The sequence below is a fragment of the Natronoflexus pectinivorans genome, from assembly GCF_004345615.1.
Classification (GTDB): Bacteria; Bacteroidota; Bacteroidia; order Bacteroidales; family Marinilabiliaceae; genus Natronoflexus; species Natronoflexus pectinivorans.
Window position 1 is genome coordinate 57,672 of record NZ_SLWK01000010.1, and the last position, 57,671, is coordinate 115,342.

The 57,671-nt window shown below is 40.4% G+C and carries 48 protein-coding genes, 3 tRNA genes and 1 other RNA gene (2 of these 52 cut by a window edge); 32 read left to right on the forward strand and 20 right to left on the reverse strand.

Annotation, left to right across the window (positions count from 1 at the left end):
- The 4 genes in view from EV194_RS12565 to EV194_RS12580 are tightly spaced (at most 45 nt apart) and all read right to left on the reverse strand, a layout consistent with a single transcriptional unit that may run on beyond the window.
- Positions 1–977: the 5' portion of a sensor histidine kinase gene (locus EV194_RS12565; protein WP_132434391.1), read on the reverse strand. 343 nt of this gene lie to the left of the window's left edge; 977 of the gene's 1,320 nt are visible here — the first part of the coding sequence; it begins with the start codon at positions 975–977; the stop codon falls past the left edge of the window.
- A gap of 45 nt (positions 978–1,022) precedes the next feature.
- Positions 1,023–1,697 carry a response regulator transcription factor gene (locus tag EV194_RS12570; protein WP_132434392.1) on the reverse strand — a complete coding sequence of 225 codons (675 nt, stop codon included), beginning with the start codon at positions 1,695–1,697 and terminating at the stop codon, positions 1,023–1,025.
- Between the two features lie 9 nt (positions 1,698–1,706).
- The gene (locus tag EV194_RS12575) at positions 1,707–2,651 is read right to left on the reverse strand and encodes a hypothetical protein (RefSeq protein ID WP_165921887.1); all 945 of its coding nucleotides are present in this window, start codon (positions 2,649–2,651) and stop codon (positions 1,707–1,709) included.
- Positions 2,572–2,958, reverse strand: coding sequence for a hypothetical protein (locus tag EV194_RS12580; RefSeq protein ID WP_132434394.1), 387 nt, complete (start codon positions 2,956–2,958; stop codon positions 2,572–2,574). The genes EV194_RS12575 and EV194_RS12580 overlap by 80 nt, the downstream gene beginning before the upstream one ends.
- Positions 2,959–3,351: 393 nt before the next feature.
- Here EV194_RS12580 and EV194_RS12585 point away from each other — a divergent pair, with 393 nt between their 5' ends.
- Complete coding sequence (locus EV194_RS12585; protein WP_165921888.1) at positions 3,352–4,410, forward strand: efflux RND transporter periplasmic adaptor subunit; 1,059 nt, start codon at positions 3,352–3,354, stop codon at positions 4,408–4,410.
- Positions 4,411–4,436: 26 nt separating this feature from the next.
- Positions 4,437–7,586, forward strand: a complete 3,150-nt coding sequence (locus tag EV194_RS12590) for an efflux RND transporter permease subunit (RefSeq protein ID WP_132434396.1) — start codon at positions 4,437–4,439, stop codon at positions 7,584–7,586.
- Here EV194_RS12590 and EV194_RS12595 read toward each other — a convergent pair.
- The gene (locus EV194_RS12595; RefSeq protein WP_132434397.1) at positions 7,570–8,337 is read right to left on the reverse strand and encodes a class I SAM-dependent methyltransferase; all 768 of its coding nucleotides are present in this window, start codon (positions 8,335–8,337) and stop codon (positions 7,570–7,572) included. The two genes, EV194_RS12590 and EV194_RS12595, sit on opposite strands and share 17 nt — an antisense overlap.
- 189 nt (positions 8,338–8,526) lie before the next feature.
- On the opposite strand from EV194_RS12595, the gene EV194_RS12600 reads away from it, so the two are divergent.
- From EV194_RS12600 to EV194_RS12625, 6 genes are all read left to right on the forward strand, one after another.
- Positions 8,527–9,732, forward strand: coding sequence for an SGNH/GDSL hydrolase family protein (locus tag EV194_RS12600; protein WP_243699410.1), 1,206 nt, complete (start codon positions 8,527–8,529; stop codon positions 9,730–9,732).
- 245 nt (positions 9,733–9,977) lie between these two features.
- A complete protein-coding gene (locus EV194_RS12605; protein WP_132434399.1) occupies positions 9,978–10,691 on the forward strand; it encodes an MgtC/SapB family protein in 714 nt (237 codons plus the stop codon).
- Between the two features lie 22 nt (positions 10,692–10,713).
- On the forward strand, positions 10,714–12,099 hold the full coding sequence (mgtE, locus tag EV194_RS12610; RefSeq protein ID WP_132434400.1) for a magnesium transporter: 1,386 nt from the start codon (positions 10,714–10,716) through the stop codon (positions 12,097–12,099).
- A 146-nt stretch (positions 12,100–12,245) separates the two neighbouring features.
- Entirely contained in the window at positions 12,246–13,391 is a 1,146-nt protein-coding gene (locus EV194_RS12615; RefSeq protein WP_132434401.1) for an efflux RND transporter periplasmic adaptor subunit, read from the forward strand.
- 19 nt (positions 13,392–13,410) lie between these two features.
- Complete coding sequence (locus EV194_RS12620; protein ID WP_132434402.1) at positions 13,411–16,479, forward strand: efflux RND transporter permease subunit; 3,069 nt, start codon at positions 13,411–13,413, stop codon at positions 16,477–16,479.
- Between the two features lie 64 nt (positions 16,480–16,543).
- Positions 16,544–17,794 (forward strand): TolC family protein, encoded by a 1,251-nt coding sequence (locus EV194_RS12625; RefSeq protein WP_132434403.1) that lies wholly within the window; start codon positions 16,544–16,546, stop codon positions 17,792–17,794.
- A 78-nt stretch (positions 17,795–17,872) separates the two neighbouring features.
- Here EV194_RS12625 and katG read toward each other — a convergent pair whose 3' ends face one another.
- Entirely contained in the window at positions 17,873–20,080 is a 2,208-nt protein-coding gene (gene katG / locus EV194_RS12630; protein WP_132434404.1) for a catalase/peroxidase HPI, read from the reverse strand.
- A gap of 651 nt (positions 20,081–20,731) precedes the next feature.
- Here katG and EV194_RS12635 point away from each other — a divergent pair.
- From EV194_RS12635 to EV194_RS12680, 11 genes are all read left to right on the forward strand, one after another.
- A complete protein-coding gene (locus tag EV194_RS12635; RefSeq protein WP_132434405.1) occupies positions 20,732–20,962 on the forward strand; it encodes a helix-turn-helix transcriptional regulator in 231 nt (76 codons plus the stop codon).
- Positions 20,962–22,980: a site-specific DNA-methyltransferase gene (locus EV194_RS12640; protein WP_132434406.1), complete on the forward strand. Its 2,019-nt coding sequence runs from the start codon at positions 20,962–20,964 to the stop codon at positions 22,978–22,980. Before EV194_RS12635 ends, EV194_RS12640 begins: the two co-directional genes overlap by 1 nt.
- 37 nt (positions 22,981–23,017) lie before the next feature.
- Complete coding sequence (gene dinD, locus EV194_RS17025; protein WP_207916039.1) at positions 23,018–23,518, forward strand: DNA damage-inducible protein D; 501 nt, start codon at positions 23,018–23,020, stop codon at positions 23,516–23,518.
- 36 nt (positions 23,519–23,554) lie between these two features.
- The gene (locus EV194_RS17030) at positions 23,555–23,872 is read left to right on the forward strand and encodes a hypothetical protein (RefSeq protein ID WP_207916040.1); all 318 of its coding nucleotides are present in this window, start codon (positions 23,555–23,557) and stop codon (positions 23,870–23,872) included.
- Positions 23,869–26,745 (forward strand): type III restriction-modification system endonuclease, encoded by a 2,877-nt coding sequence (locus EV194_RS12650; RefSeq protein ID WP_132434407.1) that lies wholly within the window; start codon positions 23,869–23,871, stop codon positions 26,743–26,745. Before EV194_RS17030 ends, EV194_RS12650 begins: the two co-directional genes overlap by 4 nt.
- A gap of 206 nt (positions 26,746–26,951) precedes the next feature.
- Positions 26,952–29,021: a S9 family peptidase gene (locus EV194_RS12655; RefSeq protein ID WP_132434408.1), complete on the forward strand. Its 2,070-nt coding sequence runs from the start codon at positions 26,952–26,954 to the stop codon at positions 29,019–29,021.
- Positions 29,022–29,127: 106 nt separating this feature from the next.
- Complete coding sequence (locus EV194_RS12660; protein WP_132434409.1) at positions 29,128–29,601, forward strand: DUF302 domain-containing protein; 474 nt, start codon at positions 29,128–29,130, stop codon at positions 29,599–29,601.
- Between the two features lie 13 nt (positions 29,602–29,614).
- Complete coding sequence (locus EV194_RS12665; RefSeq protein WP_132434410.1) at positions 29,615–30,028, forward strand: threonyl-tRNA synthetase editing domain-containing protein; 414 nt, start codon at positions 29,615–29,617, stop codon at positions 30,026–30,028.
- A 130-nt stretch (positions 30,029–30,158) separates the two neighbouring features.
- Positions 30,159–30,929: a lipopolysaccharide kinase InaA family protein gene (locus tag EV194_RS12670; protein ID WP_132434411.1), complete on the forward strand. Its 771-nt coding sequence runs from the start codon at positions 30,159–30,161 to the stop codon at positions 30,927–30,929.
- 23 nt (positions 30,930–30,952) lie between these two features.
- Entirely contained in the window at positions 30,953–31,927 is a 975-nt protein-coding gene (locus EV194_RS12675; protein ID WP_132434412.1) for an N-acetylmuramoyl-L-alanine amidase family protein, read from the forward strand.
- Between the two features lie 9 nt (positions 31,928–31,936).
- Positions 31,937–32,836: a nucleotidyltransferase family protein gene (locus EV194_RS12680; protein WP_132434413.1), complete on the forward strand. Its 900-nt coding sequence runs from the start codon at positions 31,937–31,939 to the stop codon at positions 32,834–32,836.
- A 129-nt stretch (positions 32,837–32,965) separates the two neighbouring features.
- Here the strand turns inward: EV194_RS12680 and nth are convergent, their stop codons facing one another.
- The gene (nth, locus tag EV194_RS12685) at positions 32,966–33,607 is read right to left on the reverse strand and encodes an endonuclease III (protein WP_132434414.1); all 642 of its coding nucleotides are present in this window, start codon (positions 33,605–33,607) and stop codon (positions 32,966–32,968) included.
- A 48-nt stretch (positions 33,608–33,655) separates the two neighbouring features.
- On the reverse strand, positions 33,656–34,474 hold the full coding sequence (zupT, locus tag EV194_RS12690; protein ID WP_132434415.1) for a zinc transporter ZupT: 819 nt from the start codon (positions 34,472–34,474) through the stop codon (positions 33,656–33,658).
- 179 nt (positions 34,475–34,653) lie between these two features.
- Here zupT and EV194_RS12695 point away from each other — a divergent pair, with 179 nt between their 5' ends.
- Entirely contained in the window at positions 34,654–35,778 is a 1,125-nt protein-coding gene (locus tag EV194_RS12695) for an alkaline phosphatase (RefSeq protein ID WP_132434416.1), read from the forward strand.
- A 476-nt stretch (positions 35,779–36,254) separates the two neighbouring features.
- On the opposite strand, the gene EV194_RS12700 is transcribed toward EV194_RS12695, so the two are convergent.
- Positions 36,255–38,327 (reverse strand): sialate O-acetylesterase, encoded by a 2,073-nt coding sequence (locus tag EV194_RS12700; RefSeq protein WP_243699411.1) that lies wholly within the window; start codon positions 38,325–38,327, stop codon positions 36,255–36,257.
- A gap of 267 nt (positions 38,328–38,594) precedes the next feature.
- Between EV194_RS12700 and EV194_RS12705 the strand changes: the two genes are divergently transcribed.
- Both EV194_RS12705 and EV194_RS12710 read left to right on the forward strand, forming a co-directional pair.
- Entirely contained in the window at positions 38,595–40,193 is a 1,599-nt protein-coding gene (locus tag EV194_RS12705) for a PD40 domain-containing protein (RefSeq protein WP_132434417.1), read from the forward strand.
- Entirely contained in the window at positions 40,190–40,717 is a 528-nt protein-coding gene (locus EV194_RS12710; protein ID WP_132434418.1) for a GNAT family N-acetyltransferase, read from the forward strand. Before EV194_RS12705 ends, EV194_RS12710 begins: the two co-directional genes overlap by 4 nt.
- On the opposite strand, the gene EV194_RS12715 is transcribed toward EV194_RS12710, so the two are convergent.
- Positions 40,718–41,173 carry a type I restriction enzyme HsdR N-terminal domain-containing protein gene (locus tag EV194_RS12715; RefSeq protein ID WP_132434419.1) on the reverse strand — a complete coding sequence of 152 codons (456 nt, stop codon included), beginning with the start codon at positions 41,171–41,173 and terminating at the stop codon, positions 40,718–40,720.
- A 106-nt stretch (positions 41,174–41,279) separates the two neighbouring features.
- Here EV194_RS12715 and EV194_RS12720 point away from each other — a divergent pair, with 106 nt between their 5' ends.
- The 4 genes from EV194_RS12720 to EV194_RS12735 are packed head-to-tail and all read left to right on the forward strand — an operon-like array spanning position 41,280 to position 44,571.
- Positions 41,280–42,056 (forward strand): AMP nucleosidase, encoded by a 777-nt coding sequence (locus tag EV194_RS12720; protein ID WP_132434420.1) that lies wholly within the window; start codon positions 41,280–41,282, stop codon positions 42,054–42,056.
- Between the two features lie 27 nt (positions 42,057–42,083).
- Positions 42,084–43,091 carry a DNA polymerase III subunit delta gene (gene holA, locus EV194_RS12725; RefSeq protein ID WP_132434421.1) on the forward strand — a complete coding sequence of 336 codons (1,008 nt, stop codon included), beginning with the start codon at positions 42,084–42,086 and terminating at the stop codon, positions 43,089–43,091.
- Positions 43,091–43,708 carry a rhomboid family intramembrane serine protease gene (locus EV194_RS12730; RefSeq protein WP_132434422.1) on the forward strand — a complete coding sequence of 206 codons (618 nt, stop codon included), beginning with the start codon at positions 43,091–43,093 and terminating at the stop codon, positions 43,706–43,708. The genes holA and EV194_RS12730 overlap by 1 nt, the downstream gene beginning before the upstream one ends.
- A gap of 8 nt (positions 43,709–43,716) precedes the next feature.
- Complete coding sequence (locus EV194_RS12735) at positions 43,717–44,571, forward strand: aminotransferase class IV (RefSeq protein ID WP_132434423.1); 855 nt, start codon at positions 43,717–43,719, stop codon at positions 44,569–44,571.
- Here EV194_RS12735 and EV194_RS12740 read toward each other — a convergent pair whose 3' ends face one another.
- The 5 genes from EV194_RS12740 to ffs form a co-directional block, all read right to left on the reverse strand.
- Entirely contained in the window at positions 44,572–45,165 is a 594-nt protein-coding gene (locus EV194_RS12740) for a YqgE/AlgH family protein (protein WP_132434424.1), read from the reverse strand.
- Between the two features lie 563 nt (positions 45,166–45,728).
- Positions 45,729–45,801, reverse strand: a tRNA-Gly gene (locus tag EV194_RS12745).
- A 5-nt stretch (positions 45,802–45,806) separates the two neighbouring features.
- A tRNA-Tyr gene (locus EV194_RS12750) sits at positions 45,807–45,892 on the reverse strand.
- Positions 45,893–45,939: 47 nt separating this feature from the next.
- A tRNA-Thr gene (locus EV194_RS12755) sits at positions 45,940–46,013 on the reverse strand.
- Between the two features lie 7 nt (positions 46,014–46,020).
- Positions 46,021–46,114, reverse strand: an RNA gene (gene ffs / locus EV194_RS12760) — signal recognition particle sRNA small type.
- A gap of 377 nt (positions 46,115–46,491) precedes the next feature.
- On the opposite strand from ffs, the gene EV194_RS12765 reads away from it, so the two are divergent.
- The 3 genes from EV194_RS12765 to EV194_RS12775 are packed head-to-tail and all read left to right on the forward strand — an operon-like array spanning position 46,492 to position 48,736.
- Complete coding sequence (locus tag EV194_RS12765) at positions 46,492–47,034, forward strand: DUF4199 domain-containing protein (RefSeq protein WP_132434425.1); 543 nt, start codon at positions 46,492–46,494, stop codon at positions 47,032–47,034.
- Positions 47,024–48,004: a glycosyltransferase family 2 protein gene (locus tag EV194_RS12770; RefSeq protein WP_132434426.1), complete on the forward strand. Its 981-nt coding sequence runs from the start codon at positions 47,024–47,026 to the stop codon at positions 48,002–48,004. The genes EV194_RS12765 and EV194_RS12770 overlap by 11 nt, the downstream gene beginning before the upstream one ends.
- Before the next feature lie 3 nt (positions 48,005–48,007).
- Positions 48,008–48,736 carry a class I SAM-dependent methyltransferase gene (locus EV194_RS12775; RefSeq protein ID WP_132434427.1) on the forward strand — a complete coding sequence of 243 codons (729 nt, stop codon included), beginning with the start codon at positions 48,008–48,010 and terminating at the stop codon, positions 48,734–48,736.
- Here the strand turns inward: EV194_RS12775 and EV194_RS12780 are convergent.
- From EV194_RS12780 to EV194_RS12790, 3 genes are all read right to left on the reverse strand, one after another.
- The gene (locus EV194_RS12780) at positions 48,707–49,156 is read right to left on the reverse strand and encodes an NUDIX domain-containing protein (RefSeq protein ID WP_132434428.1); all 450 of its coding nucleotides are present in this window, start codon (positions 49,154–49,156) and stop codon (positions 48,707–48,709) included. The two genes, EV194_RS12775 and EV194_RS12780, sit on opposite strands and share 30 nt — an antisense overlap.
- Positions 49,157–49,279: 123 nt before the next feature.
- Positions 49,280–50,185, reverse strand: a complete 906-nt coding sequence (gene miaA, locus EV194_RS12785) for a tRNA (adenosine(37)-N6)-dimethylallyltransferase MiaA (RefSeq protein ID WP_132434429.1) — start codon at positions 50,183–50,185, stop codon at positions 49,280–49,282.
- A gap of 114 nt (positions 50,186–50,299) precedes the next feature.
- The gene (locus EV194_RS12790) at positions 50,300–50,839 is read right to left on the reverse strand and encodes an IS1096 element passenger TnpR family protein (RefSeq protein ID WP_132434430.1); all 540 of its coding nucleotides are present in this window, start codon (positions 50,837–50,839) and stop codon (positions 50,300–50,302) included.
- A 126-nt stretch (positions 50,840–50,965) separates the two neighbouring features.
- Here EV194_RS12790 and EV194_RS12795 point away from each other — a divergent pair, with 126 nt between their 5' ends.
- Positions 50,966–52,126 carry a BamA/TamA family outer membrane protein gene (locus EV194_RS12795; protein WP_165921889.1) on the forward strand — a complete coding sequence of 387 codons (1,161 nt, stop codon included), beginning with the start codon at positions 50,966–50,968 and terminating at the stop codon, positions 52,124–52,126.
- A gap of 139 nt (positions 52,127–52,265) precedes the next feature.
- Here the strand turns inward: EV194_RS12795 and EV194_RS12800 are convergent, their stop codons facing one another.
- The gene (locus EV194_RS12800) at positions 52,266–52,742 is read right to left on the reverse strand and encodes a Dps family protein (protein WP_132434432.1); all 477 of its coding nucleotides are present in this window, start codon (positions 52,740–52,742) and stop codon (positions 52,266–52,268) included.
- A gap of 869 nt (positions 52,743–53,611) precedes the next feature.
- Here EV194_RS12800 and EV194_RS12805 point away from each other — a divergent pair.
- Positions 53,612–54,676 (forward strand): radical SAM protein, encoded by a 1,065-nt coding sequence (locus EV194_RS12805; protein ID WP_132434433.1) that lies wholly within the window; start codon positions 53,612–53,614, stop codon positions 54,674–54,676.
- Positions 54,677–54,824: 148 nt separating this feature from the next.
- Here EV194_RS12805 and EV194_RS12810 read toward each other — a convergent pair whose 3' ends face one another.
- A complete protein-coding gene (locus tag EV194_RS12810) occupies positions 54,825–57,089 on the reverse strand; it encodes an aconitate hydratase (RefSeq protein WP_132434434.1) in 2,265 nt (754 codons plus the stop codon).
- 292 nt (positions 57,090–57,381) lie between these two features.
- Between EV194_RS12810 and EV194_RS12815 the strand changes: the two genes are divergently transcribed.
- Positions 57,382–57,671, forward strand: the 5' portion of a protein-coding gene (locus tag EV194_RS12815) for a hypothetical protein (RefSeq protein ID WP_132434435.1). It continues 172 nt past the right edge of the window; the window shows 290 of its 462 coding nt (coding positions 1–290); the start codon lies at positions 57,382–57,384; the stop codon falls past the right edge of the window.

Sequence of the window (57,671 nt, forward strand, 5' to 3'; positions counted from 1 at the left end):
TGAAAATCATCGGCAAATCGATGGATTATTTCAATCTCTTTATCATTAGCCATTGGCTCCAGTTCTTCAATAACTTCCTTTAGAACCTCGCTAACAGTAAACCGTTCCTGCTTTAGATAGTGGCGACTTTCCACCCGGGCAATGAGCAAAAGTGAATTGACCATGCTTTTTAGCCGATGAAGTGTCATTAACGTTTCTTCAATTTTTTGAGCAGATTCTCCACTCAAGTTTTCATTTATCAATAAATTCTCCAACTTTCCACGCAATACAGATACCGGCGTAAGCAATTCATGAGAAATGTTTTGAGTTATCTCTTTCTCCTTCTTTAGCAGTTGATTCATTTTTCCCATTAATGATGTTAAAGTTTGGTCAAGAGAGGAAAAATCATCTGTAGAGGTTTTAATAACAGATTTGTCGTACAGGTGTGGTTCTGATGTTTTTGTGAGTTTACTGGTGATTTTTGTGAGAGGCCTGAGTAAATATGATGTATAAGAAAACTCAAAAGCAACAGATAAAACTACAAAGAGTGCAAGAAAAAACAGGGTAAGCAGGCGAATGTTTCTTTCAGCATCGGCAATACTTGACAAACTTTTACCAATTTCCAGCAGATACATTTCACCATCTACAAGGAATGAGTAATTGAGTACACGGTACTCAATTACCTGACTTTCTATGAGTCGTTCCGAAACTTCGATAAAATTCCAGTATTCATCCAAATCAACCTGCTCCAGGCTAATAAACTCCTCTTTTAAAATATTGTAACTGCCAAAATCGCCTTCGCGGGATTCTCCAACAAATGGAACAACACCATACTCTGAAATGAGGTCAATTACCATTTCACGTTTCTCAATCAGCTCATTATCTGTTTGTACTAAGTTGATGAGTTGCGACAAGTAAGGCGTTGCTGCCAAAAATATGACAACAAACAAAAGTTTAAAGAGGAGACTGGCAAGTGTTAGTTTATGTCGAAGCTTCATAATCTGCAACGTTTTTTGGGTTGGATTTTGGGTTTTAAAGCCATATCAAAATTCAGCTTTATAACCGACTCCCCGAACAGTAACAAGCCAATCTACGGGAGCATATCCGACCAGCTTTTTACGCAAATTCTTAATGTGTACATCAATGAAGTTGCTGTCGTACTGGTCGTCAAGAATATTACCCCAAATGTGTTCGTACAATTGAATTCGCGAAAGTGCTTTATTTCGGTTCAGAACCAGATATTGAAGCAAATCAAACTGTTTTTTGGTGATATCAACTTCATTTTGTCCACATTTCAGTATGCGTGCATTCATATCCATTTCAAACTCTCCGAAATGGATAAGGGGAGATTCCAGCTTAAACTTTCGCCGGCCAACTGCTTTCATTCGTGAAAGCAGTTCTACCAAAGCAAAAGGTTTGGCCAAATAGTCGTCAGCTCCCAAATTCAATCCTTTTACCCTGTCATCTATATCTCCCCTGGCCGTAATGACTATGATGGCTGCATCACTCTCAGAGTTTTTGATTTCATCAATTAAATCTAGTCCTTCATAATCGGGTAAACCCAAATCCAACAGCACAAAATCGTAAAGATTGACAGCAATCATTTCAGAAGCCTCCAGACCCGAATGAACTACATCGCAGATGTAGTTCTCTTTGCGCAGAAAATCAACAATTTCTGTAGCAAGGCTCACTTCATCCTCTACTATTAGTGCATTCATTTGAGTTGTTTAAAATATCCTGAAATATAAATTTACGAAAAAAAAGAATCCCTTTTGTGAAGGAAAATCGGGATCTTTATGAAATGGATAATAGTAAAGCGGTTCTGCTTCGAATGTGACATTGCCATAATTAAACGAAATGGGTACACTCAGTTCCAAATCCATCAGACCAAATGAAGTGTCTATTTCTTCTATGGTTTGTTCCAAGTTTCCAACCCCTGGGATGACTGTTCTGGTGGTGGATGTGTATAACTTATATCTGTCGCCAAAAACAAAATTAAAAGCCGGATTAAAATCCACAAACGCCTTGCCATCGAAAAAATCCGGCGTTGAGAAGTAGTGACTGTTTTTAATTTGGAAGTAACTTCCTCCCGACCTGTTAAGAATGGTGCTGTAGATGGTGCGAGTGTATAAAATGCGCCAATCGAAACCCGTTGAAACACTCAAATAGGAAAAATTTCCGAAATACTCTTCCTGAGCTGATTTTGCAGTAAAATAATTGGCCAAGGATGCTCTTACATCGAACCATGAATTGAAAACATGCCGATACCCAATTGCCATGTCATAAAATGTGACGGCAGGAGATTGGCCGTCCAGATTGTAGGCCATAAAAGCGAGTGACCATTTCCGATTGTAGCTGTACATTATATCCATTGAGTAAAATGGCTGACTACCGGAAAGAGAATATCCGCTGTAGAGCATATCGCTGCCATAACCTACACCCGCGTAAAGTGCATGTTTCGACGAGGCAGTTGAAACAGTATCAGAATTATTATTGCTAACCGGCAACATGCCGTTTATGGTGCTCATAAACATCAACATTCCGGTAACCATTAAAAGTTTAACCCTCATTCTCCAGATAAATGATAAATGTTTACCTTCTTCCCGGGCGATTTGGCCGGTCAGGTCTGCCAACTCCTTCGGGGCGTCCTGCTCCTGCGGGACGACCAGCACCTGATGGACGCTCAATTTCCGGACGAGCACCCCTGCGCTCCCTGCTGATATCAGGACGTGCTCCCTTTACCTCCTTCACCTCTTTGCCGGATGACTGGTTTCTATCTTCCCGTTCCAACCTGGTCTCCCTCTCTGGTTGCTCTTCCGTAATGGTTCGCTCTTCCCCATTATCTCGTTCCCTCTCCTGGTTCTCTGTGCGCTCTTTGGTTTCACGACCGCTCTCTTGCTCCTGTGCAGTGAGACTGAAAGCTGCGCAAATTAGAAACAGGAAAACGAGCACCCCCCATATTTCATACCTATACTTCATACCTATACCTGTTTGTTGATACTCCTAATACAAATATGCTTCACAATTTATGAAGGAATCATGAAAATCTACTGTTTGATTATAAAAAAAGTACATCCCTCACACATTATATTGTATAGAATACCTGCATAATCCAGAGCTTATCCGAACTAATACCCCATAGTTTTTGTTACCCTCGTAAAAAGAAAACCACACAAATATACTTATTTATATATTTGTTTTTATGCTTGTATTTAACTAACTTTAAATCGTTTCAATTCATAAAGTTAATAAATCAACCGCTATCCTAATTGAGATTATTATAAAGAAGTCGACACAATGTTTCAGCAATAACAGATATTTAATATTTCTGGAATGTTGAAAATTGAATGCTTTAGTTTTAAAATAATGAACATGATATACAAAACATTAATCCTTATTGGAATCTCAGTTTTGTTGGCATCATGCCAACAAAAATCCGGCTCAAGCAACAATGAAAGAAGAACAAACGTGGTAGTGAGCGAAGTTCAGGAGCGAGACATGTCATCGGTAAGGGTCGTAACTGCACCTGTTATTGCCTATAAGCGTGTTTATATTACGACTCGAACTTCAGGCCTTATAACGGAATTGCCTTTTGAGGAAGGAGACTTGGTAAAAAAAGGGGATATGTTGTTTCGACTGGATGTACGCAAGCAGGAAGCACAACTTCGCAATGCTCGTTCTGCTCTATTGGAAGCTCAACGACATTTTGAGCGTTCTAAAGTTTTATTTAAGGGAGAAGCCATTAGTGAAGAGCAATTTGAACAGGCAAACCGAACAATGGAAGCCGCTGAAAGCGAAGTTGATTTCTGGGAAGCGGAAGTCTCTTTTGGTAAAATGCATGCACAAATGGACGCCGTTGTCGCAGCAAAGCTTGCAGAACCGGGGACCAACGTTTCTGAAAATCAACGCATTTATACCATCGAAGACCACAACCTGTTGGTCGCACGTCCGGGAGTATCAGAGCTGGATGTAGTTCATCTTGCTAAAGGACAGGAAGTGGCTCTCACTTTTGATGTATTTGGTGAAGAAAGATTCACCGGCACCATAAGAAGAATATTTCCCGCAGCTGACCAAATCACCCGGTTATTTACAGTGGAAGTTGAAATTGACCAAAGTCAGACAGATTTCCCCATCCGTCCCGGCTACCTGACCCGTGTTTATTTCACCACAGATGAGCGAGCCAATGCCGTAGCTGTACCATCAGAAGGAATTGATTATGATAACGATGAGGCAATGGTATTTGTGATTGATGAGAACCAAACATTAACCCGCACCAAAGTAACTACAGGCATTGAAAGAGATGGATGGATAGAAATTACCGGTGGGATTCAACCCGGGCAAAAAATTGTTGCAGGTAATCTGGATTCTCTGGAGGACGGCATGAAAGTAAATGTCACAGGTAATTTCAGAAGGTATGGATTCAGAGAGTAAAATGAAAACATGACAACTAAAACTTCATGAAGAAAACAGAATCAGCAAATCATATAAAATCATCACTTTCGGTGCTATCCATAAAACGTCCGATAGCAACACTGGCATTAACATCGGTGGTTATTGTTTTAGGATTACTGTTTCTTAACCGTTTGCCGGTGAGTTTGCTTCCTGATGCAGATTACCCGCATATACGCGTGGTGGTGAACTATCCGGGAGTCACACCTGAAGTTATAGAAGAGCAGGTAACCAGAGTGCTAGAACGCAATTTGGCAGCAACAGAAAATCTGGCAGAGATACACGGACGGGCATCAGAAGGAAGAAGTTATATTGAGATGTATTTTGAGGTGGGAACCAACATTGATTTGGCACTTCAGGATGCTGCACGTCAGTTGGAACGTGCAAGAGCTGAATTGCCAATGGGCATTGATCCTCCCCGTTTAATGAAGATGGATCCGTCGCAGCAGCCGGTTTTTGAACTGGCTTTTAGTGCCACGGTAATGTCCCCCATCGAACTTCGCGACTGGATTGACCAACGGCTGGTTCCACAGCTTTTGGTGGTTCCCGGAACCGGTGCCATAGAAGTAGCAGGTGGTAAAGAGAGAGAAATTGATGTGGTGGTTAATCCCGAACGAATGCGTTCGTACGGATTAACTCTTGAAATGATTAGTCAGACATTGGCTCAGCGGAATGTTGACATTGCATCAGGAAACATAACCGGAAGCGAATACGATGTTTTGGCAAGAACCGAAAGCCGCTACCAGAATGCTACTCAGGTTGCCAACACCATTATAAAGCTACCCGGCAGCAGTCAATATATCCGTTTATCAGACGTGGCTGAAGTTTCAGATAGCCATCGTGAGCAGAGGCTGTTTGCAAGGTTTAAAGGGCTAGAAGCAGTTCAGGTCACCATTATGAAGCAACCTGAAGCCAACACTGTACAAGTAATTGAAGAACTGGAAAATCGCCTGCAGGAACTGCATTCTTCAGGATTTATTCCCCCCGGAGTAGAGTTTGAATCCATTCGTGACCAGTCTTTTTTCATTCGGGCTTCCATCCGTTCCGTGGCCACAGCAGCAGTTGCCGGAGGCCTTTTAGCCATGCTGGTCATTTTGCTATTTCTGGGCAGTTTCAGAAAATCAATCATCATCGGCTTAACACTGCCTGTTGTAATTTTTGCTGCATTCCTGATGATGTATGCGGGTAACCTGACTCTGAATGTTATGAGTTTGGGAGGACTGGCTTTAGGCGTGGGATTATTGATTGATAACGGATTGGTCATTCTTGAAAACATATTCCGGCATCAGGAGCAATTAAAAAAAGATGCCATTGAGTCTGCAAGTGAAGGGTCAAACGAAGTTTTTTCAGCGGTAATTGCCGGAACCATGACCAATCTGGCAGCAGTACTGCCATTCCTGTTCGTGACAGGAATGGCTGCCATGATTTTCCAGGAACTTATTTTAACCATCTCATTTGCCATAATAGCATCACTACTTGTGGCACTGACATTGGTTCCTACATTAGCTGTTTTGTTCTCCAAACTAAAAACCTCAGATAAAAAATCATCCTTTACTTTCTTTCAATCCGGAATGGAAAAATTGTCCGGTCGATACCGGAGCATCATTCCCAAGGCCATTGCTTACCGGTATCCGATTCTGGGTTTATCGCTTTTGTTGTTAATCGGGAGTGTTTTTGCTTTGCAAAACAGGGGCACAGATTTCTTCCCTCCGGTGGACGATGGGCGAATAACCATGCGATTTGTTTTACCTTTAGGAACATCGCCTGAGCCAACTTATGAGGCAGGCATTTTAATTGAAGAAGCCATTTCAGAAATGCCGCATGTGGAAACCTGGTATTTTACTTCGGGTGGGTACTTTCGGGGCGGACAGCTTTCAATTCGGGGTGGAATGATTGATATGGTGGTACAACTGACTCCATCATCCCAACGTAGAGGCTATACTGCCGAAAGATGGGTCTCGGCTTTTTCTAAAGAAATTGATAATTTGGGATTGCCTCTCATTCAAAAACGTATTCGGGGACCGCGAATTGAAGGACTTCAGACCTCTCTGGCAGACGATGACATTACCATAGGCATAACCGGAGAAGAGCTGAATGAATTGGAATCAACCGCACGCAGGATATTGTCCCGGGTGCAAAACATTGAAGGCGTTGGTAGTGTACAGATTGGAAGGGAAGAGAGAATTCCCCAACTAATTATCAGGCTGGATGATGAACGGGCATCTGATTTGGGTATTTCTGTGGGCGAAGCCGGACAAGCGTTGCGAACTGCAATTGATGGTTTTGTACCAACAAAGTATGTTACAGGAGGTTTTGAGTACAACATCAGAGTGAGAATGCCACGCGAAGTTACGGGCTCAGTGAGAAATCTTGCAAATGTACCGATGATTGCTGCCGATGGCCGATATTTCAACCTTGGAAGCATTGCAGGATTTGAAACGGTTATGTCACCAGCGCACATTGAGAGATTGAATCAGGTGAGAATCGTTCGCGTTAACATTACAGTGAATCAAGACATAGCCACCGTAGGCGAAGTCAATAACCGGATTCGTGAAGCCATGGCAGGTTTTGACATCCCCGATGGGTATGGAATCGTTTATGGAGGCGCTGCAGAGTCCATTGCAGAAACCAACCAATCACTCAGGCTGGCCATTATTCTAGCCATATTCTTTGTTTTGGTGGTGATGGCAGTACAGTATGAAAAACTTACCAGTCCCCTTGTCATAATAGCAACACTTCCATTTGCCTTCATCGGAGTTGCGTTAATTCTGTGGTTAACCAATACGGCGTTGAGTGCACCGGTATTATTGGGAGTTATTTTCCTGGTCGGGATAGTAATAAACAACGGAATCCTTCTGGTTGAATTTGCGGATAACTTTAGGTCTGACGCTCAAAAAACAGCAAAAGAAGCGGTTACCGAGGCAGGCAGCACCAGGCTTCGACCAATAATCATGACCACATTAACAACCGTATTGGGTATGCTGCCACTGGGGCTTGCCATTGGAGAAGGTTCAGAGTTGCTTCAGCCACTGGCTCTTGCCATCATTGGAGGATTAACTTTTGGCACCCTGATGACTTTGTTGCTGCTACCGGGAATTTATGTGATTGTGGATGATTTTAAAATTTACCTAAAACGAATTTTCACTTCTCAGCGATGACCAACATTTCAAAATCATTGGTTGATAGTTTGTCATCACGAGAGAATGCACCCAATTTGGCACCAAATATCTCTATTGTTGAAAACCCACAGGTTTTCAACAACCAGGTAATTTCACTTGGAACATAGTAACGTTCGTTGCATTCCAGTTCCTTCTCTACTCCATTGTCATCCACCACTTTTGTAATATTAAAATCCCTGAAAGTCATTAAATCAAAGGATTTGCTGTCGTATGTAGCTCCATCACCAACGCTGTCATTTTCATGAAAATCGTTGATTGAATGAAACAACGGAAATAATCCGTTGAGAGTTGTAAATATAAGCTTTGATTTATCCTTTAAGGATTTTGAGACATTTTGAAGTATCTCAAAATTCATTTCGTCGGTTTCCATTAAAGGAAAACCTCCTTCGCACATCATAATGGCCGCGTCAAACTGTTTTTCAAACGGCAAATTTCGGGCATCATGCCTTAAAAACTCAATCTCAAGATTGTTCTCTTTGGATTTTTCGCGGGCTCTTTGCAGTTGCGATTCTGACAAATCAATACCCGTAACCTGATATCCCCTTTTTGTTAGTTCAATGGTATGACGACCTGTACCACATCCAACATCAAGTATTTTGAGAGATTTATTGTAATTGAGTTCTTTCTCAATAAAATCGCACTCTCCCATAGTTCCCTGGGTAAATATTTCCTTGTCATATTTTTGAGAATAATTCTCAAAAAGGGTTTCGTACCATTTTTTGGGTTTCATAGGCGGTTAAATTATGGGCATCTATTCAGAATAAATAAAAAGCTAAAAAGAAACTCTCATCATATTAAAGTATATAACAAAGATAATTAATATTTTAGTCGAATATTATAATTTTAATGGTAACCACTTAAACAAAAATACAAAATGACTGATTACAGATTCTATTTAATGAAATTTATAAAGTTAAAGATGAGAACTTGCTTATTTCCGGGTTTTCTATTCTTTTTAATAGTTTTTTCAGGCTGCACAGAAAAATCGTCTAACGAAAAATGGGTTGGGACGTGGGTTACTGCTCCTCAGCTTGTTGAACCACATAATATGCCACCAGAGCCGGGACTTACCAATAATACGCTCAGGCAAATTGCCAGGGTTTCAATTGGAGGTGACAGTCTGAGAATCAGATTCTCAAATGAGTTCAGCACCAGTCCGGTTACCATGGAGAATGTTCAGATTGCGGTATCGAAAGGTGGACATGAAATTGACGCAGAGACCATAAAGAAACTGACCTTTAACAACAACAAAAAGATAACCATGCAACCCGGAACCGCCATTACTTCGGATCCGGTAGCTTTTAACCTCTCACCTCGAATGGATTTAGCCATTACCATCGCTTTTGGAGAAACCTCTCCTGATGTTACCGGCCATCCCGGGTCTCGAACCACGTCCTTCCTTGCTGTTGGAAACCAGGTTTCGGCAGCCATCTTTGATGAACCGGTTAAAGCTGACCGCTGGTATGTTATCAACAATATTGAAGTAAAAGCTCCTGAGAGTGCAGGCTCAATTGTTACTTTAGGAAATTCTATTACCGATGGTCGGGGCTCCGGAACAAACAAACAAAACAGATGGCCGGATATATTATCGGAAAGACTACTAAACAATGAAGCCACCAAAAACATAGGAGTTTTAAACCAGGGAATTGGAGGGAATTGTGTTTTACGTCCTTGTCTTGGTCCATCCATGCTTGACCGTTTTGAAAGAGATGTGCTCCAACAGAGTGGAGTTCGCTGGTTGATTATTTTGGCCGGGGTGAATGATTTGGGACAAACACCCGACAGCACAATTGCCTCAAAAGTTGCAGATGAACTTATTAAGGCATACGACTCCATGATAGTCAAAGCACATGAAAAAAACATAAAAGTATACGGAGCTACCATACTTCCTTTCGGAGAGTCTTTCTATTATGAAGATTACAGAGAGACAGCAAGAAACAAGGTCAATGACTGGATAAGAAACAGCGGACGATTTGATGCAGTGATTGATTTTGATAAGGAAATGAGGGAGTCCGATAATCCTGTAATGATATTATCAGACATGCACGATGGTGATTTTCTGCATCCTAATGAAGCAGGTTACCAAAGAATGGGTGAAGTTATCGACCTATCTCTGTTTAATTAAAACCTTCTACCGAGAACTTCAATCATAAGGAAATTACATAAAAATGCCATCCGACAATTCGGATGGCATTTCTTTTATATCAAAATCTTTCCTTTTAAAAGATTCTTACAATAGAAATATACATAAGTACATCGTTTTCTAATAAAATTCTAATAATTCTCTAAAGACTCTCTAACGGTCTAAAGCATTCCAGCATCGTAGCTTTGTAGCCGAAAATAAAAACTTAGCTGGAAAGGAGGTGCGGAATGACTTACATGGAATTTGTAGCAAGATTAATGATTGCAGTATTATTGGGAGCAGTAATCGGATTTGAACGTCAATATCGTCAACGAAGTGCCGGGCTTCGCACCAATACACTGGTTAGTACGGGTGCTGCAATTTTCGTACTGCTTTCTGCAGCACTAACTTCATCCACCGAAACAGCTGATCCATCAAGGGTTGCCGGACAGATTGTTACCGGTATTGGCTTTCTTGGTGCCGGAGTGATAATGAAAGATGGATTTAATGTAAAAGGTCTGAATACAGCAGCTACAATCTGGTGTTCAGCCGCAGTAGGATCACTTGCCGGCGCAGGGTTGATTTTTGAATCCATGATATCTGCTACGGCAATAGTAGGAACCCATCTGATGCTGCGCCCACTTGGACGGAAACTTGAAAGCCGTCCATTTAGCTACGACGAACAGGTATCAACGCGATATATGTTTGAGGTAAGGTGCAAAGCGGAAGTAGAGAACCACATCAGGGTGCTGATGATGCAATTTATCAATCAGAATGAAGATCTTCAGTTAAGAACACTCAAGAGCCTTGACGATGAAAGCCCAACCAAGGCCGCAATTCAGGCTGAGATTGTGGCTACATCCAACAAAGATCAGGAAATGGAAAAGGCTGCGGGAAGACTGACCATTCTCCATGGCGTTACTTACGTCAGTTGGGAAATAATGGAACGACAATCAGATTAATGGATCACAAAAAGAGAGGCCAATGCAGGAAACTAAAGATATCATCAAATGGCAGGAGCAACTATCGAGCAGCGAACTCGACAGGGAGTTTCTGATGCCTATACTCCGAAAAATGCCGGACGCTGAGCTTGGGGAAATATTTCAGGGCTTAAGAAATGAAGATTTACTGGAGGTTTTGAGTCGTTTTACAAACGAAAGGCAGGGACTCATATTCGATGAGTTGGACATGTCCCGCAGACTTGATTTTTTCCAGCACGTCAGCAAAAAACGTTTTACTGTAATCTTTGAAAACATGCCTTCGGACAGCAGGGCAGACATGTTTCAGCACCTCACTCAACAGGAACAGGCAGAACTCATTCCATATCTGACTAAAAAAACACGCGAAGATGTGTTAAATCTGAGTGCTTACCCACCGGAAACAGCCGGAGGAATCATGAGCACGGATTTTGCCACCATTACCGAGGAATTGACATGCGAAGAAGCCATTAATAAAGTCAGAAAGGATGCACCTTCAAAAAAAATGGTTTACCACATTTATGTGGTAAACCATGACATGAAACTACTGGGCTTTGTAACCCTGAAAGACATTATTCTGGCAGAACCTCATCAAAAGGTGTCGAGCATCATACACAGAGAATACATCTTTTCACATGTAAATGAAGATCGGGAAAGAGTAGCTGTAAAAATTGAGAAATATGATCTTGTGGCCATTCCGGTAATCAACGACAGAGATCAGTTATTGGGGATAGTCCTTCAGGAAGATGCCATTGAAATCATCAGAGCTGAGCATACAGAGGACTTGGAGAAATTTATGGGAATTGTTCCCGGCAAAGAGATTCTAAATTATTCCCAAACTACCGTTTGGGGACATTTCAAAAAAAGGGTGGTTTGGCTCTCCTCTTTGGCCATTATTGGACTCATATCGGGAATCATCATTCACCATTATGAAGAGGCCATGTCAGCACTGATCATATTAGCTCTTTATATGCCAATGGTTGCTGATACCGGAGGAAATACCGGAAGCCAGGCAGCTACGGTTGTCATCAGAGCTTTGGCTCTGGGACAAATATCGTTACGAAACTGGGCATCAATAATATTTAAAGAGACCCGCATATCATTGCTCTTAGCAGTGGTTTTAGGTTTGATTGCTTTCGGAAAGATTCTTTTTCTTTCTTGGGAAACAGATGTACCGGAAATGTTCAGCCTCTTCTATCTGGCAACAGGCATTTCACTGGCCTTGAGTTTACAGGTGGTAACAGCTACCATTATCGGAGCAGCACTTCCTTTGGTTGTAAAAAGATTGGGAGGAGACCCGGCTGTTGCTGCCAGTCCGGCCATTACGACGGTAGTGGACATTACCGGATTATTGATATATTTTGGGATAGCAACATTATTCTTTTTTAGTTAGATAAACGATGAATTACGAAAAAGACGTAGAAATTATAGAGTATAAATTCAAGTTCAATGTTTTAGGTTTAAAGTATATGGTTCAGGGTTTATAGTTGATAATTGGTAACTGAAAATTGTTCACTGATAACTGAAAATTTAAAAAATATGACAACACAAAAAACCACCTCAAAGGCCGCCAGAAATCGAAATATTATATTGGGCGGCATCATATTAGTGATGGTACTAGCCATCATAATTCCGCAGTTTCGCTCAGAACCTGAACCGGAAACTGCTGGCATGCATTACCAACGGATTAATGATAATATCTTTATTCCGGAAGAATCCCCCATCCGTAAAAGCATCCGTATTGAAGCTGTAGCTCTGGACACCATTCGCAGTATGGTATCAGCTCCCGCTTCGGTGGAAGCTAATCCATCAAAGAGAGCAAACATTTTCCCTCCTTTTGGAGGTCGCATTGTTCAGCTATTTGTAAATATGGGGCAGAGCGTTACCACAGGAAAGGCACTGTTCGAACTCTATTCACCTGATATAGCTGAGGTGCAAACCGAATTCATAAGTGCCCGAAGTGCACTTAATCAGGCAGAACGAGATTTACGGCGCAAAGAGGATCTTCATGAACGAGGTATTACACCTTTAAGGGAACTTGAAGAGGCGCGAACAGAGTATGAAATTGCCCAAAGTGAAATGAACGGAGCGACAATGAAAATGCAGATATTGGGAATATCTGAGGATGAGATGGGCAAACCTCTCATTGTGAGATCACCAATAAACGGACGAGTTGTTGATTTAGCAGTTGCTCCCGGTGAGTTTATTGTTGAACCGGAAGAACCTCTGATGATTGTTGCGGATTTAAGTAACGTATGGGTTTCAGCCAGCATTCAGGAAAAAGATATTCGTTATGTGAAACCCGGAACTCTGGCAGAAGCTCGATTCCCAGCGTGGCCTGGAGATGTTTATGAAGGCACTGTACTTTTTGTTAGCGATATACTTGATGCGGAAACCCGCACTACACGTGTCCGGATTGAGTTCGAGAATGAAGATCGCAAACTCAAGCCCGGCATGTTTGCAACCGTAAGACTGCTTTCTGACCCAACTCCAAATTTAGTTATTGACCCCAGAGCCGTGTTACAGCGAAGGGACTACAGCTATGTATATGTGGAGCAAGCTCCATTTACCTTTGAAAAACGAAAAGTGGTTACAGGCCAAATGTTCGATGAAAAAATTGTCATACTAAGCGGACTTAACGAGGGCGAAATGGTAATTACACAAAATGCTGTGATGTTGCCATAAACGAAAAAAACAGAGAATTATGCTACTAGAAAACTTTATTCGATTTTGCTTGTCCCGTAGGGGAATTATGGCTGCCCTGTTCGTATTCCTGGCTATTTTCGGGTACTACTCATTTACAAGACTGGAAATTGATGCCTACCCAGATATAGCCGATGTCACATCAATGGTTGTAACACAATATCCAGGTCACGCCGCCGAAACTATTGAGGAGCAAGTAACCATTCCTATTGAAAGGGCTCTTAACGGAATGCCCGGACTCGTTGTTATGCGTTCAAAAAGCACCTTTGGACTGTCCATGATAACCCTGGTATTTGCCGATGGAATTGATGATTACTTTGCACGTCAGCTCATACGCGAAAGGCTTATTGAAGCAGAACTCCCCGAGGGGGCAGAACCTGAGCTGGAACCACTGACAAGTCCAACGGGGGAGATTTTCAGATATACCATTCACTCTGACATTTACTCCCAGAGAGAATTGCGGGAGTTGCAGGATTGGGTCATCATCCCGAAGTTGCGCGAGGTATTCGGTGTGGCCGAGGTGGTAACCCACGGTGGCGAAACCACTCAATTTCAGTGCGAAATTGACCCCGAAAAACTGCTAAAGTACAGCCTCTCCCTTGAAGATGTAATAGAAGCCGTTGAGGACAACAACTCAAATGCCGGAGGCGGCCGCGTTAACCGGGGAGATTTAGCCTATGTTATTCGAGGAATAGGCCTGGTACGCTCGCTTGAAGACTTGGGCAATGTGGTGGTTACGTCTATTGATGGAACTCCAATATTCCTGCGTGATCTGGGAGAACTCAAACTTGGAGCAATGGAACGCAACGGGATGCTGGGACGCGACGATGAAGACGACCTGGTGCAGGGAATTGTAGTATTGCTCAGACACATGGACCCATCTCCTGTTCTGGCCAATGTCAACAAAATGGTTGATGAACTCAACAATAAAATATTACCTGAAGGAGTACGGATAGATCCATACTACGACCGCACCGAACTCATACAACAAACCACTCGATCGGTTTCATTCACTCTGTTGCAGGGAATCGGTCTGGTGGTATTGATCCTACTCTTGTTTATGGGAAGTATCAGATCGGCATTAATTGTGGCTTGTGTAATCCCATTTGCCATGCTAATCTCTTTTGCCCTCATGTATCTTACCGACATTCCGGCTAACCTCTTATCCTTAGGAGCACTTAGCTTTGGGATTCTGGTTGATGCTGCCATTGTAATAGTAGAAGCATTACAGGCTAGGAGAGAGAAGAATCCGGATGAAACATTTACAGAAGAGCGTGTTGCAGAGAGTACTATCAGGGTAGGGAAACCCATATTTTTCGCGGTGCTCATCATCATTGCAGCTCACCTTCCGCTTTTTGCATTTGAAAGAATCGAAGCAAAATTCTTTATTCCCATGGCCTATACGGTTGCCTATGCTTTAGGCGGAGCTCTCTTGTTCTCTCTGGCTGTAATTCCCGCGTTAATGCTGTGGTCCTATAGGAATCCATCTAAAGTCTTTGTGAACAAACCACTGGAATGGCTAAAAGCCAGATACAATAAGATGATGACTTTCTTATTGAACTATCCACGTTACGCCATCATACCTGCTATTATTGCCATTCTTCTTACTGCTTTTACCTTCAATAGAATTGGGAAAGAGTTTTTACCTTACATTGACGAAGGTTCAATTTGGCTTCAGGTAAAAATGCCTGCAGGGATCTCCATGGAGAAAGGAGCCGAAATGGCAGCCGAACTTAGAAGGGTTGCGCGGGAGTTCCCTGAGGTAAAGCACATCGTCACCCAGCTGGGACGGAACGATGATGGTACGGATCCGTTTACCCCATCGCATATTGAGTCAATGGTAGTGCTTCATCCATACAACACATGGAATCCGAGGCGAAGCAAGCTCAAACTGATTGAAGAAATGGACAAACGCTTTCAGCAAATTCCGGGTATGTTTGTGGGTTTCTCACAGCCCATGATTGATGGCGTAAACGACAAAGTAGCAGGAGCGCACAGTGAATTGGTTGTAAAAGTTTTTGGCGATGATTTTGTGGAAACCCGCAGAATCGCCGAGGAAATTATTGATGTTCTCGAAACGGTTGAGGGTGCTGTCGACCTTGCCATCGACCAGGAGCCACCACTGCCGCAAATGCAGATAATGGTGGACAGAGATGCTGCCTCCCGGTTTGGGATTAATGTATCGCAAATTTCGGAACTGATTGAGGTAGGCATTGGAGGGCAACCGGTATCGGAGATTTTCCTCGGACAACGCCGGTATGATGTCATTCTGCGTTACCCTGAACATATGCGAAATACACCTGAGAAAATCGGGAACCTGCTGCTGACCTCTCCCGATGGTGCTTCCATAGCCCTTTCGCAGGTGGCGAACATTATAATGACGACGGGTGAAAGCACCATATCAAGAGAGATGAATCGCAGACACGCAACCGTGAAACTTAATTTGCGGGGGCGTGATTTCTCCCACTTCTTCAGGGAAGCACAGGCTGCCATTGAAGAGAGAGTAAAATACGACCAGGATTTATACACCACAGAATGGGGAGGTTTATTTGAGAATAAGGAGCGTGCCGAAGGCCGGGCTCTGGTAATACTGGCTATGGTTCTTGGAATTACATTTTTGCTGCTATACGCTGAATTCGGAACAGTAAGACATCCATCAATTATTTTGGCATCATTGCCTCTGGCTATTCTCGGCGGACTGGTTGCTCTCCAAACAAGGGGAATGACTGTAAACGTTGCAAGTACAGTGGGTTTCATCGCACTTTCCGGTTTGGCGGTGCAAAATGGAGTCATCCTGATCTCAAACATCAACCGAATAGTTAAGAAGAGAAGCAATGAACTGAAAGAATCAGTCATTGAGGGTGCAACTCAACGCTTACGTCCGGTGCTAATAACGGCAACCACCACCTTATTCGGTGTACTGCCAGCAGCTTACGCTTTCGGTGTGGGAAGTGACATCCAACGCCCGTTGACTACAGTAGTAATGGGCGGTTTGATTTCAGCAACCATTCTGACCATGATCATTTTGCCGGTCATATATTACCTGGTTGAAAAACGGTTTACAAGGTAACTAGATTTTTAGACCGATAGACAAGACAAAATAGAAAACCAGCCATTATAAAAAAAATAAACAGATGAGAATAAGAGCAATCTTTTTCATACTGATACTTCCTTTCTTTCTGGCTAATTCTCAGGAAAAAAGGGAGATGAATTTTGATGAATTCATGCAGTATGTGTTAACCAATAATCTGGAACTGATTATTGAGCAGTATGAAGTTACAGCTGCCACGGCAGCTGTAACGGCTGCCCGGATTTTTGAGGATCCAGAACTGGAGATGATTTTTCCCATGTTCAGAAGCGATGAGTTTGATGAAATGCCTCGCTCCATCGCATTTGAAATGGAAATCCCCATTGAGCTTTTCGGCAAACGCCGAAACCGCATACGATTGGCACGCATGGAACAATATGCAGCAGAAGCGGAGCTGGAAGATTTTCTACGTTACTTAAGGGCTGAAGCGGCAGAAGCCTTTATCGAATTACTCACAGAGCAAAAGAAATTGCAGCGCATGGAATTGACGCTACAACAGCTAAACCAGTTATTAGAAGTAAACAAAGCGCTGTACGAAGCCGGCGATATTGGGGAAGTTGACGTGATAAAGACACGTTTGGAAGCACGAAATTTCCATGCCGAACTGTTTGATGCACGCATGGAGTTATCTGAGATACTTTCAGGCATCCACTTCATGATGGGAGGCATCCCGGCCGATTCGTTAGTGCTTACAGGCGAAATGGTCTCCAGGCAAATTGCGGTAGATTACCCCTGGCTTCGAGAACAAGCCATTTCCCGACGCTCCGATGTAATAGCTGCTCAAAGATATGTTCAAGCCTCTGAAATCGGGATGAGGCTTGCGAGATCCGAACGCCTGCCAAACATATCAATTATAGCGGGGTATCATAACGAAACCGGACGTTCACCCATGCCGGGCATGTCTGCAACATATGGAGGGCTCATCATCCCTCTTCAGTTCTCAGGGTTAAACCGAGGCGAGTACCAAATGGCAACCGTTGCTTACGAACAGTCACAAACCATGCTTAGCGCCACCATTTTGGAAGTAGAGGCCGGCATAAAAAGAGCATGGGATAACCATCGCCTGCTTTCTCAAAAACGATTGCTTTTTGATGAAAGTATTCTCTCAGATGCAGAGAAAGTTCGCGATGCAGTTGTGTTCAGCTACCAACGAGGAGAAGTCAGTCTATTAGAGGTTTTAGAAGCTCAGAGTGCTTTAAATGAGACCTACATCAACTATTACGATACGCAGGCACAATACACCAATTCAATCATTGAACTCAGCCGTGAATCGGGTGAGTGGCTATTGGCATTTTGACCATCATAGAAACAAAAAGAGGCGATGTATGAATTTACATCGCCTCTTTTCAATATTAAAATCAATATTTTATTAAAACTACTTCAAATCAAATCTGTCCAAGTTCATCACTTTGTTCCATGCGGCAACAAAGTCCTTTACGAACTTCTCTTTGGCATCAGCACTTCCATAAACTTCAGCAAGTGATCTCAGTTCAGAGTTAGAACCAAAAATCAGATCCACACGCGTACCTGTCCACTTCACCTTACCTGTGGCGCGGTCGTGACCTTCAAAGACCTCCTTAGAATCGTCAATGGGTTTCCAAACCGTATTTAAATCAAGCAGATTCACAAAGAAATCATTGGTCAGAACTTCCGGAGATGCTGTAAATACGCCATGTTTTGAACCATCCCAATTGGTATTTAATACGCGCATACCTCCAACTAAAACAGTCATTTCAGGAGAAGTAAGAGTTAACAATTGAGCTTTATCGATGAGCAACTCCTCAGTTCTAACTGAATATTTCTTTTTCAGATAGTTCCGCCAACCGTCGGCAGCAGGTTCCAGAAAAGCAAATGATTCAACATCTGTTTGCTCAGCCGAAGCATCCATTCTACCGGGTGTAAACGGAACTTTTATATCCACGCCGGCAGCTTTGGCTGCTTTTTCTACGCCGGCGCATCCGGCAATGACTATTAAGTCGGCCAGGGAGACCTTTTTATCTCCTTTTTGGCTACCATTAAACTCTTCCTGAATAGCTTCCAATTTCTTAAGCACTTTTTTGAGCTGTGCCGGATTATTAACTTCCCAATCTTTTTGAGGAGCCAGTCTTATACGCGCCCCATTCGCTCCTCCACGCATATCGGAACCACGGAAAGTTGAAGCCGAGGCCCAAGCCGTTGAAACCAATTCTGAAACAGACAATCCAGCACCTAATACTTTGGTCTTTAATGACTCAACATCCTTTTCATCAACCAACTGATGATCCACAGCAGGTATGGGATCCTGCCACACGAACAGTTCTTTTGGTACTTCAGGACCAAGATAACGTGTCGTTGGCCCCATATCTCTGTGCGTCAACTTAAACCATGCCTTCGCAAAAGCATCAGCAAATTCGAGCGGATTTTCCCAAAAACGTCTCGAAATTTTCTCATATTCAGGATCAAACCGCAACGACAAGTCGGTGGTAAGCATTGTGGGATAATGCTTTTTAGAAGGATCATGTGCATCAGGAATCACTTTTCCTGCACCCTTGGCCTCCCATTGATAAGCCCCTGCCGGACTTTTGGTTAATTCCCAATCATATTTAAAAAGATTATCAAAAAAGTAGTAGCTCCATTTAGCCGGAGTTTGAGTCCATGTAACTTCAATTCCGCTGGTTATGGTATCACCACCTTTTCCGGTTCCAAAAGTACTTTTCCAACCCAACCCTTGCTCTTCTATATCGGCAGCTTCTGGTTCTTTACCAACATGGGCAGCATCGCCTGCACCATGAGTTTTGCCGAAAGTGTGGCCTCCGGCAATCAAGGCGACAGTCTCTTCGTCATTCATGGCCATCCTTGCAAACGTATTACGAATATCTTTTGCAGCAGCCACCGGATCGGGCTTTCCTCCAGGTCCTTCTGGATTTACGTAAATAAGCCCCATCTGAACTGCCGCCAAAGGGTTTTCACCTTTTTTCAGATCCAGATCTCGGTCGTCGTCAGCAAGCCACTCCGCTTCAGACCCCCAATAGACATCCTCTTCAGGCTCCCAAACATCTGCTCGGCCTCCGGCAAATCCCAAAGTTTTGAATCCCATGGATTCAAGCGCCACATTACCGGCCAAAATCATAAGATCAGCCCAGGATATTTTTTGCCCATATTTCTGTTTAATGGGCCATAACAATCGGCGAGCCTTATCCAGGTTCACATTATCAGGCCAACTGTTTAGTGGAGCAAAACGTTGCTGACCTGTTCCTCCTCCACCACGTCCGTCTCCTGTCCGGTATGTTCCTGCACTGTGCCATGCCATCCGGATAAAAAGAGGGCCATAATGGCCAAAATCTGCAGGCCACCACTCCTGTGAATCAGTCATTAATTTATGTAAATCCTTTTTAAGCCCTGCATAATCCAGCTTCTGAAACTCTTTTGCATAATCAAACTCCTGACCCATCGGATTTGACAAAGAAGAGTTTTGTCTCAAAAGATTCAACTTTAACTGATTGGGCCACCAATCACGATTTTTCGTTCCTGAAGCACCAACGGTATGCTTTCCGGTTGCCCCGGTGACAGGGCACTTACTTACTTTTTTTGAATTATCTTCCATCTTTCAAATTTTATGTAATTATAAATTGATTACTGGTAAAATTCCTTCTCGAAATTTAAACAAAAAAGACGAAAAGTCATACGCACATTTAATAATACTTCTCTGCTTTAACACAAAAATTCCTATACAAGTTAGTGATAATTTGTCGTGATTTTCAAGAATATCTCATAAAATAATCATATAACACATAGGTTAAATCTATTAAATTCAATCTGATTCATACCTGTCTTGACTGAAATAAATCAACAACAAAGGTGATAATCTGAACCATTTTAACACCAAAAAGGAATGTCGATTTAGCTTAAACGGCTATATCTATCACTTGTCAAATAATTTTATAGTATCTACTTTAGCAAAAAATATGTTCTGAAGCATAATAATGCTGATGCATGCAAGGCAAGAAAAAGAAACGACAGTGCAAACTTTATGGAATTTTTGTTTTGCCACCCCACGAAAAAGAAAAGTCAAAGCACATTGCATACATTGGCAAGCCCCACGAGTTGACGCTAAAACCCAAGCTTACCAAAGAATGCAATTCTTTTTAACCCACACTTGGAGGATAGTGTTAATAAAAATCTGAAATAATATCTCGCAAAAAGAGATGTTTTATAAAACTCTTATTTATTTTTGACGGAAACTGATTCATAAATAATGAATAGAATAAAAGAAGTATTAGAAGAAAAAGGAATTAAACAAAAGTGGCTTGCTGAGAAACTGGATAAAAGCTACAATATGGTTAATTCTTATGTGCAAAACAGAAAGCAACCCAGAATTGAGGTGCTTTACGAAATTGCAGAGATACTTGGCGTTAGCGTAAAAGATTTATTAATTGACAACGACCCCTCGACTTCGCTCAGGGCAAACACTACAAAGGATAAGTAATGGATAACGAGCAAAAAATAACCACAGATATTAAAGTGCCGAACAAAAACATGGAAGTGTTAAAAAAGCACTTCGGTCAATGCTTTGACAAAAACGGAAACTTTGATATAGAGAAGTTCAAACAAGAACTTTCTGAAAATGAAATTGACTTTTACAAAGAAAGTTACGGATTAGATTGGCTCGGAAAATCATATGCTCGTATTTTGGCAAGCGATGAAGCTACAACTTTACTAAAAGAGGATGAAGAGCACAACCAAAAGGACGAAAACAAAGATTCTCAAAACCTATTGATAAAAGGTGACAACTTGGAAGTGCTGAAACACTTATCAAACGCCTACTACGAAAAGATTAAAATGATATACATTGACCCACCTTACAATACAGGGAGTGATGGATTTGTATATCAGGATAACCGCAAATTTACTATCGACGAATTAAAGCAGCTTGCTGGTGTTGATGAAGAAAAAGCAAAAAGAATTCTTGACTTTACTCAAAGTAAAAGTAATTCACATTCTGCATGGTTAACTTTTATGTATCCTCGATTATATATTGCAAAACAACTTTTAAAAGACGATGGGCTAATTTTTATTTCCATAGATGATAATGAAGTGGCTCAACTCCGACTGCTAATGGATGAAGTTTTTGGGGAAGAAAATTTTGTAGGTAATTTAATATGGTTAAATCAAGAAGGTGGTGGTGGTTCAGATAGTAAACATTTTAGATTGAAACATGAGTATATTTTATGTTTTTCTAATAATGTTGATGAACTTCTAATCAATGGTGTTGAAATTAGTAATCTCGAAAGATATACACAATCAGATAAATATGAAAACCAAAGGGGCAAGTACTATCTTCAAAAATTAGGGATGGGATCTATTCAATATTCAAGTTCATTGGATTATGAAATCACAATGCCGGATGGAATAAAAATAAAACCAGCTGATAATAATAATGGTAAAAAAGCTTGTTGGAGGTGGTCAAAAGAAAAGTATAATTGGGGGTTAAAAAATGATTTTATTGAATTTAAAAAAGATAGAGAGAAACAGTGGCAAGTATATACAAAACAATATTTAAAATGTGATAACGAAGGAAATTTTATTGAAAGACAAAATAGACCAACAGGAGTTATAGAGAAGTTCTCAAGCACTCAAGCAAGTAAGAAAATTCAAGAGTTATTTAGTGGTAATAAAATTTTTAGTTATCCAAAACCATATGACCTTATTTCATATTTAATTTCTCTTTCGGCTAGTGAAAAAAACGACATTATCCTTGATTTTTTCGCCGGCTCTGGTACCACAGGCGATGCAGTTATGCAACTTAATGCAGAAGATGGCGGCAACCGAAATTTTATACTTGTTCAGCTCCCTGAGCCAATAGATAAAAAGAAAAGCAAAACAGCCTACGATTTTGTTAAAGACGAATTGAAAATCTCTGAACCAACTATTTTTGAAATCACAAAAGAAAGACTTATTCGAGCTTCAAAGAAAATTAAAGAAGAAACAATTACATCAAAAATAGCAAATAAAGAAAAAGAAATAACCGAACTAAACGGCAAGTTGGATTTAGACAACAAAGATGAAAAGATTCAACAACTTAAAACAGAAATTGAAAACCTTAAAAATCAGGATTTAGGTTTCCGAATTTTTGAAACTACACCAATTTGGGATGATTACGGTTTTGAAGCCGATGAACTAAATCCGCAATTGAAAATCTTTGATGAAAGTACTCTTTCCGAAGAAGATATTAAAGCCTTGTTAATTACCTGGAAAACTTATGATGGCATAACTTTAACGGAGCCGTTAATAGAACTTGATTTTGGTGGATATATAGGTTATTTCGCAGATAAAAAGCTTTACCTTATGGACAAAGGTTTTTCAACTGAAAATTTAAAAAACTTATTGGAGAAAATCGACACCGATAAAGAGTTTAACCCAACCTCAATAGTTGCCTTTGGTTATAATTTCGACAGTAAAAATCTCAGAGAGATTTCTGAAAACATAAAATCGTATGCCAACTAAAAGAATATTGATATTGACTTTATAACCCGATACTAAAATGAAACACGAGATAATACATAGGCTAACATCCAATTTCGAGGATTTTGCACACAAAACCGAAGAAGGTATTGAGTTTTGGCTGGCACGCGACCTTCAGCATCTTTTAGGCTACGGAAAATGGGACAATTTCCAGAACGTAATCAGCAAAGCAAAAACTGCATGTGAAATATCGGAACAAGAAATTTCAGACCATTTTGCCGACGTCGGGAAAATGGTTGAAATTGGTTCGGGGGCAAAAAAGGAAATTGATGATATAATGCTTACCCGTTATGCTTGTTACCTTATTGCTCAAAATGGCGACCCTCGAAAACAAGAAATTGCGTTTGCCCAAACCTATTTTGCCGTTCAAACGCGCAAAGCTGAAATTATTGAACAGCGAATGTTAGAATTTGAGCGGCTCCAGGCAAGAAAGAAACTTTCAGAAACTGAAAAAGAACTGTCAAAAGTAATTTTTGAGCAAACTGGTGGAAACCAAAACTTTGCTATAATCCGCAGTTAAGGCGATGCTGCTCTTTTCAACAAAACCACGCAACAGATGAAAAACAAGTGGGGAATTAAAAACAAACCACTTGCCGATTTTATGCCTACCATTTTACTTAAAGCCAAAGATTTTGCTACTGAAATAACCATTTTTAATGCTAAGGACAAAAGGATGCAAACCGAAGGGCAAATATCAAATGAACATATTACAAACAATAAAACAGTTAGGAAAACCCTTATTTCCAGAGGAATTACTCCTGAAAACCTTCCACCGGAAGAAGATGTAAAAAAAGTGGAACGCAAATTAATGTCAGAAGAGAAAAAGACTTTGAAAAATAAAGACAAGTTTAACAGTCAAGGTGAAGGCGAATGAAAGGATTTAACTTTGAAAAGAACCTGAATCATCAGACACAAGCTGTAAACAGCACTGTGGCTGTATTTGAACACCTTGAAGCAATCAGTCCTGTTGGTGTAGATAAAAACTGTATTAATCCTGTTTTGAATAGAGAAGAGCCGTGGCGTAGATTTTCAGATAACATCTTAAAGATTCAAAACTCCAATAGAATCCCAGTTAAATATTCGGGAAGCAACATCCTTGATATAATGATGGAAACAGGTACAGGAAAAACCTATACCTATGCAAAAACCATTTTTGAACTCAATAAAAACTTCGGGATATTTAAATTTGTCGTAATTGTTCCTACACTTTCGATTAAAGCGGGTACAATTGACTTTCTAAAATCAGAAAGTTCAAGAGAACACTTTAAAGAACAATATGGTAAAACCATCCATTTGCATATTGTAGAAAGTAAAAAGGGCAATAAAAAAAGCAGTAAATCTTTCGTTCCACCTTCTGTAAACAGCTTTGTTACCTCAGGTAATTTTGAAAAAAATAGCATACAGGTACTGGTAATTAATGCAGGGATGATTAATTCCGATTCTATGCAAAAAAGTTTTGATAAAGGACTTTTTGACAAATACACCATTCCATTTGATGCTATTGGTGCTGTTAATCCATTCGTTATAATTGACGAACCGCATAAATTTGCACAATCCAATAAAACTTGGGAAAATATTCAAAAGATGAATCCCCAGTATATTTTGCGTTATGGTGCCACTTTTCAAGAAAATGAAAATCTGATTTATACCCTTTCCGCAGTTGATTCATTCAATAAAAATTTGGTAAAAGGTGTAATCGGACATATTACGGAATTTGAGAATGGTAAAAATGCCATTGTAAAATTGCTTGACACAGATGGGAATGAAGCAAGTTTTGAGCTTATTGAGAGCGGGAAAAGAAAAACAGTAAAGCTTGTAAAAAAGGAAAGTCTGCATAAAGTTCATTCTGAAATGAACGATTTGGTAATTGAAAACCTCAATAAAACAAAGGTTGTATTATCAAATGGCTTGGAATTAAAAAAAGGCGATAAAATCAACCCTTTCTCTTATGCACAGACTTTACAAGAGATAATGCTTCAAAAAGCGGTCAAGCATCATTTTGAAATTGAAAAAGAATTTCTGACACGCGATGTAAAAATAAAGCCGTTGACTTTATTTTTTATTGACAACATTGAAGAATACAGAAATCAAAGCGGTTATTTAAAAACTACAATAGAACAATTAGTTGAAGCAGAAATAAAACAACTTCTCAAAACTGAAAAGGACGAATTTTATAAAGCTTATTTGGAAAAAACATTATTAGATATTCCTAAAACCCATGCTGGTTACTTTTCAAAAGACAACTCAGAAAAAGATGAAGCGATTGAGCAAGAAGTAAACGAGATTTTGCACGATAAACAAGCAATGCTTGATTTGGAAAACCCAAGACGTTTTATTTTCTCAAAATGGACTTTGCGCGAGGGGTGGGATAATCCAAATGTATTTCAAATATGCAAATTACGAAGTAGTGGAAGTGAAATATCAAAACTTCAGGAAGTTGGTCGTGGACTTCGTTTGCCTGTAAATGAATACGGCAACAGGGTTAAAGACGAGCAATTTTATTTGAATTATTTTGTTGATTTTACAGAAAGTGATTTTGTTGATAGTCTTGTGAGTGAAATAAACGAAAAATCAGGTGCGATTTCGATTGAAAAAGAACCTGAGAAATTGACCGATAACATTATCAAAAAGATTTGTGAAGTCTACGAAACAACCGAGGATGATTTACTTGAAGTTCTTGATGATAATAACGTAATCAACCGTTCCAATAATTTTAAAGAGGGTGGGTTTAATTATATAAAGAAAAACTATCCATTGATATTTGAAGGTGTAGGCTCTAACAAGGTTCGTAAAGCAACAGATACAAAAAAACAAGTTACTGTAAGAACAGAAAAATACCAGGAATTAAAAAACCTTTGGGAAAAACTTAATGAAAAGGTTATTCTTGAATACAAATTTGACAAGGAAGCAACCTTTCAATCATTACTAACAGACTTTTTCAAAGCTCAAAAGAAAAACTTTTCGATTGAAGGTCTTAAACAACGAAAAGCAAAGATTGAAATTGAAAACGAACAAGCAATTGCAAGCGAAGAAATTTCCGTGCTTGATAATGAAGTTACTCCTGTTTCAACAATGAAATACAGTGACTTTATTAAGGAATTATCAAAGACACTCAATATAAATCTCAAAACGATTCATCAATCGCTAATCGATTCTAATATTGAAATAAACCAATATTTAAACACATCGTCAATCAGGATTATAAAACAGAATTTTGATAACTACTTAATGTTTAATGCAATTGATAAATTCAGCATTGAATACAAAAAGGTTTCAAATAGTATTCATCCAACAAAAATTACAGACTCCGAAGGAAAAATATTGTCTGAAATTCCAGCCTCAGATGTAGGTGTGCTATATTCAGATTCAGATGTGGCTAATAATTATTTCTTTGATGAATTGTTTTATGATTCAGAATTAGAGAAAACAAATATTGAAACAGAAATTAAGGAAGTTGTTGTATTCACCAAGATTCCTAAAAACTCAATCAAAATTCCTGTAGCAGGTGGAAAAAGTTATTCGCCTGACTTTGCTTACGTTCTAAACTTTGACAATGGAGACAAAAAGCTTCATTTCATCGTAGAGACTAAAAATGTAAATGGAGAAGATAGTTTGCGCGAAGAAGAAAAACAAAAGATTAGACACGCTGAGAAGTTCTTCAACGGAAACATCAAGATTGATTTTAAAACACAATTCAGTAATAAAAAGATAGTTGATTTGATAAAAGAGATAACAATAAAAGAATAGTTGGCATGAAAGCCCATGCTTCGCAGTCATATACATTCGCACGTCGCACAAACCAAAGCTTATAAAAGAGTATGCCTGCCCAAACGCACGAAAAGATTGCCGACCCAAAAACAAAAATTAGCACAAAACCAAAGCGTAAGCAATTGAATTCAATCTAATACCAACTTACAACATCATTTATAACAATACTCGTAATAAACAAACCGATGAGAAAATTACTACTTCCAACCCTCGCCCTTATATTGTGTTTCTCCGGCTGTCGTCAGGCAACCCAGGAAAAATCATATGACACCCTCCTCTTTCAACTTTTAGGAGATCGGATGACACCAGAGGCTCTATGGTCATTTGGTCGGCTGGGCAATGTTTCAGTCTCACCGGATAAAAGCACCATTGCCTACACAATCACTTATCCTCATATAGAACAAAATCGTTTTTTTACAGACATTTACACCGTATCTGTTAATGGAGGAGATCCCGTGAGAATCACCTCCACTTCAATCAATGAGTCGCAAGTAAGCTGGCGTCCGGATGGGGAAAAAATAAACTTCGTAAGCAACGAGTCTGGTTCATCACAGTTATGGGAAATCAATGCCGACGGCTCAGGCCGTCGACAGGTTTCTGATGCGGATGGAGGTATTTCAGGATATTTATTCTCTCCCGACTTAAAACATATCGCCTTCATAAAAAGAGTAAAACTTGACAAGTCTGTCAGCGATATTCACCCTGATTTACCCCATGCCAATGCAAGGATTGATGATGACTTAATGTATCGCCATTGGGACACATGGCACGACCAGCATTATCGCCACATTTTTATTGCCCCATACAAATCAGGGCAATTGGTTCGAAAAGGGAAGGATATTATGGAAGGAGAGAGATTTGATTCACCAATGAAGCCATTTGGTGGAATGGAGCAAATCGCCTGGACACCATGCGGCACAAAACTAGCTTACACATGTAAAAAACTTTCCGGACGTGATTACGCATTTTCAACAAATTCTGATATATACCTATTCGATTTAACCAACGAAACCACCATAAACCTGACTGAAGGACTGCCGGGTTATGATAAAAATCCAAAATTCTCAACAGATGGCAGATTGATGCTGTGGGAAAGCATGGAGAGAGATGGATACGAATCTGATAAAAATCGCCTGATGGTGATGGATATGGAAACCGGAGAATTTGCTGATTTCTCTATAGGTTTTGACCACAATGTTTCAGGACCGGCATGGGATGAAACAGGAGAATTTGTCTGGTTTGTGTCAAGCATTGGCGGTACTGAACAGGTTTATCTTATGGATTTAGCAGATGGAGCAATTCATCAAATAACCGAAGGTAAGCACAACTTCAGAGGGGTTCAACAAGTTGGAGAACAACTAATAGCCAGTCGTGAAAGTATGAGCAGCCCGGCCGATCTTTATAGGATTGACCTACGTGATGGAACCACCATTAATTTAACCAACATAAACACCCATATTCTGAACCAAATTAACATGGGTTCCGTTGAAGAGAGATGGGTTACAACCACCGACAACAAAGAGATGTTGGTTTGGGTGATATATCCTCCGAATTTTGATCCGGAGAAAAAATATCCGGCCATACTATATTGCCAGGGAGGCCCCCAGGGAGCCCTTAGCCAGTTCTGGAGCTACCGTTGGAATTTCCAAATGATGGCTGCAAACGATTACATTGTGGTTGCACCTAATCGGCGGGGAATGCCGGGACATGGCACCGAGTGGAATGAGCAGATCAGTGGCGATTGGGGAGGACAGAACCTTCTCGACTACCTGAGTGCCATTGATGCCTTGGCTAAAGAACCTTTTGTAGATGAAAGCCGCTTAGGTGCTGTTGGTGCAAGCTACGGTGGTTACTCGGTGTTTTGGTTAGCAGGGAACCACGAAGGCCGCTTCAGTGCATTTATTTCGCATTGTGGCGTTTTCAATCTGGATATGATGTACACCAATACCGAAGAGATGTTCTTTGTTGAATGGGATTTAGACGGCTCCTACTGGGAGCAACCTGACAACAGATACGACTACTCCCCACACCTTTTTGTAGAGAATTGGGATACGCCAATGCTGGTTATTCACGGAGCAAAAGACTTCCGGGTTCCTTATTCACAAGGAATGGGAGCATTTAATGCAGCCAGAATTCTCGATTTACCGGCGCGTTTCCTCTTCTTCCCCGAAGAGAACCATTGGGTGCTATCGCCTCAAAACGGAATTCTATGGCAAAGAGAATTTGCCGGTTGGCTTGATGAGTGGCTGAAGTAGCAAGGAACACTGGATATTGTAAACTAATTTTTGTAATTTGTGTTTAATAGTTTGATACGGTTCTTGTTCATTGAACCAATTATGAAAATATTTAAACCGGAATATTATGAAAATTCACAAATTTAAGTGGTCAGGTTTATTACTATTGATCATCATCCTATTTTCGGCATGCAGAGCTGAAACAGATACTGCCGTTATATCGGAAAGAGAAAGTCTGTATGGATTTGATGAAACAGTTGAATTAATAAGACAAAATGCGCTGGATGCAGGTTGGACAATTCCAATTGTTCACGATATGCAACTCAACCTGCAAAATGCAGGAGTTGCCATTTTACCCGCCAAAATAATTGAACTTTGTAATGCAGGACATGCTGCAGAGTTGCTCCAGGCAGATCGTACAAAATTCAATTTGGCTGTTTTACCTTGCAGGGTAGCTATATACCAAAAAGAAGATGGAAAGACATATGTCTCATGGAAAGACTATGCACTCTTTTCTCATTTGGAACACAGCATCAGCAAACCCGCTTTTCGTTTAATCCAGGCTGACATGGAAGAGATTATATCACCCGTTTTTAATTGATTCATTAGGCGATATGAAGGTTCTCTCATTTTTTACCAATGAATTTAGTTTTACCCCGGGAGAAAAAAATCATGAATCAGCATCTGACAGTGAGCCACAGGCTCACTACAGCGGTTGCATCACCGCCTTTATCCAGGTAGAAGAAGATGATGAAAAGCTGGATGTAAAAAGCCGGGAGAAGAAATTAACCAATCATCTTAAATGGGTGGCACGTAAAAATGCCACCCATAACATTGTACTTCATTCATTTGCTCATCTGTCATCTTCAAAAGCGTCCATTGAATTCACAAAACAGATTTTTGATGCCACGCAAAAACGCCTTGAAAACGGAGGCTTTACTGTTGCTCAAACTCCTTTTGGGTGCTTTTTGAATCTAAAAATGGATGCACCGGGATATTCTATGGCCAGAATCTGGGCTGAGCTGTGATGTTATTATTTTTAAAATGAATAGATTTGTAGTTTAAATAACTTAGAAACGAAAATACACTTTGTGTAATTTAGTAAAACCAATAGGTTTTACTAAAATGGAAAGTTAAAAGAAAGCCAATTAACAGGGTATGCTTAAATACGAGATTCACCCGGATTATCCGGAAATAGAAGAAATAATTCCAATACTTCAGGAGACCTTTTCAAATTCAGGTACCACCATATACAAAATAAGAAATGAAGTAAAAATCATCGATTTTAATGGCAAAAAACTTTGCATAAAATCATTTGGCAAACCAAACATCATCAACTATTTCGTTTACTCTTTTATCCGTGCATCCAAAGCCAAAAGAAGTTACAAAAACGCTCTAACTTTTCTAAAACATGGCATTTCAACCCCCCAGCCGTTAGGTTACGCTGAATATTACAATAAAAAAGGCTTTTTAGTCAACAGTTACTACATTTCCATATATGAAGCACACGACTTCTCAATGGAAGGAGTCTTTCAAAAACAACCGGCAGACAAAATTTCTATCATCCGGCAATTCGCAGAGTTTGTATACAAAAAAATTCATAAACAGGGATTTCTACATCTTGACTTTGGTGGAAATAACATCCTGGTGAAAAACAACAACGGAATATATGAATTCTCAATCATCGATTTAAACAGATTAAAATCCAACAAAATCATATCGGTTAAAGAAGGTTTATACAACCTGAAACGATTAAATGGCGATCCGGACGACATCGCTCTTCTTTCTTCGAATTATGCCGAAGTACGGGGGAGTGACCCCACCGAAGCAGCTCTTCTCTCAAGTCGGTTTAGAGACAATTACCACCGAAACAGAGCTTTCAGACGTTGGCTATTTAAGCCCGTAAAAAAGTTCTTCATGGTTAAATAACAACCCGATATTAGAACTATTTTATGCGTTGGATTTATCTGGTAGTAATTCTGATTCTGGTTTGTGAACCCGCGAGGACGCAACCACCTGCTGAGATCATAAAAAGCCACCCCGAACCGGGAGAAGGCATATGGAGTTTTTTGCGTCGACACCAACTTTCCCCAGCTGAGTATTTTGATGAATTTATACAATTAAACGAAGGCAAATTTACCGATGAAGGGGGACTCTTGGCACATCACGCCTATTATGTACCAACCAAAATCACCAATTGGATTGAGCCCTTGTTTGGTAAATCACACCAAAATCTAACCCTGATTGATGAAACCTTAAAAGGTGCTGTATTTTTTCTGGTTAGTGGACATGGAGGTCCCGATCCGGGCGCAATTGGCAGGTATGGTGAGCATCTTTTGTACGAAGATGAATATGCCTATGATATTACACTTCGTTTGGCTAAAAACCTGATGCAAAGTGGGGCAAAAGTTCATGTGATTGTTCAGGATCCTTACAACGGCATTCGAAACGAAGCCATTCTGATGCCAGATCAAAATGAAACAGTAATGGGTAAACCCATACCGCTGGATCAGATTGAGCGATTAAAACAACGTGCTACTGCTATTAATCAACTTTGGGAAAAAGAGACAGCCTCCTATCAGCGTGTGATTGAGATTCACCTTGATAGCCGTGGAAATAATCAGCAGTTGGATGTATTCTTTTATCATCATCCTCAAAGCAAAACTGGAAGGGAAATGGCAGAGACTCTTCGCCGCACTTTTGAGAGTAACTACCGAAAGCATCAGCCCAACAGGGGATTTAGCGGAACTGTATCACCCAGAAATCTCTATATGCTGAGATACACGCAACCTGTTGCCGTATTTGTAGAACTGGGAAATATACGTAACTTTCGCGACCAACAAAGATTTATCTTAGAAAGCAACCGTCAGGCTTTGGCAAATTGGCTGACTGCCGGAATAATTGAAGATTTTCAAAATTCAAAATAAACAGTTAAAATGAAACCAACACTATTGATTTTGGCTGCCGGAATGGGCAGCCGTTACGGAGGATTAAAACAAATGGACGAACTAGGTCCCTCTGGCGAATCCATCATAGATTATTCAGTATTTGACGCAATCAGAGCTGGATTCGGAAAAGTCGTATTTGTAATTCGGGAAGACTTTGCAGATGCATTTAAAGAGCGGTTTGAACCTCGATTAAAAGGAAAAATCGAAACCGAGTATGTTTTTCAAAGTCTTGATAAAATACCTGCCGGTTTTTCCATACCTGAAGGCCGCGAAAAGCCTTGGGGAACAGGTCATGCCATGTTAATGGCCAAGGATGTGATAAATACTCCCTTTGCCATCATCAATGCCGATGATTTTTACGGCCAAAAAGCCTATCAACAGGCAGTTGAATTCATCGCCAGAAGCACACGAGATAACGAATATGCAATGATTGGTTACGCTCTTAAAAATACCTTGTCTGATTACGGAACGGTATCAAGAGGAATATGTGGTTCGGATGCAGACAGCAACCTGACAGAAGTGACCGAAAGGACGAAAATTGGAAAAGAGGGAGACAAAGTGTTTTTCTATGAGGAAGATCAGAAAGGAGAACTGGATCCTGAGGCACCGGTTTCAATGAATTTCTGGATATTTAAACCCGAGTTTTTTGGTCATCTAGAGGAAGGTTTCAAACAGTTCCTTAAGGAAAAAGGCCATGAAATGAAATCTGAATTTTATTTTAATATTCAGGCCGACAACATGGTTAAAGCAGAAGTAGCTTCTGTTAAGATTATTAGCACTCCATCCAAATGGTTTGGCGTCACCTATCAGGAAGACAAACCGTTGGTTAAAAAATCATTACAGGATCTTCACAGCAATGGTGATTATCCAAATAATTTATGGTCTTAATAAACAGACCACATAGAGAATATTAGACAGTCTCATAAAAAATCGATTTCAACCACAAAGGTGTTATATTTTTTCAAACAAAACGCCTTTGTGGCTATAGATTCATTTGAGATAAAAAAACACACCAAATCATTCTCCATTCTTCTGGTAATAAAGGCATAAATGCTTCAATCCGCATTCATTGCATTTTGGCTTTCGGGCCAGACATACATAGCGTCCATGAAGGATAAGCCAATGATGAGCAACGGCAAGCAGTTCTTCGGGGATATATTTTACCAATTGTTTTTCAGTCTCCAATGGCGTTTTGGCATTGCGTGTCAGCCCTAAACGTGCTGACACTCTAAAAACATGAGTATCTACAGCCAGTGCTGGTTTGTCATACACAACAGATGCAATCACATTGGCGGTTTTCCTACCCACACCGGGAAGTTTCTGTAAATCATTCACCTCCGAGGGTACTACACTGTTAAATTCCCCAACAAGTTTTTGAGCCATTCCAACCAGACTTTTGCTTTTATTATTGGGATAGCTACACGATTTTATATATTCAAAAACCTCTGAAATTTCTGCACTTGCTAACACTTCTGCTGTTGGAAAACGCTCAAAAAACGGAGGTGTAATCTGATTAACCCTTTTATCTGTGCATTGCGCCGATAAAATGACTGCTACAAGCAGTTCATAAGGATTGGAATAATGAAGTTCCGTTTCTGCAACAGGCATTTTCTCTTTAAACCACTCAATAATCAACTTAAAACGTTCGCTTATTCTCATCCATTAAAAATTTACAATAAACCTTAGCTATGCACTCTATGGTTCAGATCAAATAAACAATAAAAGACTTAACGCCATCACCAACATCCCTCCAAACAAACCATATACAGGAAGGTGATGCTCTCCATACTCTCTTGCAGCCGGTAGAAGTTCGTCAAAACTTATGAAAACCATAATTCCTGCAACTGATGCAAAAATGATCCCGAACAGCATTGGCCCCATAAAAGGCATCAGTAACAAAAAGCCGATCAAGGCACCAACCGGCTCAGCCAGACCTGATAAAAAACTGTACTTAAAAGCTTTTCGACGACTTCCTGTCGCATAAAATATAGGTACTGAAATGGCAATTCCTTCAGGAATATTATGAATAGCTATGGCAAATGCAATGGCAATCCCCAGGTTTGGATCATGCAGAGCTGCGGTAAATGTGGCAAGCCCCTCTGGAAGATTGTGTATTGCGATGGCTAACCCGGTCATAAGTCCCATACGCATCAATTTCTTCTCCTTCTTTTTTTGAGCACGCTGCTCTTCGGTCATATTCTCAATCAGATTTACCTCATGGGGGTTCTCCTTTTGCGGAATAAACTTATCTATTAATGCAATCAGCAACATCCCTCCAAAAAAAGAAGCAACGGTGATCCAAGTACCGGGTTTTTCACCCAGATGACCAATCAACTCCTCCTTAGCCTTGAAAAAGATCTCAACAAATGAAACATATATCATTACGCCGGCCGAAAAACCAAGTGCCACTGATAAGAACTTTGTGTTCGTTCGTTTTGCAAAAAAAGCCATAGCGCTACCAATTCCGGTTGACAGACCGGCAAATAATGTCAAAGCAAATGCAAACAAAATAGCTTGTGTATCCATTCTCAGATTATAATTAAACTTTCAGAATACAAATATAAAAACATATCCTTCACCACTCTTATCATGGAAATTTTTATTGAAAAATCTGTTATTTAACCCTTAATTAACGAACAATTAATGCCCTACCATGGTTAAAATGATTACTTTTGATCTAATAAAACCTTTTAAAATAAACCAGCATGAACAAGTTATCAGTTCTATTTTACCTTTTAGTTGCCATTTCATTCAATATCTATGCAGAAGAAGATAAGGCAACCTACATCAACGAAAACCGTTACGAAGTAAAAGAAATTAAGCCGGTTCAATTCAGTGAAACACCCAAAAACATCATATTGTTTATTGGCGACGGTATGGGTATCTCCCATTTGACAGCAGCATACACAGCCAACGGAGGAAATCTATACATGCAATACCTTCGCCACATTGGCTTAATCACCACTCACAGTGCCAATAATTATGTTACCGATTCGGCAGCAGGTGGTTCAGCCATTGCCACCGGACAAAAAGTTACCGATGGAACCGTAGCTCTTGATCAGGACGGGATAGCCATCCCAACCATTCTCCAAATCAGTGATCAGCACGGGAAAGCAACGGGTTTGGTGGCAACTTCGTCTATTACCCATGCCACCCCTGCATCTTTTATTGCACATCAACCTTCAAGAAACATGAAGGAGGAGATTGCTGAAGATTTTCTGAAAACCGATATTGATATATTTATTGGTGGCGGACTGCAACATTTTACTCAGCGCGAAGATGGACGTGACCTTACTGAAGACCTAAAAGAAAAAGGATATTCGGTTTTTACTTGTCTGGATGAAGCAACAGAATTGACATCCGGCCCGGCTGCAATTTTTACTGCTCCGCGCCACAACAGCATCTATCATGAAAGAGGCGATATGCTCCCCAGAGCCACAAAAAAAGCCATTCAGGTGCTGAGTCAGAATGAAAATGGGTTCTTCATGATGATTGAAGGCTCTCAAATTGATTGGGGTGGCCATAACAATGATACCGGATACATCATTGGTGAAATGCTTGACATGGATAGAGCTGTTGGTGTTGCGTTAGAGTTTGCAGCTAAAAATGGCGAAACGTTGGTAATTGTCACTTCCGACCATGAAACAGGCGGCATGGCTCTGCACGGCGGAGATTATGAAAAGGGATCTGTTACTGCAGGTTATACAAGCGGTAATCACACAGGCAGCATGGTGCCGGTAATGGCTTTTGGCCCCGGTGCTGAGGAGTTTATTGGAATTTATGACAACACTGACCTGTTTTATAAAATGATTAACCTTTTTGGATTCTAATAAACCTATGCCTTCTGAGAGTAATATAGTTTATCACTAAAATATAAAGTAAGACAGAGAGAGAGTTATAGCATATCGCTATAACTCTCTTTTTGTTTTGTGCAAAAATTTAGTGATCGTTGTGATTAAATACTTTAAAGAGCTAATGATTCAACCGGTTATTTGTGGTTACATTAGAAACAAGTCGTCTCTTTCCCAGACTATGTCTGCTTTTTAATGATAATCATATGTATTAGATTTATCACTTCGCTCGAAATGACAGGCTGTTACGTTGTATGAAAAGAGGGGGTAATGGCGGCTTCGCCTCCATCACCCCCTCTCTCGTCTTGCCCTCCTGAAAGTTTTGTCATTTCGAGCAGAACGAAAAATCTATGTCAAATTAGTCGGTCTGCAGTGATTTAAAATATTAACCATTTCACCAAACAAAATGAATAGCAGTTTGAAATCAACCACCTGAATGGATCAAAATACCATTTTTAATTTTCAATTTCATCCTCTGTTGAAAAAGAAGGCGCCGGCAGCATATCACCATTAAACAGCGATGCTTTGGCTCCATTTCTATATCCATACCTTACATTTACAGGCTCACTCACCTGTGACGACTCAACAACCAACAGATTGTTTTTAATGGCAACAGTAGCCGGATAAAAAACACCATCAACACCCGAAACCTCAAACTGACCACAATTCTCCTCAGATAGGAACAAGCCATTTTCAGCATGGCTGAGTTCCAGTTCAATTTTTCCGTTCACAACGGAAAAATTAGCAGGTTCGGGTCCGGTTAACGGTATATTTTTTCCATAATTCTTAACTAAAGCCCATCGTGCCAACCGTTCACCTACATCCTTTTTATTACCTGGATGGATAGATTCCAAATCACCAATATCCAATGTTGAAATCATCCCGGTATGAGGAATAAATTGCATACGTCTCTGAGCTTCTCGCAAGTTGGCTGATGCGACGCCATCAACATCATTATAATGCCATGGAGCCAACTGCACATAATAGAAGGAAAGCTCATCATTTTTAAAATGATTTCTCCAATCAGTTATCAACATGGATTTTAAACGCATATACTGATTCGCCCTTCCTACGTTGGTTTCTCCCTGATACCAAATAACTCCTTTTAAACCATAGGGAACCAGCGGTGCAATCATGGCATTATATAAAACAGTGGGGGTATGAGAATTTAAAACCAAGGTTCTCTCCGGACGATTTGCTAATACATCTTTCGCAGGATCAAAAAGATACAGACTCAGACCCTGAATCTCCCCTACCAGTTTATAATTCCACTCCCCTGCCAGACTTATGGCCCTCTCAATCTCTCCTTCAGGGAAGAGTTTCAACTGCTCCTCTTTTCCGTAGATTCCGCCGCCGCCCTGTGTATCAATAACGCGCACAGCAATGAGAAAATCCCGATCGGTGACATATTCAGATGGAACATTATAAATGCGTTCAACCTGATACAGACCATCTTCTTCCATTCCTCCTACCCTGTTTCCATTAACCCAGGTAACATCCCGATCGTCAATTGGCCCCAGGCTTAGTACCAGATTTTTTCCTATCCACGATTCAGGAATCTCAATCTTCTTTCTAAACCAGATGACTCCGTCAAAATCTCCGATCTCCGTATCTTCAATCAAAGCAGGCAAATTTATGGCAGACCAATCACTCAAATCGGTATCAGGAGATGATCCATAATCATCATATAAATCAATACCTACTAATGGATCCAAATTGCCGGTCATCGCAATACTTTTCTCAGGGAAACCTTGCAACCACATGTTATACTCCTGTTCCTCCTCTTTTGCCTGCTGCAACATTTCCACACGTTCAGTAAAGTCTCTGTCAACGCGCAATGTTTTACCACTTATCCATGATTCAGCAGGCGTACCTCCCCAACTGCTGTGTATGATTCCTACCGGCACTCCTGTTTCGGCATGAACTTTTCGTGCAAAAAAGTAAGCCGTGGCACTGAACCCACCAGCCGTTTCGGGCGAGGAGACCATCCACTCACCTTCAACATCATTTAATATGGTTGAACTCACATTTCTTGCCACCGTAAACATTCTGATTCCTGGATAATCAGATGTGGCAATTGCCTCATCAGATCCATAGATTGGCTCCAGTGGAGGCCAGCCTCGCAAAGGCATCTCCATATTTGATTGTCCGGAAGCCAACCAAACCTCTCCCAACAACACGTTTTCAATACGTATTTTCGTTTCTCCGGCCTCAACATCAATAAAATAAGGACCTCCCGCTTCGACTGTAGGCAATTCAACCATCCATTTACCATCCTCTCCCGCCTTGGCCTTTGAGACAGCTCCCCATTGAGAGCTAACAGTAATTTCAGTTCCACTTTTTGCGTATCCCCAAATGGCAGCATCAATATTTTGCTGCAGCACCATGTTGTTAGAAAAAACAGACGGAAGTTTCAGTTCTGAATCGGTTTTGCAAGAATACATAACAAACAATGAAAAAATCAGGACAAAAGTCCGACGAAGTAATCTGAAATGATTCATTCGATTTTTTAATGATATTTTTCTCATGAGGTGTAGTTAATTAATAATGCAGGTTAAATACAAAAAATATGATTATCAATCATGAAATGCGGTCACAGTTTTTCAATTCTCATATTTAACCACTTTCGTGGTTAAATATTCGCAACATCACAAAGAATCAAAATCTATCCCAATTCATGTGTTTCATCAACCAGATAAAGCCATTCGTAAACTTTCGACAAGAATTAGTTGTTTTGTAGAAACAATATTTTGTAAATTTAAGCATCAATTCTAATAAAACAACCTAATTCCTTTATGATACGAAAAATTATAGTCATCATCCTGCTTCTTTCAGCAGGCTATATTCAATTAGACGGACAAAGCCGTACCATACGCCAGGCACGCAACCATATTGATGCGGAACGTTATCTCGACGCCATTGAACTGCTTCAGCCTCTTTTTAGAGGCGAAAGTGTACCAGACGAGGTATACCTGGTGGCAGGCATAGCCTATTTAAATGTCCCCGGAGGAGCCGAAACCGCCATGGAATTGCTTACAACTGCTAAACAGAATTCTCCATTCGAGCGCAGGTCTTCGCAGCAAGCCATTGAGTCAAGATTTTATCTCGGCCAGGCTTATCACTTGCTGTATCGGTTTGATGATGCTATAAAGATTTATGATTATTTGCTTGAAAACGTCCGTTCCTCACAAAGTGAAATCATTGATGCCATAAATAGGGAACGAAATTATAGTATAAACGCCATCGAGTTGATCAAAAATCCTGTAAATTTTGACATAACCACACTTGGTCGTGCCATCAACACACCTTTTGACGAACACAGTCCGGTGGTATCGCTTGATGAATCTTCTATTTTTTTCACTTCTAACCGTCCCCAACAGGATATGGAAGATCAGGATGGCAGATATTTTGAAGGAATTTACGTCTCCTATTGGAGAAATGGAGCCTGGACATCTGCTGAAAGACTCGAATTACCCGGCCTCTATTTTGGAAACAGAGCCACGGCAAGTTTAAGTGCCGACGGACAAACACTGATCTTTTTCCAAAACGACGGAATGATTGGAAATCTCTACCAAACCAGGTTTCGTTTTGGAGAGTGGGGAGAACCAGAACCATTCCCTTTACCCATAAACAGTCAGTTTAATGAGACACATGCCAGTTTATCCCCCGATGGAAACACCATCTATTTTGTAAGCGACCGCCCCGGAGGCTTTGGTGGAAAAGACATATACATATCACACCGTTTGCCTGATGGAAACTGGGGCGAACCAATTAATGCAGGACCAAACGTCAACACTCCCTATGATGAAGAGAGTCCCCATATTCATGCTGATGGCCAAACACTCTATTTCTCATCAGAAGGACATAATTCCATGGGAGGGTTTGATATTTTCCGAAGCACGTTAAATGAAAAAGGGGAATGGGGCAAAGCTGAAAACCTTGGGTATCCAATCAACACACCTGACGACGATCTGTTCTACATCCCAACTCCGGACGGACAGAGAGTCTATTACTCTTCACGTCAACCCGATGGAATGGGTGCTACCGATATTTACCTGATATCCTTTCCGGCTGACGATGAAAGATCCTTGGCAGTTTTGGCAAGCCACATCTTCACATCCGGAGACAAACCGGCAATAGATTGTATTGTTAGAATCTATGATGTGGAAACGAATATGATACAAGGTGTTTACAGGCCAAATTCGCTATCGGGAAAATTTGTTGCAGTGCTGCCGGCGGGCAGAAGATACAGACTGGAGATAGCACTTGAAGGATTTAAAACCCATATGAACGAAGTAAACATCCCGTTACGGGATGTTTACGGAACACGGAATCGCGCATTCTATGTTCAACCCATCACGTTGCAAAAATCATCTGAAGCATCCAAAGAATGATTAAAAACGAGGAGTTGATTTTACGAGCAATAGAACCCGAAGACATTGATATTCTCTATCAGTGGGAAAACAACATGGAAATATGGCAGGCAGGGAATACTCTTGTCCCTTTTAGTAAATATCAATTAAAAAAATACATTGAATCCAGTTCTTTGGATCTTTACCAGACCAAGCAGCTCAGATTGATGATTGATTTGGCTGAACAAAATAGATCAACCATTGGAATGATCGACCTCTTTGATTTCGACCCCTATCATAACCGGGCGGGGGTTGGGATTATGATTCATCAAGCGTACAGAGGAAAAGGTTATGCTTCAAATGGCTTGAAACTGTTTACTGATTATTGCTTTAATCATTTGGGAATACATCAGTTATACTGTAACATTGCCGTTACCAACCAACCCAGTATCGAACTTTTTACAAAAAACGGGTTTCAAAAAATCGGCATTAAAAAGGCGTGGATTAAAACCATGAAAGGCTGGGAAGACGAGGCGATGTTTCAGTTAATTAATGATAAAAAATAATCATACATTTTCAACTTCGGCAATTGGAGGCAAAGCATCAAGCACTTCAGCTTTACCGCTTTCCCGGTCGATTTTTATGCAGTAATGATTTAACCCATTGGTGATAACCAGATAAGAAACACCCAGGCGAATGTTATATCGTGCCGCTTGCGCCAATGTATCATTGGTTAATGGCACCGTAGGTGATTTGCATTCAACAATCATCACCGGAGTTCGCTTTTTGTTGTAAACAACAACGTCAGCACGTTGTTTTAACTCATTTACCACCACCAACTTTTCCACAGCCATTAACGAAGCGCTATACTCCAGGCTTAATAAATAGTGAACAAAATGTTGCCGCACCCACTCCTCAGGTGTCAAAACCACATATTTTTTGCGAATGATATCGAAAATCCGTTGACGATTACCATCGGCAGTAATTTTGGCCTCAATGGGTGGTAGATTTAATTTTTGCATGTTTCAAATTTCCTCAAAATTACAATAAAATCAGCAAAATCATTTATCTTAGTGTGCTCACAAAATGGGAATATTGAAAATGAGGTTTTGAAAAAAACGATAAAAAATGAGAACAAAAAAAGAGATTGTTGACAATTGGCTTCCACGTTACACCGGAAGACCTCTTGATCAGTTTACCGACTATATTTTGCTGACAAACTTCTCCAATTACGTGGAACGTTTTTCTAAATGGTACAACGTACCAATTATGGGAGAAGGACATAATATGCCAAATGCCAGTGCCAATGGCATTACCATCATAAATTTTGGTATGGGAAGTCCCAACGCTGCAACCATCATGGATCTGTTGAGCGCCATTGATCCCAAAGCAGTACTTTTTCTGGGAAAATGCGGTGGACTTAAAAATATAAACAAATTGGGAGATCTGATTCTACCCATCGCTGCCATACGCAGCGATGGAACATCTGATGATTACCTGCCGCCAGAAGTTCCGGCACTCCCTGCATTTAGTTTGCAAAGAGCCGTTTCATCAGCCATTCGCGATAAAGGACGCGACTACTTTACCGGCACAGTTTTTACCACCAACAAAAGAGTGTGGGAATACGATCAGCGATTTAAAAAATATCTCACCAAAACTCGTGCTTTAGCCATTGATATGGAAACTGCCACCATTTTCACAGTAGGATTTGCAAACTCCATCCCTTCCGGAGCCTTATTGCTGGTATCTGATCAGCCGATGATCTCAACAGGAATTAAAACCGCTGAAAGCGACCAAATGGTAACGCGCGATTTTGTAGACGACCACATAAAAATTGGAGTTGAGGCACTTCAGGAAATCATCAATAACGGGAGATCGGTAAAACATCTGAAGTTTGACAGTTAAAACGACAGACACCGCATATAACATCTTATGAAGTTTGAAGAAATCATCAACAAAGTAAAGAACGGGGATTTTGCTCCTGTATATCTTCTGCACGGAGAAGAGCCTTTCTTTATCGATAAAATATCAGAAACCATACAGAAACATGCATTAAAAGAGGAAGAAAAAGCTTTTAATGAGACCGTTGTTTACGGCAAAGACACCGATGTTGTAAACCTCATTCACACTGCCAGGCGGTTTCCCATGGGAGCACCCCGCCAGGTCATCATCGTGCGCGAAGCTCAAAATCTGGATAAAATTGACACGCTGGAAAGTTATGTCAAAGCGCCTTTAAACTCCACAGTACTGGTTCTTAATTACAAATACAAAAAGCTTGACGGCCGATCAAAACTCTCAGCAGCTTTAAAAAAGAGTAAGTCTTTAGTGGTTTTTGAATCGGTTAAATTGTACGACAACCAGATGGGGCAATGGGTGAACAGCTATCTGAAAGAAAGAGGATTAACCATTGAACCAAAAGCATCGGCGATGCTTATTGAGTTTTTGGGACTGGAACTGGAAAAGGTTGTTCTTGCTGTTGATAAACTCATTGTGGCCATGGGACCGGGAAATACCCACATCACTTCCGACCATGTGGCCAAAAACATTGGCATCAGTAAAGAGTACAATCCTTTTGAACTTCAGAAAGCAATAATAGCAAAAGATGTATCAAAAGCCAACCGGATTATTAAGGCCTTTGGAGCCAATCCAAAGGATTACCCGGTACCGGCCATTACCGCTATCCTTTTCAACTATTTTCAAAAGTTGCTGGCCTACCATTACCTGAAAGACAAAAACAGACAAGTGGTGGCTTCGGAGTTAAAGATTAATCCGTTTTTCGTAACCGATTACCAAAACGGAGCGAGAAATTACTCCGGTGTAAAAGTGGCACAAATCATATCCGTTTTAAGGGAGTATGACATGAAATCGAAAGGATTTGGAAACACCAGTACCTCGCATGAGGATTTGCTAAAAGAAATGATTTATAAAATTTTACATTAATGCTTTCAGTACATATTATTCTCATCATAGCCATTTGCGTTGTAAGTTTTCTGGCCTTTAACAGGCCGGAATTAATGTCGCGTTTTCAGTTTAATGCATGGAGCATTGTTCACCGAAAGCAATATTTGAGGTTGTTTTCACACGGGTTTTTGCATGGCGACTGGATTCACCTTTTCATAAATATGTTTGTCCTCTGGTCGTTTGGCACAGCGGTTTTATTCTACTTTGAACATTATCTGCCGGGAATGACTGTAATCCGGTTCTTGATTCTGTTTTTCTCTGCGCTGGCGTTTTCCAGTTTTTACTCGCTCATAAAACATAAGGACAATCCCCAATATAACGCTGTAGGGGCTTCGGGGGCTGTATCGGCGGTGGTTTTCGTCTCCATTTTTTTCGACCCTTACAATCCGGTTTATCTGTTTGGGTTCATCAGAATTCCGGGAATTATTTTTGGTGCATTGTACCTTTGGTATTCTGCGCACATGGCAAGAAAACAGGTTGACAACATAGGGCATGATGCTCATTTTTGGGGAGCCGTTTATGGTTTTATTTTCCCGCTGTTTTACGAACCAAAATTGTTTCTACATTTTATTGAACGACTGACCTCTTTTATGTAATCATATAAATGATAACAGAAAAAAAATATCTGGTTGTAAATGGCGTACTTCAACTTCAGGATGCGCCAATTTTTACATCGCAAAATCGAGCATTCCGTTATGGCGACGGACTTTTTGAAACCGTTCGGTTTCAAAAAGGGGAACCACTATTCTGGAGCAATCACTACAGCAGATTAATACAGGGAATGAGCGTGCTAAAATTCTCACTAAGAGGATTTCCATCATCTTCTGAACTGAAGTCATCCATCCAAAACCTGGTAGTAAAAAACAGGTTGTTTTACGACAGTCGCATACGAATTACAGTTTTCAGAAAAGATGGCGGGCTATACACGCCGCAAAACCTTACAGCATCGTGGATTATTGAGGCTGCAGACATGAAGCAAACCGGGTATCAATTCGCCGAGAAGGGGATTTTTATTGATCTGTACAGGGATTTTCCAAAACTTCCCTCCCCTGTTTCCGCTTTTAAAACCATTGGGTGCCATGTTTATATTCTGGCAGGCATTTACAACAAAGAGAATGGGACAGACGATTCTCTCATTATCAATGGAAATGGGAAAATCATTGAGTCCATCAGTTCCAATCTTTTTTGGGTGAAAAATGGGGTGCTTTTCACGCCTTTAATATCAACGGGTTGCATAGAAGGAATTTTCAGGAAACAAGTTCTGGATGCGGCAGAGACCAACAAAATAAAGTCCATTCAAACGACAGGAGCCACAGAGGATGAACTTCTGGATGCCGATGAACTGTTTCTCACCAATTCAATTAACGGAATAAGATGGGTTGCAGGATTCAGAGAGCGGCGTTACTATACAAGAACGGCTCTACTACTCTACAAAACCATTTCAGGGAATCTCAAATGATTAGTTAAAAGCGGGATTGGAAGGAAAATTAGACCAGGTGCGGTAAACATCACCCAGATTTTCCATGGTTTCTTTCCAGATATTGGACGTATCGGGCACCATAATCTGCTTGTCATCCAGGGTGGATACAATCCATGATTTCTCTGAAATCTCATGTTCAAGTTGTCCGGGAGACCATCCTGAATAGCCGGCAAAAAACCTCACCGACTCGTTTGTTGCCATACCCTTATTAATTAACTTTTTAATTTGTTCAAAATCGCCTCCCCAATATATGGAAGGGGTTATTTTTATGGAACCCGGTACAAGATCTCCTAAAGTGTGAAGATAATGCAGTGTATTTGAGGAAACAGGGCCTCCTATAAACAACTCACCACTGAAATTAAACAGATCGTCAATAACCTCATCGGGATATACATCTGTAGATTTATTGATAACAAATCCAACAGTCCCCTCCTCACTATGTTCGGTTATAAGAATAATTGAACGCGCAAAGTAAGGTCCTTGCAAAAAAGGCTCAGCAATCAGAATGCGACCTTTTTCGGGATGCAGTTTTGAATTGGTTGCCTGAAAAATATTTAAGTCTATATTCCTCATCTTTCTCCTTGCTTTTGTTATCCTTACTCTCAGTTTGAAACCCAAATATCTTCTCCTATTTGACCTTCAAGGAATCGGTTCATACATTTAAGATAGAAAAAATATATATCTATCAAAAATGTTTTAAATAATTTTAATAATTAGAGCTCCTTACATTTTAATATTCCAAAAGTTAAAGCAATAAAAACAGATGCGTAATTAAAAACCAACACTAGTAGAACTTATCAGTCATTAAAACACCAGACATGTTTGCATCTTATTACTTACAGTGATTCCCTGTATGTTAAAGATACGACACATCATAATTGTTTAACTATTTGATATATATTTTCAATTTACAAGAGATAAATAGAAATGGCAATAACAAATTGACATTTTAACAGAATTAATTAAGAATAAGAGAGATGGGGACAAACCATTGTTTGGATATGATCCGATCTTCCTCAATAGATTGTGTAAAATCAATGCTTAGACCCAACTTTTGGTAGTGATCCACTTAATCTCCAAACTTTTGGGATTGATTCAAAAAAAGCCTGATAGTTTTAACTATCAGGCTTAAATTGAGCGGGAAACGGGACTCAAACCCGCGACCCTTAGCTTGGAAGGCTAATGCTCTATCAACTGAGCTATTCCCGCATTGTTGGTGGGGGGAGGAGGATTCGAACCTCCGAAGTCGTAAGACAACAGAGTTACAGTCTGCCCCAGTTGGCCACTTTGGTATCCCCCCAAACAATCTTTTTAATTAAAACAAAACCATTGTTTTGTTCCTTTCTGAGCCAATGGAGGGATTCGAACCCCCGACCCGCTGATTACAAATCAGCTGCTCTGGCCAACTGAGCTACATTGGCAGGTGGGTAAGCTACCTGCATCGCACCGCTTCGACCGCCTACCCTTGCTGCCGTCAGGCCCTGGGGGAGTTCAGCAGGAGCTGGTCGTACAGGACTTACCCGGCGACAAAAGTAGAAAATATTACTATTATGGCAAGGACTTTGGCACTTTTTTTTTCGCTTTTTTTCATCTCTTCAACGGATGTTACGAGAAGTCAACAATTTATAGGAACAAAAAAACAATCAATGACTAAACGAAAATCTGAGAATTAGTTCGCAAAAGTTTTCTCACTGATTTTTGTTTCCACTTATTTATATCAAAACGGATTAGAAACCGAATGATTTCAGGGTTTAATAAATAAATTCCCCTGAAATCGCTTTTTAAAAAGTAACTTCAATGACATTAAATAATCGGCTTAAATGTGTATTTTAGCGAATACTTTATTTTAGATAGATTTAGGTATAAACAATACAAAAGAATAATAAGCTTACAAAACTCATGACAAACAACAAGCTACAAAAAACACAATTCGTCTTATCCAGTGGAGCCAAGCTTGGAGCCGCACAAACTGTATTGCTTATAATCACATATGTTAGCGGAGATTTGTTTTCCTCTCCATTATTAAATCTTAGCTGGATTATATACGGTGTACTGATTTATCTGTACTCTAAAAAATACCGTGATGAAATACTCAACGGGTTGATTAGTTACGGTAAGGGTCTTGGTTTTGGGGTGAAGATTTCAATGTATTCAGGCATAATTACAGGTTTCTTCTATTTTTTGATGTTACAGGTTTTTGATCCTGGTTTAAAAGATGTAATCATAGCTCAATCCGAGGAAACTTTGCTGGCAACAGGGTTTTCTGAATCCTATGTGGAATCGATGCGTGAAAATATTGAAAGGGGAGCAAATGCATGGACAATGTTTATATCATCCATAATAAACGGAATTGTTGCCGGTTTTTTGGTTTCTTTAATCACCTCCATTTTTATAAAACGTAAGGGCGATCCTTTTCAAGAAGCAATGCAAGATGTACAATAACGAAATAAAATTTTCAAAAGAACTTTCAATAGTTGTTCCGCTTTTTAATGAGGAGGAGTCATTGCCGGAGCTGGTTATATGGGTAGATCGTGTTTGTAAATCATTGGTAGATGCCTTCGAAATCATTTTGATTGATGATGGAAGCAGTGACCGATCATGGGCGGTCATACAGGAGTTGACAAAAGACTACAGTCATCTAAAGGGCATCTCTTTTCGCCGTAACTATGGAAAATCGGCCGCACTCAACTGCGGTTTCAGAGAAGCAGCCGGAGAAGTGGTAATTACCATGGATGCAGACCTACAGGACAATCCAGATGAAATACCCGAACTCTACAAATTAATAAAAGAGAATGATTTCCACCTGGTAAGCGGATGGAAGAAAAAGCGCTACGATCCATTGGGAAAAACCATCCCCAGCAAATTATTTAACTACACTGCGCGAATGGTATCCGGCATTAAACTGCATGATTTTAATTGCGGACTCAAAGCTTACCATGGCAATGTGATTAAAAACATCGAAGTTTATGGAGAGATGCATCGTTACATTCCTATACTCGCGAAAAGAGCAGGCTTTTCAAGAATTGAAGAGAAAGTAGTTTTACACAGGGAGAGAAAATATGGCGTTACCAAATTTGGAATTGAAAGGTTTATCAAGGGCTTTCTGGATTTATTGTCGTTAATGTTTATCTCAAAATTTGGCGACCGCCCCATGCACCTGTTCGGAAGTCTTGGAACAGTAACTTTTACGGTGGGATTTTTCTCTGCTCTTTGGCTTGGGATAAGAAAACTCTGGTTTGTTTATTTCAACGTGGAGGCGCCACGAGTAACTGACAGTCCTTACTTTTATATCAGCCTTACCTCCATGATTCTCGGAACACAACTGTTCATGACCGGGTTTATTGCTGAGCTTGTAAGCAGAATGCGACCAGACAGAAATGAATACCAAATTAAACAAAAAACATCGGATTAAAAGATGCAGTTTTATCAAAGCATAGCAAAGTGGTATGACCATATTTTTCCCGGTTCGCCGGCACAGGTTAAGTTTATTGAAAATGCCGTAAATGGGTTATCAGACAAACATATTGCTGAAATAGGATGCGCAACCGGTAATCTTTGTATTGGCATGGCTGCCAATGCTCAAAAGGTCATCGGAGTTGATCTGGACGAAGAATTGCTTAATGTAGCCAGAAAAAAGAGCTCATCATGCCCTAATATTGAATACATTCAGGGTAACATGCTGAAAACCGGTTCAATTGTAGAATCATTTTCGCTGGACGCCATCAGTTGTATTGGAAACACCCTTGTGCATCTTCAGAAACCCAAAGACATGCTCTCCTTTTTCAATCAGTGTATTCAGGTTTTGAAGCCGGGAGGGAATCTCATTCTTCAAATTATCAATTATGACTACATTCTTGATTTTGGCATTGAAAGCCTCCCGTTAATTGAAAACGATCATATTAAATTCGACCGCAGATACGAACTCCGGGAACAGGATGAACTGATTAATTTCAAAACCATATTGACAATAAAAGAGACCAAAAGCACCATCATTAATAGCATTCCGCTATATCCGCTTCGACAAGAATTGCTAAACAAGTTGCTTAACGAAGCTGGCTTTTTAACGGCAAAGTATTATGGGGGTTTCGACGGGAGTCCGCTCCGTCAGCAGTCGCTACATTTGGTTGCTCACGTTACCTGTTAAAATTCCGGCAATCTTTTGGTCAATGGCAAAGGTCAGATGATTTTTATCCAAATCTTTCAGAGGCATCCATCTCAATATTTGGGGTGATGCATTGTTGGCAACAAAAGGCTCGGAGCGAACCGGCAATTCCGGCAACCCGGGGATTTCCATTTTATAGTAGATGCTGATAAGCTGGGTGTTTTCAAAGAATTTTGCCGGTTGAAAATAATCTGTAGTATAAAAGTGTTCAAGAATATCGGCCTCAAGGCCGAATTCCTCATTGATTTCCCGCTGCAAACAGGCTTTGGTTCCCTCTCCAAATTTGAGTCCACCTCCCGGAAACTTGGTCATCCTGATGTCTTTAAAAATCTCATCAGACAACAGAACATTCCCATTTCGAATGCAGATGCCATAAACACGTATTGTAAAATTTTGCTTCACGAAAACAGAATTAAAAAGCCAATGCCGGGGATTTTGTTTGTAAACCGTAAGAAAGATTAATAATTATCCGGCATCGGCTTCAATACAAATATAATTGTTTTTAAGAACCAAAACACATTTTTTTCAAAGGGGGATATTTTCATCAATCAACCTGATAATCTCATTGATTTCACCCGGATGAAACCAGTGCATCTCTGCATCGCGCCGAAACCATGAGAGTTGTTTCTTGGCGTAGTGTCGCGAATTGCGTTGTATCAGTTCTATGGCTTTTTCAATAGAGTGCTCTCCGTTAAACGAAGCAAAAAGCTCCTTATATCCAACGGTATTTAGAGCGTTCAAATGCTGGTGATCAATCAACGCTTTGGCCTCCTGAAGCAAACCGTCATCAACCATCTGCAACACACGCGAATTTATGCGGCCATAAAGCTCTGATCGATCCATATTTAAGCCAACTTTCAAAATTGAAAACGGACGCTTCTTTTTTGGAGCAGTACGTAATGAAGAGTAAGGCTTACCGGTCATCAGGCAAATTTCAACAGCATGAACCACCCTTTTGGGGTTTTTAAGATCAACCTGATGGTAAAAATCAGGATCCAAAATTTTTAATTGCTGTCTGATAGACTCGATGCCCTCGACATTGAGCTTTTCCTGCAACTCCTGTCGTAAATCCGAATCAACAGTAGGTAATTCATCAATACCATTACAAAAAGCATCAATGTACATCATGGAGCCTCCCACCATAAAAAGCACGTGGTGCTTTTTAAAAAGCTCCATGGCAATTTTTAATGCATCCTGTTCAAATTCAAAAGCACTGTAATAATCGAAAATCGACTTAAACCCTATCAGGTGATGCGGAACAAGAGTCTGCTCCTCTTTTCCCGGAGCAGCTGTTCCTATGGGAATTTCTCTGAAAATCTGACGGGAATCTGCGGAAATGATTTCACTTTTATATTGCTTTGCCAACTCTATACAAACCTTGGTTTTTCCAATCCCGGTAGGACCGGTTAAAACCACCATCAACTTTGACATAATTACCCTTTACTCTTTTTAAATAGATTAATAAACATTCAGAGTTCTAGATTTATAGAGTTTAATGAGCTATTCTTAATTCGTAAAACGAAATGCAAACATGCATTTTATATCCTAATAAAATTCATCCGGATCGAAATCTTCGTCCGATAAATCATCCGGAAAATCGCCTCCCTCCCTGATGATATCGTCCATGTCGTCGTCAGACAAAAACGCATCAGCTTCCAGGGCATCGTCAAAATTAAAGCCTTCTTCGGAAAACTGTGGTGGAGGAGTTCCTTCCATGCGAGTACAGACCGGTTCTTTCAGATTGCCACCATCGATATTAGTCAGCTCCATAAACAACACCCGTTCGGCAAACAAATCAAAGGCATATAAAACCCTTTGTTTGGTATCGGTAATCAGATCCTCAAGTCGAACCTTATCCATAACCAGAACCGTTCCCTCCTCCTCCATCATGTCAATCAGCGTAATTTCCTGCTCCTTATTCCAATTCTCATCGGTAAGAAAGAAGGAGGTCATTTGAGCCGGATCAAAATTAAGCTTTTGCTGAATGAACTGATGCAAATCTAAAAAGGTTGATTTACTGTCAATGGCTATATCTAAAATAAAATCATCAGATTCGTTGCTTATGGCTCTGAAAAAATAGATCATAAAGTTAGTTTTGAGTAGATCAAAATTACTATTATTGCATTAAATATGCGAAAAAATCGTTGCTCTATTGCGTTTTTATTAATGCATAACGCAATAAACACATTATGGTTTCAAATTTTTAATAGAATGAGCATTCACCGGATTAATTTGCTCTTACTGTCAGCCATCTGTTTGCTTTTTATAAAAGCAAACATCAATGCTCAACTACACAACACCGCAAAGGAAGATTCTCTCTATCATCAAAACTGCCTAATACAATTTGGTGAAAAACTTTTGAATTATCTCACTTTTGAGAACGAAAAATATGTACTGGTGATTTATCCATCGGGCGGATATTCCCAAAGAACAGGACTTGAAGCAGGCATCATGCCGGTCATCAGCTGGATGGATGCCAATAGTATACATCAACATCAAACGAGGATAAACACACTATCGGCATCTTTGCAGGTATCCACAAAAAAAATGTTTGAAATTAAGAGTGATTTGGAGTGGTTTATATCTGAAAACTGGCAAATGCATTCAAAATTTAGCTATTTGAGTCTTAATGACAGATATTGGGATGCACATTCTAATGAATCCTTTTTCGAGAACATAGAATTCAAATTGCGCAGGATAAACTGGGAAGCTCAAATTCACAGACAATTACCCCGGCATCTTCATGCCGGGATAATTACTTCCATATTAAACCAGAACAACAACTGGCAAACAGAATTTCCGCAGGTAAGCGGACTGAAAGGAGGTTTCATCGCAGGCACAGGTCCGTCATTTCTTTTTGATTCGCGTAACCATGTGTTGTTTCCCCGGCAAGGGTGGTTCATAACCACATCCGGAATATTTCATCATCAGATGTTAGGCTCCGATTTTGATTTCAATAAATGGTTAACAGATGTGAGGTACTATGCAAATAGAGGTAAATCAACTTTCGCATTTCAATATTTTACTGAATACGTGACAGGAGATGTCCCGTTTTTTTCACTTCCCAATCTTGGAGGCACCGATCGGTTGCGTGGCACAGGCCACTCACGCAGGATTATCGACAACAGCATTCAATTTATTCGTGCAGAATTCAGAACCCCACTATGGTGGCGATTTGGCTTTGTTGCTTTTGCAGAAGCAGGCGTTGCCGGTAATGCATTCAGGGTTGATTTAGAAGATGCTATAACCTCCTTCGGTGGTGGATTAAGATTCAGAATTTTACCTGACGAACCCCTTAACATTCGATTTGATGTTGGATTTTCATCGGATGGACATAATGGGATGTACATTTCGTTGAAGGAGGCTTTTTAGCCTTAAATTACACTCTTGCCATGAGATGAAAGCGGAGATATCAAATTGTAAAATTTACAGATTAGGATATGCTGCTCCACACAAAAAAGCGTGAAAGTTAAAACTTTCACGCTTTTAAATTATGTTGGAATTTACAACACTATTTTAAAGAAGATGCCAACATCCAAACAACTTTTTCCTGTTGAGTAATGTAGTCGGTTAAAAGAGTCAGAGTTCCTTCATCACCCGCTTCTTCGGCCAATGGTAATATGGCTCTTTCAAGTTTGATCAAAGTGGAAAGATTCTCTAATGTAGCCTCGGTAGTTGCAACACCATCACTTAAATCTTTAGCCTCTTTAATAGAGCTTACCTTTAAATAATCGGTAAAAGTATGGTATGGAGTCACTCCCAAAGTAAGAATACGCTCAGCGATTTCATCAACTTTCATCACGGCGTCGTCGTACAATTCTTCAAATTTAGCGTGTAGCTCAAAGAATTTTTCACCCTTAATATTCCAGTGAAAACCCCTCAGGTTTTGATAAAACATCTGGTAGTTAGCCAATAGTTCATTAAGTTTTTCGCCCAATTGAGTTGCTTCGTTTGCTTTTAATCCTAAAAGTTCACTTATTTTTTTCATGATGATTCAACATTTTGTTTGACTTGTTCCGCATGTAGAACCAAATCTTGTTTTATAATTGACGCACATGCACGTCTGTGGATTTTTTGTTACTCTCTACTTCAAAATTAGAACTTTTGAAGGGGATTATCAAATAAGCTTCATTTATATACCATACCGTTTAACTATAATTAACGGGGGAAAGGAAGTCGGGAGAGTTTATAAGTTGGATGGTGAACAGGAGACAGGAAATCGCAGACCGGAAATCGGAAGCGAAGTGAAGTGCAACCTAGTTCCCGTGAAATGGAATGTAGTGAATGGAATTCCGTACTACGGAATAAATGAGATGCCGCCGTAGGTGGCAGATGTTGATAGACCAGAATTCGAAGTGTAACGGAATCCCGCAAGGCGGGATAAACCACATAAGGCACATAAGGTTTTAACCATAATGTGCACAAAGCTTTGCACTATGTTCACAAAGGCCAAAATGCTATCAGAAAAAACATAGTAAACTTCGTGATTCCTTCGTGAATTTTGTGGTTAAATCTTTTTAAAAAAGAGGATTCCATTATCGTGAAGCCTATAATTTAAACACTCTAACAATATTCTCAGCGCCTTTGCGCCTCTGCGTTTAAATCTAAGCCACATAAGGCACATAAAGTTGTAATCACAAAGAAGACACAGAGGGCACTATGAATTCTATGTGAATCTCGGAATTAGGGTTTACCAATCAAGGCTTAATGTTTTCACAAAGAAATTTGAGCACGTTGAATTTTAAACTACAATCTTTATCAAGATTAGATTTCACCTTTCAAAAATGCATCAATGAATTGACAGTCATTCTGTTTTGCATTATATTAGTGGATGTGGCATATAAAAAACGATAGAAGATGAGATGTAGAAGCAATTTAGACAGGAGGAATTTTGTAAGGCTAGCAGGAATGGGGTTGGGTTCACTGATGTTGATGCCGGCTGACATTTATGGAAGAGTTAGTTCTATGAACAAAAACGACGCAACGAGTGGAGCCACCGTAAAATTCTCTCCCCCATACGTTGATTTGCATAGAAAAGGCGAATTGCGAAAGCGTGTGGCCATTCTCAACCAAATGATGCGTCGCTGTACCCTTTGTCCGCGGGAGTGCGAAACAGAACGTTTCAGAGGCCGAAGAGGTGATTGCAATGCCAACTCTAATCTCGAGATATCCTCAGTAACACCTCACTTTGGAGAAGAAAGAGAACTGGTTGGTCAGAATGGTTCCGGAACCATTTTCTTTACCAACTGCTCTTTGTTATGTGTTTTTTGTATTAATTACGATATCAGTCAAAAAGGGCGTGGCCGTCGCCAATCTATCGAATTTCTTGCAAATTCCATGTTGAGACTACAAGAAATGGGCTGCCATAATGTAAACCTTGTTACCCCATCGCACTATGTTCCACATATAGTTGAAGCGGTTGATATAGCAGCAGGTAAAGGTTTACGCTTGCCAATAGTTTACAACACTTGCGGATGGGAAAAACTTGAAGTTCTGCGGCTACTGAATGGCATCGTAGATATTTATCTGGCCGATTTTAAATATTTTGATTCTAAGGCTGCTAACAGGTTTTCACCCGGTGCTGTTTGTTATCCGGAAACAACCCAAAAAGCCTTTTTGGAGATGCAAAGACAAACCGGAGTTGCCAAGCCCGATCCAGCCACAGGCCTTATGCACAGAGGACTGATGGTAAGACATTTAGTGATGCCGAATAATGCTGCGCATACAGATAAAGTATTACATTGGATTGGAGAGAATCTGCCAAAAGAGACATACATCAACCTGATGTCACAATACACCCCGGTTTTTAAGGCCAATCAATTTCCAGAAATCAGCAGAAGAATAACAAGAGAAGAGTACAACGAGGCAATTGCCGCAGCTCAAAGAGCAGGTTTAACCAATGTGGTTTTGCAAGGAGGTTGAGTTTTATTTATGCAGGGATAATGACAACAAAGGTCGCTAAGAATATGTAGAATGGAATCAAAGACTTAAAGTCTATGCAACCAGTTTCTACGTTTTAGCAACCTTTGTTATAAAACGGTTCTCATTAAATAAGAATTACAGAACACAATTAAGCATTCTGTAGTTTTATCAGATTAAGTGCAGATCCGGCTCTGAACCATTCAATCTGCTGCTGATTGTAAGTGTGAACAGCCTTAATAAAATCCTTTGAACCATCAGCATGAAGCAATTCAATGGTAACAGGTATATCGGGAGCAAACGATTCCAAATCAATCAGACTGATTACATCATCTTCCTGAATTTTGTCATAATCGGCTTCATTTTCAAAAGTCAGTGCCAACATTCCCTGCTTTTTCAGGTTGGTTTCGTGTATCCGGGCAAAACTCTTTACCAAAACAACACGCACACCTAAGTGACGGGGTTCCATGGCCGCATGCTCACGCGAAGAGCCTTCGCCATAGTTATGATCACCTACCACGATGCTTCCGATTCCGTTGGCTTTATAATCTCTTTGTACCTGAGGGACTACTCCATACTCTCCGGTTAGCTGATTTTTTACACTATCCGATTTATCGTTAAAATAGTTAATGGCACCTGTCAACATATTATTAGAGATGTTGTCGAGGTGTCCACGGAAACGCAACCAGGGGCCTGCCATTGATATATGGTCCGTAGTACATTTTCCTTTGGCCTTTATGAGAAGTTTTAGTCCTGTTATGTTGTTCCCGTCCCATGGTTCGAACGGACTCAAAAGTTGTAATCTTTCTGATTTTGGATCCACTACCACTTCAATGCTGCTGCCATCTTTGGCAGGAGCCTGGTAACCTGCATCCTTCACATCAAAGCCCTTTGGCGGCATTTGGATCCCTGCTGGTTCATCCAATTTAACTTGCTCTCCATTTTCATTTACCAAGGTATCGGTGATGGGGTTAAACGTTAAATCCCCAGCAATGGCAAAGGCTGTCACTATTTCCGGTGAGGCCACAAAAGCATGTGTATTTGGGTTGCCATCATTTCGTTTGGCAAAGTTTCGGTTGAATGAGGTGATGATAGAATTAGCACGGTTTGGGTCGTTGGTATGACGAGCCCATTGGCCAATACATGGCCCACAGGCATTTGCCAGAACTACGCCTCCAATTTTGTCAAAGTCGTTTAAGAATCCATCTCTTTCTACTGTATATCTGACCTTTTCCGAACCGGGAGTAATGGTAAATTCGGCTTTTGTCTTAAGTTTTTTATCAACTGCCTGGCGAGCAACAGAGGCAGCTCGTGAAATATCTTCATAGGAAGAGTTGGTACAAGAACCAATTAATCCTACTTCTAATTCTTTTGGCCAGTTATTTTTCTTTACCTCTTCTGCAAACTGAGAAAGAGGAGTCGCTCTATCGGGCGTAAAAGGGCCGTTGATATGAGGCTCCAGTTCAGAAAGATTGATTTCGATCACCTGATCAAAATATTTCTCAGGATTGGCATACACCTCATCATCACCAGTAAGATGTTCCTTCACCTGGTTGGCTAGTTCTGCAACATCGGCACGTTCAGTTCCTATAAGATATTCGGCCATGCTCTCATCGTACCCAAAAGTGGATGTGGTTGCACCAATTTCAGCACCCATATTACAAATGGTTCCTTTTCCTGTGGCAGACAGACTTTTAGCACCTTCACCAAAATACTCAAGAATACATCCGGTACCACCTTTAACAGTTAAAATTCCAGCCACTTTCAGTATTACATCTTTGGCAGAGGTCCAACCGTTTAATTTCCCGGTTAGTTTAACCCCTATTAATTTCGGGAACTTTAGTTCCCAGGGCATTCCGGCCATTACATCAACAGCATCGGCGCCACCAACTCCAATGGCAACCATTCCCAATCCACCGGCATTCACGGTATGGGAATCGGTTCCTATCATCATCCCACCGGGAAATGCATAGTTTTCCAAAACTACCTGGTGAATGATACCAGCACCCGGCTTCCAGAAACCAATGCCATACTTATTGGATACCGACGAAAGGAAATCAAACACCTCCTTATTCATATTTAACGCACCTTTTAAGTCCGCTAAAGCACCATCTTTGGCCAAAATAAGGTGGTCGCAATGAACAGTAGAAGGAACAGCCGCCTTATCTCTTCCTGCTTGCATAAATTGCAACAAAGCCATTTGAGCTGTTGCATCCTGCATCGCTACACGGTCTGGAGCAAAGTCCACGTAAGACTTACCACGCTCGAAAGCACTCTCAGGCATTTCGCCGGAAAGATGCGTATAGAGAATCTTTTCAGTTAAAGTAAGCGGTCTGTTCAGGAGCTTTCTGGTCTCCTCAACTTTTTTTTCGTAACGGGCGTACACCCCTCGAATCATATCAATGTCAAAAGCCATAATAAAAAAGTGATTTTTGTCAGTTCAAAGTTTGTTGCTCAAAAATAAGCAAAATAATCCAGCTACAGAATAACAACCCATCTGATTACATTGTTTACTAAGTTCTATGCTTTATTACATTCACTATTTAACAATACGGGCAATCCAGACACTATTGAGCTCTAAAATAGTGAATTATAAACAACAAACATGGCTTACGTGTTGAATCCAGTCCTTATCTGTCATGAAAATGATGATATTCTCTTGAGAATTCGGTTATCATTTTGTAATTTTAAAATAGAGTCAGGGAAATATGAAACTACATTACAATCTGGACAAGAGTTTTGGGCCGGCAGGTGCTGTTGCCGGTTACTTTTTAATTGCTGTAGGAGTTGCTACCATATATCAATCTTTTTCGGGAGCAATACTTATTGTATTGGGGAGTTTCATGGCGTTTTCCAACACCGGAGCCTCCATTGACATTGATAACTTTAAGATAAGATTCTCCAACAACTTATTCGGCTTTATCAGGTTGGGCAACTGGCAATATGTAAGTCCAAAAATGAAGATTGGCCTCTCAAATACAAAACTAACGTATAGAGT

What these genes read in the sequence shown, in the direction of transcription:
- EV194_RS12650 (WP_132434407.1), top strand. Translation starts at nt 23,869, where the DNA reads ATGAAAGGATTTAACTTTGAAAAGAACCTGAATCATCAGACACAAGCT.
- EV194_RS17030 (WP_207916040.1), top strand. Translation starts at nt 23,555, where the DNA reads ATGAAAAACAAGTGGGGAATTAAAAACAAACCACTTGCCGATTTTATG.
- EV194_RS12695 (WP_132434416.1), top strand. Translation starts at nt 34,654, where the DNA reads ATGAACAAGTTATCAGTTCTATTTTACCTTTTAGTTGCCATTTCATTC.
- EV194_RS12680 (WP_132434413.1), top strand. Translation starts at nt 31,937, where the DNA reads ATGAAACCAACACTATTGATTTTGGCTGCCGGAATGGGCAGCCGTTAC.
- EV194_RS12715 (WP_132434419.1), bottom strand. Translation starts at nt 41,173, where the DNA reads ATGCAAAAATTAAATCTACCACCCATTGAGGCCAAAATTACTGCCGAT.
- EV194_RS12655 (WP_132434408.1), top strand. Translation starts at nt 26,952, where the DNA reads ATGAGAAAATTACTACTTCCAACCCTCGCCCTTATATTGTGTTTCTCC.
- EV194_RS12770 (WP_132434426.1), top strand. Translation starts at nt 47,024, where the DNA reads ATGTACAATAACGAAATAAAATTTTCAAAAGAACTTTCAATAGTTGTT.
- EV194_RS12585 (WP_165921888.1), top strand. Translation starts at nt 3,352, where the DNA reads ATGATATACAAAACATTAATCCTTATTGGAATCTCAGTTTTGTTGGCA.
- EV194_RS12735 (WP_132434423.1), top strand. Translation starts at nt 43,717, where the DNA reads ATGATAACAGAAAAAAAATATCTGGTTGTAAATGGCGTACTTCAACTT.
- EV194_RS12580 (WP_132434394.1), bottom strand. Translation starts at nt 2,958, where the DNA reads ATGAAGTATAGGTATGAAATATGGGGGGTGCTCGTTTTCCTGTTTCTA.
- EV194_RS12615 (WP_132434401.1), top strand. Translation starts at nt 12,246, where the DNA reads ATGACAACACAAAAAACCACCTCAAAGGCCGCCAGAAATCGAAATATT.
- nth (WP_132434414.1), bottom strand. Translation starts at nt 33,607, where the DNA reads ATGAGAATAAGCGAACGTTTTAAGTTGATTATTGAGTGGTTTAAAGAG.
- EV194_RS12700 (WP_243699411.1), bottom strand. Translation starts at nt 38,327, where the DNA reads ATGAGAAAAATATCATTAAAAAATCGAATGAATCATTTCAGATTACTT.
- EV194_RS12590 (WP_132434396.1), top strand. Translation starts at nt 4,437, where the DNA reads ATGAAGAAAACAGAATCAGCAAATCATATAAAATCATCACTTTCGGTG.
- EV194_RS12810 (WP_132434434.1), bottom strand. Translation starts at nt 57,089, where the DNA reads ATGGCTTTTGACATTGATATGATTCGAGGGGTGTACGCCCGTTACGAA.
- EV194_RS12635 (WP_132434405.1), top strand. Translation starts at nt 20,732, where the DNA reads ATGAATAGAATAAAAGAAGTATTAGAAGAAAAAGGAATTAAACAAAAG.
- EV194_RS12670 (WP_132434411.1), top strand. Translation starts at nt 30,159, where the DNA reads ATGCTTAAATACGAGATTCACCCGGATTATCCGGAAATAGAAGAAATA.
- EV194_RS12675 (WP_132434412.1), top strand. Translation starts at nt 30,953, where the DNA reads ATGCGTTGGATTTATCTGGTAGTAATTCTGATTCTGGTTTGTGAACCC.
- dinD (WP_207916039.1), top strand. Translation starts at nt 23,018, where the DNA reads ATGAAACACGAGATAATACATAGGCTAACATCCAATTTCGAGGATTTT.
- EV194_RS12720 (WP_132434420.1), top strand. Translation starts at nt 41,280, where the DNA reads ATGAGAACAAAAAAAGAGATTGTTGACAATTGGCTTCCACGTTACACC.
- EV194_RS12805 (WP_132434433.1), top strand. Translation starts at nt 53,612, where the DNA reads ATGAGATGTAGAAGCAATTTAGACAGGAGGAATTTTGTAAGGCTAGCA.
- EV194_RS12710 (WP_132434418.1), top strand. Translation starts at nt 40,190, where the DNA reads ATGATTAAAAACGAGGAGTTGATTTTACGAGCAATAGAACCCGAAGAC.
- mgtE (WP_132434400.1), top strand. Translation starts at nt 10,714, where the DNA reads ATGCAGGAAACTAAAGATATCATCAAATGGCAGGAGCAACTATCGAGC.
- EV194_RS12705 (WP_132434417.1), top strand. Translation starts at nt 38,595, where the DNA reads ATGATACGAAAAATTATAGTCATCATCCTGCTTCTTTCAGCAGGCTAT.
- EV194_RS12660 (WP_132434409.1), top strand. Translation starts at nt 29,128, where the DNA reads ATGAAAATTCACAAATTTAAGTGGTCAGGTTTATTACTATTGATCATC.
- EV194_RS12640 (WP_132434406.1), top strand. Translation starts at nt 20,962, where the DNA reads ATGGATAACGAGCAAAAAATAACCACAGATATTAAAGTGCCGAACAAA.
- EV194_RS12775 (WP_132434427.1), top strand. Translation starts at nt 48,008, where the DNA reads ATGCAGTTTTATCAAAGCATAGCAAAGTGGTATGACCATATTTTTCCC.
- EV194_RS12730 (WP_132434422.1), top strand. Translation starts at nt 43,091, where the DNA reads ATGCTTTCAGTACATATTATTCTCATCATAGCCATTTGCGTTGTAAGT.
- EV194_RS12795 (WP_165921889.1), top strand. Translation starts at nt 50,966, where the DNA reads ATGAGCATTCACCGGATTAATTTGCTCTTACTGTCAGCCATCTGTTTG.
- EV194_RS12740 (WP_132434424.1), bottom strand. Translation starts at nt 45,165, where the DNA reads ATGAGGAATATAGACTTAAATATTTTTCAGGCAACCAATTCAAAACTG.
- EV194_RS12790 (WP_132434430.1), bottom strand. Translation starts at nt 50,839, where the DNA reads ATGATCTATTTTTTCAGAGCCATAAGCAACGAATCTGATGATTTTATT.
- EV194_RS12800 (WP_132434432.1), bottom strand. Translation starts at nt 52,742, where the DNA reads ATGAAAAAAATAAGTGAACTTTTAGGATTAAAAGCAAACGAAGCAACT.
- holA (WP_132434421.1), top strand. Translation starts at nt 42,084, where the DNA reads ATGAAGTTTGAAGAAATCATCAACAAAGTAAAGAACGGGGATTTTGCT.
- EV194_RS12595 (WP_132434397.1), bottom strand. Translation starts at nt 8,337, where the DNA reads ATGAAACCCAAAAAATGGTACGAAACCCTTTTTGAGAATTATTCTCAA.
- EV194_RS12625 (WP_132434403.1), top strand. Translation starts at nt 16,544, where the DNA reads ATGAGAATAAGAGCAATCTTTTTCATACTGATACTTCCTTTCTTTCTG.
- EV194_RS12665 (WP_132434410.1), top strand. Translation starts at nt 29,615, where the DNA reads ATGAAGGTTCTCTCATTTTTTACCAATGAATTTAGTTTTACCCCGGGA.
- EV194_RS12605 (WP_132434399.1), top strand. Translation starts at nt 9,978, where the DNA reads ATGACTTACATGGAATTTGTAGCAAGATTAATGATTGCAGTATTATTG.
- zupT (WP_132434415.1), bottom strand. Translation starts at nt 34,474, where the DNA reads ATGGATACACAAGCTATTTTGTTTGCATTTGCTTTGACATTATTTGCC.
- EV194_RS12620 (WP_132434402.1), top strand. Translation starts at nt 13,411, where the DNA reads ATGCTACTAGAAAACTTTATTCGATTTTGCTTGTCCCGTAGGGGAATT.
- miaA (WP_132434429.1), bottom strand. Translation starts at nt 50,185, where the DNA reads ATGTCAAAGTTGATGGTGGTTTTAACCGGTCCTACCGGGATTGGAAAA.
- katG (WP_132434404.1), bottom strand. Translation starts at nt 20,080, where the DNA reads ATGGAAGATAATTCAAAAAAAGTAAGTAAGTGCCCTGTCACCGGGGCA.
- EV194_RS12570 (WP_132434392.1), bottom strand. Translation starts at nt 1,697, where the DNA reads ATGAATGCACTAATAGTAGAGGATGAAGTGAGCCTTGCTACAGAAATT.
- EV194_RS12600 (WP_243699410.1), top strand. Translation starts at nt 8,527, where the DNA reads ATGAGAACTTGCTTATTTCCGGGTTTTCTATTCTTTTTAATAGTTTTT.
- EV194_RS12765 (WP_132434425.1), top strand. Translation starts at nt 46,492, where the DNA reads ATGACAAACAACAAGCTACAAAAAACACAATTCGTCTTATCCAGTGGA.